We start from the raw sequence: 55,661 nt of genomic DNA, 5'->3' as shown, positions 1-55,661 counted from the left end.
AGGATCAGGCGGTCGTAGGCGATGACGGTCGCTCCGGCGTCGTGGGCTGCCTTCGCCTGAGCGGCGAGCTGGCCACCGTCGACGGCACCGATGATGACGACCTTGGCGCCGTTGGTGATCATCGACTGGATCTGGCTCTGCTGGTCGGCGACGGCACCGGAGGCACCGGCGTACTGGACGTCGCCCTTGAAGCCGGCGTCCTTCAGGCCGTTGGTGAACAGGTCACCGGCGAGAACCCAGTTCTCCGACGTCTTAGTCGGAAGGGCGACGCCGATGGTTGATCCCTTGTCGAAGCCGGCGGCACCGGAGGTCTCGCCTCCGGAGCCACGGCTGGAGCAGCCGGAGAGGGCGAGCGCGGCGGCAGCAGCGACGGCCACTGTCGCGATTGCGATTTTGCGCATGTGTTCTTTCACTTTCTCTTTATGGATGGTGCAGGGATGGTGCAGGAAACGAAGTTCAGTTGTTGGGGGTGACGGCCGGCGGACGCGAGGAGGCCTCGGCCGCGTCACCGGTCGGGAGCGGGGAGGACTGGTCGACGAGCGCACCCTCCGACGCCGGCGGCTTTCGACTGAAGCGGCTTATCAGCGAGGCGCCTCCGCTTCGCTTGCTGTAGACGTCGATGCCGACGGCCACCAGGAGCACGAGGCCCTTGATGATCAGGACTCGGTCGGAGGAGACGCTGAGCAGCTGCAGGCCGTTGTTGAGGACGGCGATGACCAGACCACCGATGATGGAGCCGGCGACGGTTCCGATACCACCGGACACCGCGGCACCACCGATGAACACGGCGGCGATCGCGTCGAGCTCCCAGCCGAGACCGTCCTGAGGACCGGACGAGATCGAGCGGGCGACCGAGATCATTCCGGCGAGCGCCGCGAGCACCGACATGTTCATCATGACGAAGAAGTTGATGCGCTTGATCTTGACGCCGGAGAGCTCCGCCGCGTGCCAGTTGCCGCCGACCGCGTAGATGTGGCGACCGAAGATCGTGCTGCGGGTGATGAACGAGTAGAGGATCACGAGGATGCCGAGGATGACGCCCGACACAGGGAAGCTGGTGCCGATGCGGCCTCCGGCGAACAGGAACGCCGCGTAGATGACGACCGCGTCGATCACGACCACCTTGAAGACGCTCACCCAGAGCGGCGCCTTCTCGGAGCCCATCTTGGTCTGGGTGCGACGCTTGCGCCACTCGGCGACGGCGATGACGACGGCGATGATCAGACCGAGCAGCAGGGTCGAGTTGTTGTAGCCGAAGTCGGGGCCCCAGTCGGGAAGGAATCCGCCGCCGATGTAAGTGAAGCCGTCGGGGACCGGGATGGTGTTTGCGTTACCGACGGCCTGGTTGAGCCCACGGAAGATGAGCATGCCGGCCAGCGTCACGATGAACGCGGGGACGCCCACGTAGGCGACCCACCAGCCCTGCCAGGCGCCGATCGCGCAGCCCACGAGCAGGCCCAGGATGATCGCGAACGGCCAAGGCAGGTTCCAGTCCTGCATCGCCTTCGCGACGATGATGCCGACCAGGGCCGCCACCGAACCGACCGACAGGTCGATGTGACCGGCGATGATCACCATCACCATGCCGATGGCCAGGATCAGGACGTAGGCGTTCTGGTTGACCATGTTGATGAGGTTGACCGGCTCGAGCGTCTTGCCGCCGGTCAGGATCTCGAACAGGATGATGATGACGACCAGGGCGCCGAGGATGCCGAACTGGCGCCCGGTGGACTGGCCGCCGCCGAACATCTTGCCGAGGTCGCGGATACCCCCGGACTTCTTCGTTTCGGGAATCTGTGTGGTCATTATCGGGCAACCCTCTTCTTGGCGGATGTCATGCTTCTCAGGAGTGTCTCTGGGTCGGCTTCGGAGGCCGGCAGCTCATTCGTGATCTGGCCTTCGAAGATCGTGTAGATGCGGTCGGCGATGCCGAGGAGCTCGGGGAGCTCGGACGAGATGACGATGACGCCCTTGCCCGACGCGGCGAGCGCCTGGATGATCCCGTAGATCTCGTACTTGGCTCCGACGTCGATGCCGCGGGTCGGCTCGTCGAGGATGAGCAGGTCGGGGTCGGTGAACATCCACTTGGCCAGAACGACCTTCTGCTGGTTGCCGCCCGACAGGGTGCTGACGCCGCGGTCGACATCGGGCGTCTTGATCCGGAGGCTCTTGCGGTACTGCTCGGCGAACGCGTATTCCTCTTCGTCGTTGACGACGTTGAACTTGGAGATCTTCTTGAGCTTCGCGGCGACGATCGACTGCTTGATGTCGTCGAGCAGGTTGAGGCCGAGGACCTTGCGGTCCTCGCTGACGTAGGCCATGCCCTCGTCGATCGCCTCGCTGACGTTGCGGACCTGGATCTCTTTGCCGTCCTTGTAGATCTCGCCCGAGATGAAGGTGCCGTACGACCGGCCGAAGACGCTCATCGCGAGCTCCGTGCGACCCGCGCCCATGAGGCCGGCGAAGCCGACGATCTCGCCCCTGCGCACGTAGAAGCTGGAGTTCTTGACGACGAGGCGGTCGGTGACCTGGGGGTGCTGCACCACCCAGTTCTTCACCTCGAAGAACTTCTCGCCGATGTTCGGCGTGTGCTCGGGGAAGCGGCTCTCGAGCGTGCGGCCGACCATCCCGCGGATGATGCGGTCTTCGTCGACGCCGTCTTCCTTCACGTTGAGCGTCTCGATCGTGCGGCCGTCGCGGATGATCGTGATCTCGTCGGCGACGCGCTCGATCTCGTTGAGCTTGTGGGAGATCATGATCGAGCTGATGCCCTTGCTCTTCAGCCCCAGGATGAGGTCGAGCAGGTGGCTGGACTCCGCCTCGTTGAGCGCCGCGGTCGGCTCGTCGAGGATGAGCAGCTTGACCGACTTGTTGAGCGCCTTGGCGATCTCGACGAGCTGCTGCTTGCCGACGCCGATGTTCTTGATCTGGGTGTCGGGGTCGTCGGTGAGGCCGACTCGAGCGAGCAGCTCGGTGGCGCGCGTCTTGGCTTCCCCCCAGTTGATGACGCCGAACCGGCCGGGCTCGTTGCCGAGAAAGATGTTCTCGGTGATCGAGAGCTCCGGGATGAGCGCCAGCTCCTGGTGGATGATGACGATCCCGGCCCGCTCGCTGGAGCGGATGTCCTTGAACCGCATCTCCTCGCCCTGGTAGATGATGTCACCGGTGTAGGTGCCGTACGGGTAGACACCCGACAGGACCTTCATCAGGGTGGATTTTCCTGCACCGTTCTCGCCGCAGATCGCGTGGATCTCGTCGGCCCGAACGGTGAGGGCGACATCCTCGAGCGCCTTGACCCCAGGGAACTCCTTGGTGATCTCGCGCATCTCCAGGATGACTGCGTTCGACGACATCGTCGCTCCTTCGTAATTGCTCTGTTTCATGGTGCTCTGCTTCGAACTATCTGCCTAAGTAGTAAACGCTAAGTGCGGTCTTGGCGTCAAATAGTGAACACAACGACCTGGTAACGACTTGACGGGTGCCGCTATTCCGCGGATCAGTCGTGGGCGGCGATCGCGCTCTGGATGACGATCGCGGCGGCCCCGAGCGACTCCGCGCGGTCGCCGAGCGACGACATCCTGATCGTCGTCGTCTCACCGATCGCCGGGATGGCGTTCTGCATGATTCCGTGCCGGATCGGGTCGAGCAGCGTGTCGCCCAGCCCGGAGAGCGGCCCTCCGATCAAGACGATCTCGGGGTTGATGATGTTCGCGATATTGGCGATGGCCTTGCCGATCGCGGCGCCCGCATCCCCCACCACTCGCAGGGTCGCCGGGTCGCGGGCGAGGCCGCCGGCGACGATGTCGGCCGTGCTCACGGTCGTTCCGGACCCGCGGCTCAGCGAGTCGAGCATCACCGTCGTCGAGGCCACGGTCTCCAGGCAGCCGCGGTTGCCGCACCGGCAGATGATGCCGTGCTCGGCGACCGGTGTGTGCCCGAGTTCGCCGGTGATCCCGAGGTACCCGTAGTACGGCTGCCCGTTCAGGATGAGACCCGCGCCGATCCCCGTCCCGATCTTCACGAAGATGAGGTTTCGGATGCCGCGGTTCTGTCCCCAGGTGACCTCCGCGAGCGCGCCGAGATTCGCGTCGTTGTCGACCACGACCGGGAAGTGGAACGCATCCTCGAGGTCGCGCAGGTTGACACCCACCCACTCCGGGAGGATCGCTCCCTGGATGACCGTCCCCGTCCGACGATCGATCGGACCGGGCACGCCCACGCCGACGGCGAGCACCGCCTGCCGCTCGAATCCATTGGCTTCGAGCAACCGGTCGAGCAGACCGGCGGCCGCGTGCAGGCTCTCGCTCACGTCGTAGCCGAGCGGGAGCACGACGGACTCCTCGGCGAGCACCTCGTAGCCGAGCGTCGCGAGCACGATGCGCACGTGGCGACGACCGAAGTCGACGCCAACCGCGATGTCCCCGGTGTCGGTGAGCCGCACGAGCAGCGCACGCCGACCGGAGCTGTTGACCGGCGAGGTCGCCACCACGCCTTTGGCCGCCATATCGCGAACGATGTTCGAGACGGTGGCGGTGGAGAGCCCCGTTCCGCGCGCAAGCTCCGCCTGGGTCGATGGGCCGTTGGACAGGAGGAACTCGAAGAGCCGCTCCTGGTTCAAGTGCCTCAGCGCGCCTTGCGACCCGGGGTTCGGTGCGCCACGGACGAGAGAACCCGAAGTGGCGGTCATAGCGATAAGAGTGCAATATCCGACTGTTGTAGTCAAGTTGTGAACACATGCGTTCCACCCCCGCACGGGGTTCACTCAGATCCGATTCAGAAAGCGGGGTCCGCTCCGTCGCGCTGCCGGGCCAGGTTCCAGACGCGATCCAGGACCATGCCGTCGGGGCCGTCGCCGGTGGTCACGAAATGGTCGACGTACTGGCCGATGAAGGCCTGCCAGCGCTGGTTGGCGGGGTCGGTGTCGAGCGCATCCATCGCCCCTGCGAAGTCGTCGCAGTCGACCAGGTGGAAGAGGTCCGGGCCGCTGCGCCAGATGCTCCAGTCGTGGATGCCGACCCGCTCGAACGACTCGGCGAGCTCGTCCGGAATGGCGGTGTGCGCCTCCAGATAGCCGGTTTCCCGGCCCTCTCGCAGCACGGAATGCAGGGCGACGCGCATGGATTCTCCTCGCTGAGTCTTGGGATGCTATAGGAAATAGTAATAGGGTTGCCGTGGCGAGCGGAAGGACTCTCGATGCGTTTCATGCGGTTGGGCGAGCCCGGGGCAGAGGTCCCGGTGGTGAGCGATGGTGACGTGGTGTGGGACCTGCGGTCGTTGACGGCCGATCTCGATGGCGCCTTCTTCGCATCCGGTGGCCTCGAGCGGGCGGAGGTGGCGGCCGCGGCGGGTGAGCTGGCCGGTTTCGATGGTTCCGGGATGCGTGTGGGTGCGCCGATCGCGCGCCCGGCGGCGGTGATCTGTATCGGGATGAACTACGCCGCGCACGCCCGGGAGTCCGGCTCACAGCCGCCCAGCGACATCGTGGTGTTCTACAAGCACCCGAACACGGTCATCGGCCCCTACGACGACATCATGATTCCGCCGGGCTCGGCGACGACCGATTGGGAGGTCGAGCTCGCGGTGGTGATCGGCCGGCGTGCCCGGTATCTCGCGTCGCCCGAGGAGGCGCTGGCGCACATCGCCGGGTACACGATCGCCAACGACGTGTCCGAACGCGACTACCAGCTCGAACGCTCCGGCGGTCAGTGGAGCAAGGGCAAGAGCTTCGAGACGTTCAACCCGCTCGGCCCCTGGCTCCTGCCCGCAGGCCAGGTCGGCGACGGCTCCGGCCTCAGACTCTGGTCCACAGTCAACGGTCAGCCACGCCAGGACTCCACCACCAGCGACCTGATCTTCAACGTCGCGCAGATCGTGTACCGGCTCAGCCAGTTCACCGTGCTGGAACCCGGTGACCTGATCAACACCGGAACCCCGGAGGGCGTCGCTCTCTCCGGCCGGTTCCCCTACCTCGAGAACGGCGACATCGTCGAACTCGGCATCGACCGACTCGGCGAACAACGCGCAACCATGCGCGCCGCCACCGCCTGACAGACAAGGGAGAACCGGATGACACAGAGATTCCACGGACTTGTCGCCGCCGTGACCGGCGGCGCGTCCGGTCTCGGCAAGGCGATCGCGGACGAACTGAACGAGCAGGGCGCCCGCGTCTACTGCCTCGACCTCGACGCCGACACCGTCGCGGCGCCGCACACCGGCATCCGCTGCGACATCGGCGACGACACCAGCGTGCGAGCGGCGATCGACGCGCTCGTCGCCGATGCCGGCCACCTCGACATCGTGATCGCCAACGCCGGGATCGGCGCCCAAGGCGACATCGAGGCCAACGACGACGCCGAGTGGATGCGCGTGCTCAACGTCAACGTCATCGGCTCGGCCCGCACCATCCGGCACGCCATCCCCCACCTCAAAACCTCCAGCGCACCCGCCATCGTCCTCACCAGCTCCATCGCCGCCTGGACCGGCCTCCCCCAGCGCGTGCTCTACTCCGCATCCAAGGGCGCCATCTCGGCCATGACTCTTGCACTCGCCACCGACTGCCTGCCGCACGGCATCCGCGTCAACGCCGTCGCACCCGGCACCGCCGACACCCCCTGGGTCAGCCGCCTCCTCGACAGCGCCACCGACCCCGAAGCCGAACGCGCCGCCCTCGAAGCCCGCCAGCCCAGCGGACGCCTCGTCCAACCCCACGAAGTCGCCGAAGCCGTCGCCTACCTCGCCTCTCCCACTTCCGGCAGCACCAACGGTGTCATCCTCGCCATCGACGGCGGAATGCACACCCTCCGCCCCCGCCCGGGCGACTGAACGCGGCGCGACGGTGCTCCGTCGCTGAACGCCCCGCGCTGCGCCCGATTCAGCGCAGCGCGGGCTCGACGAACTGGTGCTGCGCGAGGGATTCGGGCAGCATCTCCATGCCGATCCCCGGCGTGAGCGGCGCGCGGTAGCGGCCGCCGTGCACCTCGACCGGAGCGACGAAGTGCTCGTGGAGGTGCTTCGTGTACTCGATCATCCGATCCTCCTCTGTGCCCGAGACGGCCACGAAGTCGAACATCGAGAAATGCTGCACGGCCTCGCACAGTCCCACTCCGCCGGCGTGCGGACAGACCGGGACGCCGAACTTCGCGGCCAGCAGCAGAATCGCCAGGTTCTCGTTGACCCCGGCGACCCGGGTCGAGTCGATCTGCACGATCGACACGGCCTCCGCCTGCAGCAGCTGCTTGAAGAGCACCCGGTTCGCCCCGTGCTCGCCGGTGGCGATGCGCACGGGGGCGACCTCGCGTGCGATGGCCGCGTGGGCGAGCACATCGTCGGGGCTGGTCGGCTCCTCGACCCAGGCCAGATCGAATGGCTCGAGCGCGCGGATCCACTCGATCGCCTGATCGCGGTCCCAGCGCTGGTTGGCGTCGATGGCGATGCGGATGCCCGGGCCGACGGTCTCGCGCGCGATGCGCATCCGTCGCACATCATCGTCGAGCCGGTCGCCGACCTTCAGCTTGATCTGGCCGAACCCTTCGTCGGCCGCCTCGCGGGCGAGACGCCGCAGCTTGTCATCGGAGTAGCCGAGCCAACCGGGAGTGGTCGTGTACGCCGGATAGCCGAGGGCGAGCAGGGACGCCTCGCGTTCGGCGCGGCCCGGCACCGCCGCCCGGAGGATGCTCAGTGCGTCCTCGCGCGTGAGCGCGTCGCTCAGGTACCGGAAGTCGACCAGGTCGACGAGCTCTTCGGGCGACATCCGCGCGAGCAGCTGCCAGAGCGGGAGGCCGGCGCGCTTGGCCTTCAGGTCCCAGAAGGCGTTCACGACGGCGCCGATCGCCATGTGCATCACGCCCTTCTCGGGCCCGAGCCAGCGCAACTGGGAGTCGTAGACGAACTCGCGCCAGAAGCCGCCGAGATCGCCGAGGATCGCCTCGACGTCGCGTCCGAGCACTCTGTGCGCGACGGCTTCGATCGCGGCGACCTGCACGTCGTTGCCGCGGCCGATCGTGAAGACGAAGGCGTGGCCCTCGTGGCCGTCGCCCGCATCCGTCGTCATCCGCAGGTAGGCCGTCGAGTAGTCGGGGTCGGGGTTCATCGCGTCGGAGCCGTCGAGCATGGCGGATGTCTCGAACCGCACATCCAGAGTCTCGAAACCGGTGACTGTGCTCACTCGACGCCCTTTCCACTTCATCGTCGCGGGAACCCGCAACCAACATCCTATTGGATATAGGTAGACGTGCGCCAGCGGAACGTGCGATCTGCTGCGGTGGACCACTCGGATCGAGTGCGCATAGGTCCGAGGAGGAGCAGGATATGGGCATGGCGGGCAGGCGCAGGATCGTGGTGGTGGGCGCGCCCTCGAGCGCCGGGAGCTACGCGGCCGGACAGGAGCAGGCGCCGCGCGTGCTGCGCGAGCGCGGCATCGTGGAGCGCCTCCGCGAGCGCGGCCACGACGTCACCGACGGCGGGGACGGACCGCTGCAGGTCTGGGCCCCGGATGCCGCGCATCCGCTCGCCCAGAACGTCGGCCAGGTCATCGCCTCCGTGACCGACGTCGACGCGCGGGTGGGCGAAGCCCTCGACGACGGCGCGCACGTGCTCGTGCTCGGGGGCAGCTGCCTGGTGGCGCTCGGCGTCATGAGCGCCCTGACCGCGCGGGCTCCGGATGCGGGGCTGGTGTACATGGACCGTCACTCCGACCTGAACACCCCCGAGACGACGACGGATGGAGCGCTCGACTGGATGGGGCTCGCCCACCTGCTCGACGTGCCCGGCATCGTACGCGAGCTCCGGGATGCGCTGCGGACGACGCCCGTGCTCACGCCCGACCGCGTGCACCTGTTCGGAGTCGATCCGGCGGCGACGACGGGCGGTGAGCGGCGCATCCGGGACACCCTCGGACTGTCGGTGACGACGGGCACGCAGGTGGCCGCCGACCCTCGCGCGGCCGCGGAGAGCGCCCTCGCCGCCTACGGTCCCGGCCCACTCGCGGTCCACCTCGATGTCGACGTGCTCGACTTCACCGACGCACCGCTCGCCGAGGACACAGGCGGGCGGAACAGCGGGCCGGCCCTCGCCGAGGCTGCCGAGGCGCTCGCGGTGCTGTGCCGCGACCCGCGCTTTCGGGTGCTGTCCGTCGGTGAACTCAATCCGACTCGATCGGTCGGCGAGTCCCGCGCGATCGACCGGTTCGTCGACGCCCTAGCTCGGGCTCTCTGATTCCAGGCGGGGGTGAGCGCCGGCTCCGGGATGGACCGTGTCGACGAGATCGAGGTACTCCGGGTTGCGCTCGATGAAGGCGCGCACGATCGGGCACATGACGGTGACCGTCTTCCCGTGCGCGCGCACATCGTCGAGGACGCGTCGGATCAGCTCGGTGGCGATTCCCTGCTGACGGAACTCCGGGAACACCGAGGTGGCGAGCAGCACGAGTCGGTCGTCGCCGGCGACGTTGTACGGCAGGCCGGCGATCTCGGTGTCGCCGACGATGGCCGAATAGCTGCTGGTCTTCTCGTCGTTGACGACGGCGAATTCGAATGCCGGGGCATGCGGATCGTCGGTCACCTCGTCGATCAGGACGGCCTGATCCTGGCTGAGGGTGCCCACTCCGTCTGGGTATCCGGCCTCGTCGGGGTATTCGAAGTCGTCGCGGATCGGCTCGGTGGACGAAGTCATGGGGCTGTTCCTTTGCTGATTGCTCATCTGGTGCTACGTGGTCACGGACGAACGCTGATGATCGTCTTCCCGTTGCGTCGTCCGGTCGGGTTGAGGGCGGCCACAGCGTCGTCGAGACTCGCGACGGTGCCGATGTTCGTCCGCAGCCGACCATCCCGAATCCGTTGGACGATCTCGACCAGTTGAGCGGGAACGGATTCGACGACGAAGTCGACCGCCCGCCCCTCCTCGGGCCGCGCGTCGGCCAGTCCGGTCACGGTCACGAGCGTTCCTCCCGCCCGGATCATGCCCGCGGACCGCTCCTGGATGCCGCCCCCGATGACGTCGAAGACCAGATCGACCCCGCCGACGTCTTCGAGGGTGTCGTTGTCGAGGTCGACGAACTCGTGCGCACCGAAGTCGAGTGCCTTCTGACGGTCGGCGGCACGTCCCGTACCGATGACATAGGCGCCCGCCTCGCGCGCGAGCTGGGTGACCATCGTCCCGACCGCGCCGGCCGCACCATGCGCGAGGACGGTCTGTCCCGACCTCAGACGGCCGTGATCGAACAACCCCTGCCAGGCCGTGAGGCCCGAGATCGGCAGGCTCGCGCCCACCGTGAAATCGACATCGCCCGGCAGCGGCGCGAGATTGCGCGACTCGATCGCCACATACTCGGCCAGGGTGCCGTTGCGGTGCCAGTCCGAGATTCCGAATACCCGCTGCCCGATGGACAGCCCGGTGGTGCCGTAGCCGAGGGCGGTGACCACCCCGGCCACCTCGTGTCCGAGGATCGACGGCGCTCTGTTCTGGCCGGCTCGATCGGTCCACGTTGACGGCCAGTCGACCTCGGTCGGAACGAATCCGGATGCGTGGACCTCGACGATGACATCGTTGATCGCCGATCGCGGCTCAGGACGTTCCACCAGCTTCATCCCTGCCGTTCCCGCGGCCTGATCCGTCACCACAATCGCCTTCATGAGGCACCTCCCTGTATCGAATCTCGTGTGATCACATCCTAAACACGAATTGGACGCGAAAGTCCAGACGTGGACGAGATGCGAGCTTTGGCGAATGATGGCGGATCATCTAATCTGGACTAAATCGTCCGGGCGGACCAGGCCAGCGATGCCACACGCTTCAGCGAGTTCCTCGCAGAAGACTTCATCGTGCAGACGCCGGGTGTCACCCGGAATCGCGACGAGTACCTCGAGTACATCGCCAAGCCACGCCCCTTCAAGGACCTCGCTCTGATCGAGTCCAGGATCCGGGTGCTCGGCGATGTCGCGCTGATCCACGGCCGCGCCAGATACACCCTGCTCAGTGACGGCTCGGTGCAGGAGGCTCTGTTCACGGACGCGTATCAGAAGCGCGACGGCGTCTGGGTCTGCATCTCAGCCTGCGCGATCGCTCCCGGCGCCTGACCGAACCCGGACTGGGCTCAGCGAACCGAGAGGCTCTCGATATAGGCGAGCGCCATGTCGATTGACGTTGCCATCGGTGCGACATCGCGTTCAGTCTGAGCCAGCATGTACCCACCCTGGAGGGCGCCCATGAGTCCGGTCGCGAGCTGGTCGATCGACACCTCGGGAGCAAGCGCACCGTTGTCCTGAAGCCTGCGCAACACGCCTGTCAGCAGTCCCTGCCATTCGGTGAAGAGCGCCGACAGCGCCTGGCGCGCGACCTCGTCGTGATCGGCGACCTCGGTGGCGAGGGATCCGAGCGCGCAACCGTAAGCGCCATGCCGCAGGGCGTTGTTCTGCACGAGCGCATCCCGCCAGCGTCGCAGTCCCGCGAACGTCGAGACGTGGCCGAGAGCATCGCGTTCACGTTGGATGACACGCTCGCCCATGAGGTCGATGACGGCGCGCACCACCGCGTCCTTGCCCGCGAAGTGATGGTACAACTGCGACTTGCTCACGCCACTCGCCGCAACCACGTCATCGAGCGTGGTGGACCCGACCCCCTGCACGTACATCAGGTCGGCAGCTGCCGTGACGATCCTCGCCCGCGTCAGCGCACCACGCGCCGTCAGGCGCCTGCCCGTGGTCGAGTCGGCGATCGTCATCACGAGTTCATGTTACTTGCGAGGCGGTCGCCCCCGACTGACGGCCGTCGCTCTCGAGGCGCTGAACGTCCCAGTAGAGGCACTGGACGAGGTCGTGGGCGGGGCAGTGGGCCGCCTCGCCTCCCTCTCTCACTGTCGCAACGCGCTCGAACTCGCTGCGCGCCTTGGAGAGCAGCAGTGCGAATTCCTCTTCTCTGACCTCGCATCCGGCAACAGCGAGCCACTCCGTGAGGAGGGGTTCGACGTCTTCGCTGTAGAGCCGCGACTCCGACCAGACACGTTGCACGATCCCGGCGATCTGATCTGCACGCGGCGCCGGGCCGGCACCGTCCATGACAGGAAAGGTCTGTCGAGCCTTGGGCTTCTTGCTTGTCATGTCGGTATCCCCGATCCGTAAAACTGGACGATCTAGTCCAGAATAGACTAGTTCTCCTACGGGCCGCAGCGGTCGCGCGGTCAGAACTCGCGCCGCACGTCGGCAATGTCCCATGCTTCACGTTGAAGCCACTCTTCAAGCTCGTGGCCACGACGCATCCAGGTGTCCTGATCGGCACTTGAGGACCACCCCGAAGTGATATTCAGATGATGTTCCCGAAAGGATGTCCATTGCAGGAGTTCGTCTTGAAGTTCCTTGCTCAGACCTAACGTCTCTGCGTCGATCTCGCCGCCGACGACCCCCCAGACGGGCCAGCCAACACCCCATTCCACAAGTAGCCTGATGTCCAAAAGGCGCCCGGCCCGGTGTCGCGCCGCACGCTCGATGACACTCTCAGGGGTCGTCCACTCAGGCACTAGCAGCTCGATCTGGGTTACCGGATCGACAACCCAGGAAATCTCTGCCATGACTAAAACCATAATCATGATGCCGAGTCTGCCGACGCCCACCGCCGCGCAACGGGCTGGCGCTGCGATCAGGTATCGCTCGATGACTCCAGGCTCGCCGAGATGCGGTTGTACGACTTCGTGATGTGATCGAGCATCGCCTTCTCGGCCGCCGCCCCGTCGCCCCGGCGCAGCGCTTCGAGAACGGCCTCGTGCTCGCCTGAGGTCTCGTCGACGACGCCGTGCTTGAAGTAGATGCGGTACTGGTGCATGTGCGACCGGAGGCGCGCGATCGCATCCGAGAGCAGCAGATTGCCCGAGTGCTCGGCGATGATGCGGTGGAAGGCCGCGTCCTGGTCGGCGAACTCCTTGTAGTCCTTGTACCGGTCCTCGCCGGCCCGGGCCGCGGCACCACTGCGGTGCATTGCGTTGCAGACCTCTTCCAGCTCGTTGAGGGTGTCGGGGGTGAGCTCGCCGACCGCATTGCGGGTGGCGTACGGCTCCATCAGGAGTCGCATCTCGAAGAGCTGCCGCAGCCCCTCGCTGTCGAGAACGGGTGCCGCGGTGTAGCCCTTGAGCGCCTGCTTGATCACGAGGCCCTCCGATTCGAGCCGGGCCAAAGCCTCGCGCACGGGGGTGGGCGAGACGTTCAGCTGGCGGGCGATGCCGTCGATGCTGGCGCGGCTGCCAGGCTCGATCACCTGATCCATGAGCAGAGCGAGCACCGCGTCATAGACGTCGTCGGCGAGCGCCCTGCGAGCGGGAAGGAAGCGTGCGCCGTCTGCTGGTTCGATACTCATGAGGAAATAGTAGGTCTAGTCAGGGAAACGAAAGGAAAGAGGGTACCGGGTAGAGGATTCCATCACGGGCCCTCCGTCGACAGTCGCGCGATCAGCCCGGCGTCCTCGAGTTCGCGCCAGAGATCGTCAGGGACCGGAACATCGCCGAGCCCCGCATTGCGAGTGATCTGCGCGGCCGAATCGGCGCCGAGCACGACCGTGGATACCGACGGGTGCCGCCGCGGAAACTGCACGGCGAGCTGCGGGACGGTCGCACCGTATCCGGCGGCGATGTCCGCGATCCGCTCCGTGCGGGCTATGAGTTCCAGCGGTGCCCTGCCGTAGTCGTACGTCGCTTCGGCGGGTGGCCGCTCCGTCGCCAGGATGCCCGAGTTGAACACCGCGGCGACGGCCACCGACACTCCCCTGGCGGCGGCGGCCGGAAGCAGATCCCGCTCTGCGCCCTGGTCGAGCAGGGTGTACCTGCCGGCGCACATCACGATGTCGAGGTCGGTCTGCTCCACGAACCGCGTGAGCATCGCCGACTGGTTCATGCCCGCACCGTACGACCTGATCACCCCCTGCGACCGCAGCTCCTCGAGCGCGGGAAAGGCGCCGTCGAGAGCTTCGCGCTCGTGCTCGTCGGGATCGTGCACGAGCAGCACGTCGATGCGGTCGAGTCCGAGCCGGGTGAGGCTGTCCTCGACCGAGCGGAGAACACCGTCGCGAGAGAAGTCGAACCGGCGGCGGCGGGTCGTGGACACATCGAACAGGTTGTCGATGTCCGTATCGCCGGGGCGGTAGTCCGGATTAGGCTCGATCAGCCTCCCGACCTTCGTCGACAGCACGTATTCCTCGCGCGGCATGTTGCGCAGTGAGCCGCCGAGACGCTCCTCCGCGAGACCCAGCCCGTAGTGGGGGGCGACGTCGAAGTATTGAACGCCGGCGTCCCAGGCGGCGGGCACGCATCCGGGCCACACGTCGGCCGGCATCGCCCGGTACAGATTGCCGAGCGCGGCGACACCGTAGCCGATCGGCCCGACGGTGAGGCCCGCACGGCCGTAGGCTCTGAGCTCGTCCACACTGTTCGTATCGGTCACAGCACCGTCCTTTGAGTGGTCGTTGTGAGCAAGCCTATCCCAAGCAATGCTATTGCCTATAGGATAAGGCCGGGGATGCATCCCACAATCCATTCGACGAAGAAGGAGACTCTCGCACGTGGCCATGTTCAAAGACGACCCCGTCCGCCCCGAGAACTACCAGCGCTTCGAGCGCGACGTCCCGCAATGGTTCACCGACGCCAAGCTCGGCATCTTCGTGCACTGGGGACCATACTCGGTTCCCGCCTGGGCCGAACCGATCGGCGAGCTCGGCACCATCGAGACGCGGTACTGGTTCAAGCACAACCCGTATGCCGAGTGGTACTTCAACACGATCCGCATCGAGGACAGCCCCGCGGCGCAGCATCAGCGCGACGCGTTCGGCGGCGCCCCGTACGACGACTTCATCGACCAGTGGGATCCGAGCGAGTTCGATCCCGACGAGTTCATCGCCCTGGTCAAGAGCACCGGGGCCGGCTATTTCGTGCCCACCACCAAGCACCACGACGGGGTGACCCTCTGGGACGCACCCGGATCCGACGGGCGCAACACCGTCGCCCGCGGCCCCCGGCGCGACCTGGTCGGCGCATTCGAGAAGGCGACCCGGGATGCGGGACTCCGGTTCGGCGTCTACTACTCCGGCGGCCTCGACTGGAACTTCTCCAAGCTGCCCGCCATTATTGACGACGCCCAGGAATTCGGTCGCCCGGTCGACGCGGCGTACGCCGAGTACGCGTACAAGCACGTCGACGACCTGCTCGACCGCTACGCCCCCGACATCCTCTGGGGCGACATCGAGTGGCCCGATGCGGGCAAACCGTCCGGACCGTTCAGCATGGAGAACCTGTTCGACAAGTTCTACGCGCAGACGCCCGACGGCGTCTCCAACGACCGCTGGGGCGAGACGCACTGGGACATCCGCACGAGCGAGTACCAGAACGGGCTCAGCGTCGAGAGCGGCGGAGGCTGGGAGAACTGCCGGGGCATCGGCTTCTCGTTCGGCCACAACACCCTCGAAGACGAGACCCACCTGCTCAGCGGGCCGGATGCGGTCAAGACGTTCGTCGACATCGTCTCCCGCGGCGGCAACCTCCTGCTCAATGTGGGACTCACCGCGTCGGGGACGGTTCCCGAGCTGCAGCGCCGGACCCTCGAGCACCTGGCAGCGTGGAACGCCGTGAACGGGGAGGCGGTGTTCGGGTCGACGACGCTGGACGCATCCATCGCCGCTCCGTCCACCACCGACGACGCCCCCTGGCTGCGCTGGACGCGCACCGGCGACACGGCCAATGCGTTCATCACTGCGAGCGGCGAGGTCTCCCTCGATGGCGTCTCGGACGCGGTTCTCGCCAGCACCGCCCGCCTGGCCGACGGCACTCCGGTCGCCGCCGACCGCGACGGCGACGTCGTCCGCCTGACGCTGCCGGCCCCGGAGGTCGCCGGACCCACCCTCGTCCGGTTCGAGCTGAAGGCCTGACCCGTGACGGTCGACGCTCACCTGCACCTCTGGGACCTGGATCGGGTCTCCTACCCCTGGCTCACCGAAGCCCTGGGGCCGATCCACCGCACCTTCTCGTTCGACGAGGCGCGGCCCCAGCTGGAGCAGGCGGGCGTCGACCGCGTCGTCCTCGTGCAGGCGACGAACTCCGCCGAAGATTCCGAAGCGATGTTCGCGGTGGCCGAGAACGAGGACCGGGTGGCCGGTGTCGTCGCCTGGATCGACCTGCTCGACCCGCGGAGGGCGGCCGCGGCGCTCGACGAGTGGGCAGCGCATCCGTCATTCGTGGGCGTACGCCACCTCATCCACGACGAGTCGGACCCCGACTGGCTGGCACAGGATGCCGTTCGCACGTCGCTCGCGCTGCTCGCCGACCGAGGGCTCGCCTTCGACGTGATCGGCGTTCTCCCCCGGCACCTCGAGCACGCGCTCGCACTTGCAGCCGAGCTGCCATCGCTGCGGCTGGTGATCGACCACCTCGGCACACCTCCCGTCGGAGCGGCCGACCCGGAGCCGTGGTGGACGCTGACGTCACGGCTGGCCGCGCATCCGAACGTCTTCGCCAAGCTCTCGGGGCTCACGACGCTGGGCCCATCCGGGCAGGCGGATGCGCAGAGCCTGCGACCCTTCGTCGATCACGCCCTCGACGTATTCGGCCCCGAGCGCGTGATGTTCGGCGGCGACTGGCCGGTCTCGACCCTCGCCGGCACGTACGCGGAGACCTGGGAGACCGCGAACGAGCTCGTCCATGGGCTCTCCGCGACAGAGCGCGCGAGCGTGTTCGGCGGAGCGAGCAGCTCCGCCTACCGCCTGAGCTGACCCGGACGATCCCTGCGAAGATGGGTGCATGCCCATCCTGAACAAGGACATGCAGGTCTGCATGTCCCTGGCCGCCCGTCCCAGCAACATCGGAACCCGGTTCCACAACTTCCTCTACGACGAGCTCGGCCTCAACTTCATCTACAAGGCCTTCACGACGACCGACCTCGAAGGCGCCGTGCGCGGCATCCGGGCGCTCGGCATCCGTGGATGCTCGGTGTCGATGCCGTTCAAGGAGGCGATCATCCCGCTCGTCGACGTGATGGAGCCGTCTGCGCTGGCGATCGAATCGGTCAATACCGTCGTCAACGACGATGGCGTGCTGACCGCGTCGAACACCGACTACGAAGCGGTCGCCGGGCTGCTCGCCGAACGCGAGGTCGACCCCGGCCAGCGCGTTCTGCTGCGCGGTTCCGGCGGCATGGCCAAGGCGGTCGTCGCCGCTTTCCGCGGTGCCGGCTTCGACGATCTCACGATCGTCGCTCGCAACGCCGAGGCCGGAGCGGCGCTGGCAGAGCGCTACGACTACGGCTGGGTCGCCGAAGACCCTGCACCCGACTTCGATCTCATCGTCAATGTGACCCCGCTCGGGATGCGCGGCGACAGCGAGTCGGCCCTCTCGTTCAGCCCCGAGCACATCGACCGCGCCTCGACTGTCTTCGACGTCGTCGCGTTCCCCTCCGAGACGCCGCTGATCGCAGCCGGGCGAGCGGCAGGCAAACACCTGCTCACCGGAGCCGAGGTGATCGCCCTGCAGGCGGCGCGCCAGTTCGAGCGCTACACGGGGGTCCCCCTCACCGCCGACCAGGTCGCGCGCGCGTCGGAGTTCTCGCGGGCGGAGTAGGTGGCGACCGAATAGCCGGCGACGTCACGGCTGCGTGTACTCTGAGCGGCAACTCCGTGGAAGGGAGCCCAGCGATGGGAATCGGCAGTGGCATCTTCATTTTCGTGGTCGGCCTGATCCTCGCCTTCGCCCTGAACGTTCAGGTGGCATGGATCGACCTGAAGCTCGTGGGCTACATCCTCATGGGCGCCGGCTTCGTGGTGTTCGTGATCTCTCTCATCCTGACGCTCCGGCGGCGCTCGTCGACCGTGACCACGCGCCGCGGCGTCGACCCCGCCACCGGTCAGCAGATCGACGAGCGCCGTCAAAGCGACGATCTCTGACACCCGCCGAACTCCCACATCCGCTCGGTAGAATGACCGGATGTCCGATGACCTGCTCGCCCTGGAGAACCAGGTGTGTTTCGGCCTCGCTGTCGCGGCGCGCAGCGTCATCGCGCTCTACCGTCCGGTGCTCGAACCGCTCTCGCTCACGCATCCCCAGTACCTGGTGATGCTGGCGCTCTGGGAACGCTCCCCGCGCTCGGTGAAAGATCTGAGCGAGGCGCTCCAGCTGGAGCCGGCGACGCTCTCACCGCTGCTGAAACGCCTCGAGGTTACCGGCTACCTCGAACGCAAGCGGAGCTCGAGCGATGAACGCCTGCTCGAAGTCACGCTGACGGATGCGGGGCGAGCGCTCCGAGCGGAGGCCGAGCGCATCCCGCACCAGATCGTCGATCGCCTCGGCCTGCCTGTGTCGGATCTGGAGAATCTGCGGGAGAGCCTGCACGCGATCATCGGTGCCGCCCTGCGAACCCCCTGAGGCGGTTACGCCGCGGCGCGGGGCTCCGACGGTGCGTCCGTCGGGCAGATCAGCCGGGTGGCGTCACGCTGGCCACCGGGGCGCGCGACTGTGTGCGCCGTCATCGGCTGGCCGCAGATCGGGCACGGTGCGCCGGCCGAGCGCACATCGGGGCCCTCGGGATGTCCGGCTCCCAGCTGTGCTGGTCCGGCCACGCGGATGAGGGACCGATTCGCTCGCCCATACCAATCCATGAACCGTCCGGCCATCGTCATACTCCGTTTCGCTTCGCCCCAATTCATTAGGGCACTAACTAATAGTGTACTCTCCCGGAGGGGTTGACCATGCCCCGAAGGTGAAGGTTTACCCTGAATCCGGAGGTCAGGATGCGCATCGGCGAACTCGCCCAGCGGGCCGGCGTCACGGTCAAAGCCGTGCGCTACTACGAGAGCCTCGGCCTGGTGGTCCCCGACCGGCTGCCGAACGGCTACCGGGAGTACGGCGACGAGCACCTGCGCGCCGTGGCCGAGATCCGACAGCTCGCCGGCGTCGGCATCGCGCCCAGCCGGGCGACCCCGTTCATCGAGTGCCTCGACACCGGGCACGAGCACAGCGACGAGTGCCCCGGATCCCTGGCCGCCTACCGCAACGGCATCGCCGAACTCGACCAGGCCATCGCCGCTTTGAGCTCTCGCCGCGCCCTGCTGGCTCGCCGTCTCGAAGAGAGTGCCTCCCGTGGCTTCGAGGGCGCTGCCGCGACGCCGACGCCCGACTACACCTCCCTGCCGTCCGACCTCCCCCGGCCACACGACGACGGGGCGGCCGACCACCTGAACGGCCTGCCGGTGCCGGCGCTCACCCTGCCGACGTCTCATGGCGACCGAATCGACCTCGCGACCCTCGGGCCCGGCCGGACGATCGTCTACCTCTATCCGCTCACCGGCCGTCCCGGCGTCGACCTGCCCGACGGGTGGGATGCGATCCCCGGTGCCCGCGGATGCTCGACCGAGGCCTGCGACTTCCGCGACCACTACGACAACCTCCGATCGGCCGGAGTCGAGACCGTCTACGGGCTCTCGAGCCAGACCTCCGACTACCAGAGCGAGGTCGTCGAGCGGCTCCAGCTCCCGTTCGCGATGATCTCCGATCCGCAGCACGAGCTCGCCGACGCGCTGAGGCTCCCGACGTTCGAGGCTGGTGGGATGCGCCTCTACAGCCGGCTGACCCTGGTCGTGCGGGACGGCCGGATCGAGCACACCTTCTACCCGATCTTCCCGCCGAACACGCACGCCCAGCAGGTGCTGAGCTGGCTCGCCGATCATCCCCTCGCCGGGCGAAGGAATCATCCCGTCGTATGACCCCGTCCCGCCCCTCGGCCGATGCCGCTGGCCGTCCGCGCCGATTGACTGGAACGGTCGGCCACCGAGGGGAGAACCACCATGACGACACTGAGCCACCACCTCCCGGCGACGGGATCGGTTCCGACCGTCGAGCGAGCGCAGGGGGCGCTCACGACCGTCGCGGCGAACGCCTACCTCCGGCTGTTCGCTGTCGTCATGGTCATCGCGGCCGGCGCGGCGGCTCTCATTCTGGCGATCGCGCTTCTGCTCGACCTGGTCGTGCCGATCGTGTTCGCCAATGAGATCCACGCGCTGGCCGCACTCTTCCCGCAGACCGCCGGCTAGCGACGGCCCTGGCGCTCAGTCGCGCCGGTGCCTAGAGTCGTTCATCGGGAGGTCATCATGGGGAGGATCATCTATTCGGCCATCGCTTCGGCCGACGGGTACACCGCGGATGCGAGCGGCAGCTTCGAGTGGGCCTTCCCGGGCCTGGAGGTGCACGCCTTCGTCAACGACCTGGAGCGCAGCGTCGGAACCTACCTCTACGGGCGCCGGATGTACGAGACGATGCACGTATGGCAGAACCTTCCCGAGGGGCCGGACGATCCCGCCGTGGAGGCCGAATACGCGGAGATCTGGCGCGGCGCGGACAAGGTCGTGTACTCAACGACCCTCGCCGACGTCTGGACGCCGCGCACCCGCATCCTGCGCCGGTTCGAGCCGGATGAGGTACGAACACTCGCTGCGTCGTCGGACCGCGACGTGAGCGTCGGCGGCCCGACCCTGGCCGCCGAGGCCTTCCGCGCCGGGCTCGTCGACGAGGTGCAGCTCTTCCTCGTGCCGATCTCCGTCGGCGGCGGAACCCCGGCGTTCCCGCGCGACCACGTGGTGTCTCTCGAACTGCTCGACGAGAAGCGCTTCGAGAGCGGCGCAGTGTTCCTCCGGTACCGGGTCGGGTAGTCCTGGACGGAACCTCCGAGATCTCTCACGTTCGGAATGCGCGACGCACTTACAAGCGTTGTCGCCAGCATGACAAACGTAGGAATCATCGGTGCCGGCCACATCGGACAAGCTCTGGCCCGTCAGTTCATCAACCACGGATACACGGTCACGATCGCGAACTCGCGCGGACCCGAGACCCTCGCTGCGCTGGTCAGCGAGCTCGGCCCGAACGCGACGGCCGCGACGGCCGCCGACGCGGCAGCCGCAGGCGACTTCGCCGTGGTCACCGTTCCGTTGAAGAACTACCGCGACATCCCGGTCGAGCCCCTCGCAGGCAAGATCGTGATCGACACGAACAACTACTATTTCGAGCGCGACGGCCACTTCCCGGAGCTCGACGAGGGCAAGGCCACGGTCTCCGGACTTCTGCAGGAGCACCTGCCGACGTCGAAGGTCGCGAAGGGCTTCAACCACATCGCCTCCCCCGAGATCGCCACCGACGGCAAGCCGGCAGGCACCCCCGACCGCCGTGCGCTCGCGACCGCGAGCGACTTCGACGAGGCGTCCGCCCTGGTCACCTCGATCTACGACCAGTTCGGCTTCGACACCGTGAACATCGGCCCGCTCGCCGACAGCTGGCGCGTGGAGCGCGACCGCCCCGCGTACGTGGTGCGCCAGAACCGCGAGGAACTGGAAGCGAACCTCGCGAAGGCTCCGCGCACCATCTAGTCTCTGCGCGTAAGGGTCGATGCAGGCGGTCGGCCCTACCGCGCGAGGCGGAACAGCTGTGGCGCCGGTCCCGCATCCGTCGCCAGGTCGGCGAGGATGCGGCCGACCGTCGGCGTGAACTTGAAGCCGTGACCGCTGAAACCAGCGCCGACCACGATCGGTCCGACCCGGTCGAGGACGAAGTTCTCGTCCGAGGTGCTCGTATACGTGCACGAGATCGGGTCGAACCGGTCGGGATCCGCCCCCGGCAACCACTCCTCGACATACCGACGGAGGTCGTCCAGCTGCTGCGGTTCGGGCAAGAAGTCGCGCCGGTCGGGATCGACCTCTGGACCGGCGCCGTGCCAGCCCGCCTTGACGCCGAGCCCTGGGGTGTACATCCCGTAGATCGGCGACCGCCAGTAACCGTAGCGAGGATCCGCGCGGTCATAGGAATGGTTGAAACCGGGCCACGTCGTCGCGGCGGCCGCTGAAGCCGCGGCGGATGCATCGCGAAGAGCGAAGTGGGCCGGCTGTTCTTGCGTCACCCGGAGTCTCGGGAGCCGAACAGTGCGCCCGAGCAGCTTCTCGGTCCACGCTCCGGCCGTGACGACGGCCCGCCGGGCATGGACGACGCCCGACTCCGTCGTGACACGCACGCGCCGATCGCCACTCGAGGCGATGTCGGTGACGCGCACGCCGTGCCGGACGTCCGCTCCCAGAGCCGCCGCGGCCGCCTGCAATGCCGCGACCGCCGCATCCGCATCGAGCCGTCCCGAATCGGGCGAGTAGAGGACGCGGCCGTCGAACCGGATGCCCGGCCACCGTTCGGACGCCGCCTCCGGCGAGAGGAAGGCGGCGCTCAAGCCGACGCGCTCGAGCGCCGCAGCGACCCTGTCGAACTCCGGATTGGGACCGTGATTCACGATTCCCACCTGAGTGAGGAGCAGCTGCCCGGTCTGGTGCTCGAGCTCCCGCCAGAGGCGCAGCGCTTCGGCGAGCATCTCCGCGTAGACCGGGTCGGAGTACGCAGTGTTGAAGTTGCGCGACCGACCGTGCGACGCACCGAAAACATGGCCCACCTCGAAACGCTCGAGCAGCAGCACCGAGCGTCCACGACGTGCGAGCTGCCAGGCGGCCGCCGACCCCATTGCGCCGCCGCCGATGACGACGATGTCGACGTCACCGCTGACGTCGTTCGATGGGTCGCTCATCCGTCTCCCTCTGATGCTCCCCTCTACTCTACGAACGGTGACGCCGTCACCGGCCGAGCACGAGCGCCTCGGCAGCGCTCTGGAACCACGCTCCCGCGGGTGGCCCGCCGTCGCATTCGCCGTCGCTCGCTCCCGGATGCTTGACCCAGAGCAGAGCCTCGAGCTTGATGGTCGGCGACTCGGTGATCTGCGGATTCTGCCCGAGCGCGGCACCGGGAGGGTTGCACCAGGTGCCCGTCCAGCCGTTGCCGTTGCGCGACACATCGATCACGAAGTTCTTCCAGCCCACCCGCGACGACACCTTGCCGGCGTAGTCGCGCTCAGTCTGCGTAGCGTCGAAGTTCGACACGTTCGTGTAGAAGCCGTGCGCCTCGCCGATCCCCGCGGCGATCAGCCAGCTCGCCTGTACGGCAGGGGTCAGCCAGCGCGCGTTCCCGCCGTCCAGGTAGGTGGTGAGCCCGGCCGCGTTCAGGATCTGCACGGCGGAACGGATGAGCGGGAGCCGGATGTCCGCCTCCCCTGCGCACTTCGCGCTCGACAGCATCGAGAGCGAGTCCGGTTCGATGAGCACCGCGGCATGGGTGCCCGCCAGCGCATCGGCCACCGTGCGATTCCAGGCGAGGTACTGGTCGGGGCTGAATCCGCCGGACGAATATCCACCGCAATCGCGATTCGGGATGGCGTAGGTGACGAAGACGAGGGTCGCGTTCTGCGCCGCCGCCGCACGGATGTGCCGTTGGATCACGGTCAGCAGGAGGGCGGGCGAATACCAATCGCCGAGCCACACGGCTGTCGGCTGGTCCGCGATGGTGTCGACGAGCGCCGAAGCCCTGGCATCTCCGCCCGCCGCGAGTTGGTCTGCGACCTTGCGGGCGTCGCTGTACGGATCGACGTAGAGCCTGCCGGGGAACACGGGAACCGCATCCGCTCGGGCGGGAGGCACCTGCGCCGCACCGACGAGAACTGTCGCCGCGACGGCGACGGAGACCAGAACAGCGATGAGTTTGTGCACGGCACATCTCGATCCTCTAGAGACGTCATCCCCCGATGACTACCTCTGACTATCGACTGGGCACCGCGTTACGTCAGGGCTGCCTAGACCAGGTGGACCTGCCGCGTGTTGTGCACCTCGACCCGGGAGTCGACGAACAGGTGGACGCTCTCATTGATGTGGTACTGGGTGTGAGCGAGCCGGTTCTGGTTGGAGCGGAGAAGCGTGCGAGCAGCCGCGAGGCGGCCCTTCAGCTTGAGCAGGGAGACGAGCGCGCCGGCGAACACGGCGACGATCAGGGCCACGGCGACCCACTGGACGATCGGCATCCAATCGGTGAGGATCCCCGAGCTCTGCACCAGCCATTCACCGGCGATGATCGCGAGAAACAGGGCCGCCGTTACGAGCACGGTCTTCCGCGCGAGCGTGATCGGCTTCGTCGAGACGAGCAGGAGGGCCTCGCCGAGCTCGCGCTCGTGCTGCCGGCGACGTTCCTTCGCCCAGTGGAGGTCCCGCTCGTGGCGACGGGCGAGACGGTGGGCCTCGTCGTGGGCGCGATCGTAGGTATAGGTGTGGTTCACAGACGTGTCCTTCGGGTTGACGTGACTGTTTTTTCGGGTGTTGTACGCCTGGAGCGCTCGGTCGGGTACCGAGCATCATCAGGTGGGTTTCTGTTCCACCGGCCGCCGGGTGGGTCGGGATGCGGCCGGTGGGGTCGAGCTATCGGGTCGAGCTGCTAGGTGAGGTCGTCAGAGCGTCGACTGCGCCGCGTTGGCGAGCGGTGCGACGGGCGCAGGGGGAGACAGCTGCACGACGGGTGCGATGGTCGGCGACTGCTCGGCCGGCGCCGCAACCCGACGACCGGCGAACGCCGGCAGCGTGTCGGGCGAACGAAGGCCGACGTCGCGAAGCTTGTCTTCGGTCCAGCCTGCCTGCGTGGCCGACTGCCATGCCGTTTCGTACTCGGCGATGGCAGCGTTCAGGGCGTTCAGGCGCTGGGCCGCCGCGCGCACCGCGTCGATGCGGGCTTTGATCTCGGATTCGAGAAGCGCGTTGGCGCGCTGCGCAGCCGCATCGGGGTCGACTGCGATTCCGTAGGGTTGGTTCACGATACGTCCTTCCGTTGATTCGGAACTCCAGGCATCCGGTCGGCGGGCACTGACCGTTCGCTGGGAGCAAAGACTGTAACTCGGGTGTGTGACAGCCTTGAGCATAGCTAGAAAGAACGTTCTGTAGGTTGTTTGGAGGACACGAATTTGTACCCCAAATCGGGCGTCATACGGAGCGATTGAACGTTCGGGCTCGCGCCGTCGTGTTCTCGATGGAGCGCTGATAATCCCATGTCGTCAGTGCGGATGGAGAACACGGAGATGTCTACCTCGACCCCGACGTCACGAGAACTACCCCGGGTTCGGTCCGGGCTGCGAAATCTGTACTTCGTGCGAGCTGGGTTCTCGATCGTGTGGGTGGCGCTCGTCTTCACCCTCGCGACCTCGGCGACCGTCGGAGCCGGCCCGACCGCCGCGGCGAGCGTGCTACTGACCATCTACCCGCTGTGGGACGTCTGCGCCACGATCTTCGACATCCGGGTGAATCGTGGGACGGGGCAATCGCTGGTGCCCCAATACCTGAACATCGTGTTCGGCATCGCCGCCACCGTCGCCACGATCATCTCACTGACGGTGGGACTCACGCCGACGCTCATCGTCTTCGGGATCTGGGCGACCCTGACGGGCGCCGTTCAGCTCTTCCTCGCGATCCGACGCCGACGGGCGCTCGGCGGTCAGTGGCCGATGATCATCAGCGGCGGGTTGTCCTTCCTCGCGGGCTTCAGCTTCATCCTCACCTCGGGCACCCCGAGCACCGGACTCGCCACTCTTGCCGGCTACTCGGCCTTCGGCGCGTTCTGGTACCTCGTCGGCGCGATCTGGCTCTCGGTCGGGCGACGTCGCGCGGAGGCGTAGCCCTATCATTGTCGGGTGATCCCGCCGGCCACCGTTCGTGAGGAGTTCCTCGCGCGCGGGCCGGTGTCGCGGTTGCAGGGTGGTCGAGGGACCGCGTGGAGGGCCGGCGACGTCGTGCTCAAACCTCTCGATGTCCATCCCGACGAGCTCCTCTGGCTGGACGAACGTGCTCGTGCAACGGTCGAGAGCGACCGGCTGAGGCTCAGCCTCCCGCTTCGAAGTCGCGCCCGGCAGCTCGTCGTCGACGGCTGGTCGGCATCCCCCTATGTCGCCGGCGCACATCGGCCGGGGATGTGGATGGAGATCGCAGAGGTCGCCCGCGAATTCTCGGCGCTGTTCGCAGACGTCGAGCGACCAGCATTCATCGACCTCCGAATGCACGCGTGGGCTCAGGCCGATCGGCTCGCGTTCGGCGAGGACGAGGTTCGCGTTCCCGACGCGGCACCCCACGTTGCGAAGCTGTCGAGTGCTCGGACAGAGGTCTTCGATCCCTCGTGCATCGTCCACGGCGATCTGACGGGAAACGTGCTCTTCGCCGACTCCCGATCGCCGGCCGTCATCGATCTGACGATCTATTGGCGACCTGTCGCCTACTCGATCGCGATCGTCGCCATCGACGCGGTCTGCTTCGAGGGCGCCCCGCTCTCACTGCTCGAGACCATCCATCCGGCCCCGCAATTCGGCCAGTACCTGATAAGGGCGCTGCTCTTCCGGATCGCGACCGACTGGCTCAACGGCCTCCCTGCTGATCACTACCGCGTCTACGACGACGCGGTCGAACGCGTGCTCGAACTCGGCTGAGCCCGCGAGGGCGGCGAAATCATCTCTGGTGTGGTGGCGCTATTTCGATACGGTGTCTTAGTATATGGACATGACTGATCGGGATGCTCTGAACGTCCGCGACTTCTTCGAGCGAGCGGCGCGCGAGGCTCCCGACGATCCATTCCTCATCTTCACCGGGGACGACGAGCAGTTCTCCTACCGTCGGTCCCACGAGCTGATCACCCGGGCCGCCGCCGCCTGGCACAGTCTCGGCGTGCGCAAAGGCGACCGGGTCTCGTTCATGCTCGACAACTCGCCCGACTTCGTGTGGGCCTGGCTCGGGCTGTCGTGGATCGGTGGCATCCTGGTCGCCGTCAACACCGCGTTCACGGAGTCCGAGACCGGCTACCTCGTCGCCGACTCCGGCTCGCAGTTCATCCTCGTCGGCGAGGAGCAGGAAGCGGTTGCGCGCGCGGTCCAGACCCGGCAGCCCGGGGTGGCCGTTCTCCCCGCCCGCGGCGGCAAGGATTCGTTCGCCGCTCTCATGGCGCAGCCGTTGCCGTCTGCTCCCCTGGTGGACCTCCCGGGAGACGACGTCATCTCGCTCATCTACACGTCGGGCACGACCGGCGACCCCAAGGGCGTCATGCAGACCCACCGCAACTTCGTCCTCACCGGCGAGGCGTACGTGGACTGGATGCGGATGAAGCGCGGCGACCGGATCTACGCCTGCCTCCCGCTTTTCCACATCAACTCGCAGGCGTACTCCACGATGGCCGCCATCGCTGCTCGCGGCGCCCTCGTGCTGTCGCCCCGGTTCAGCGCGAGCCGATTCTGGCCGGAGGTGCGCCGGCACCACGTCACCGTGTTCAACTTCATCGGTGCGATGGCCATGATCCTGACGAAGTCCGATCCGAGCCCAGAGGATGCCCACAACGACGTGCGCATCGCATACGGCGTTCCGGCCCTGGCCACGGAGATCGTCGACGAGATCGAGAGCCGGTTCGGCCTCGCGTGCATCTCGGGCTTCGGGATGAGCGAGACGACGTTCGGTCTGCTCGAACCCCTCGACCAGCAGCGCCGCCCGGGCTCGATGGGCCTGCCGCGCAGCCACCCCGACCCGCGGTATCCGCGCACGGAGGCGAAGATCGTCGACGCGGCCGGCGCCGAAGTGCCCCGTGGCACGGCGGGCGAGCTGATGATCCGGAACGCGGCGATGATGACCGGATACTTCGGCCTGCCCGAGAAGACGGAAGAAACACTGGTGGACGGCTGGCTCCACACCGGGGACAGCGCATACCAGGACGACGACGGATTCTTCTACTTCGTCGACCGGATGAAGGACATCGTGCGCCGCAGGGGCGAGAACATCTCCTCTCTCGAGGTCGAACGCACCGTCGCCCGGCATCCGTCGATCGCCGAAGCCGCCGTCGTCGGCGTGCCCGCCGAACTCTCCGACGAGGAGCTGCTGCTGTTCGTCGTGCGGCGCGAGCACACGCATCCGGTCGACGCCGATGAGGTGTTCGCCTGGGCGGCAGAGAACCTCGCACCGTTCAAGGTGCCGCAGTACCTGCGATTCGTCGACGCGCTGCCGAAGACAGCGACGGCGAAAGTGCAGAAGGAGAGACTGAGGGCGCTCGACGCCGAGAACCCCGCGACGCGGATCGCCCGGGCGACCGCAAGAAGGTGAGGACATGACCGTCACGAACGCACCCGCGACCGCCGAGTCACGCGGCATCGAACTGGTCGGGTACCACGACCTGGAGAAGAACCCCGCCTTCAAGATCGCGATGCAGCGCGTCGGTGATCGCTACTACCTCTACCTCAGCCACTTCTGGGTCTCGAAGTGGTCGGTGCTGGACGTCACCGACCCGACCCGGCCGGAACTCGTAGGCCACGCGGACGGGCCGGCGGACAGCTGGACGTATCAGGTGCAGGTCGCCGACGGTCTCATGGTCGGTGCTCTCGAGCGCCCCACTCCGGGATGGGGCTACGACCCCGAGAAGACCGAGGAGATCGGAGTGCTGCTGTTCGATGTGGCGGCCGACCCTGCGCATCCGGCCCTGATCTCGCACTACGACACCGGCGGTCGTGGCTCCCACCGCAACTACTACGCGGGCGGCCGATACGCCTACCTCGCCACGGAGGCCGAGGGTTTCACCGGGAACATCCTCTCGATCGTCGACGTCTCCGACCCGGCCCGGGTCGTCGAGGTCGGCCGGTGGTGGGCGCCCGGGCAGCACGTCGCCGGCGGCGAATCTGGAAGCAAGTGGGGCCTCCACGGACCGGCGCACGTCGTCGGAGACCTCGCATACTGCGGGTGGGGCCAGTACGGCTTCGTGGTGCTCGACGTCTCGGACAAGACCTCCCCTCGGCTGGTCTCGCAGCTGAGCTTCGGAGACTTCGGAAGTCCGCTCGGCGTCCACACGGCGTACGGGTACGGGAACTACGTGGTCGCCAACAGCGAGGCGCTGGGCGAAGGCGACAGCGAGGGGATTCCGTATGCGGTCGCCATCGACGTCGAGGATCCGGAGCAACCGCGGATCGTCTCGTGGTTCCCGACACCGTTCCCCGCTCCCGCGACCGGGCTGCGCACGTACCAGGAGAAGGGCGGGCGTCACGGGCCGCACAACCAATACCAGTACCAGGGCGTCCCGGGCACCCTGGACGACCCGACGCGTGTCTACCTGACCCATTTCAACGGCGGCCTGCGCGTCTACGATTTCCGCGAGCCGCTCCGGCCGGCCGAGCTCGGCTTCTACGTCCCGGTCGATCCGACCGAGCGGCTCGGGCCGAAGCCCGCGGAGCTCACCTGCTCGTTCGAGGATGTGCTCGTCGATGACCGCGGCAACATGTACTGCACAGACAAGAACTACGGCCTGTTCGTACTGCGGCTCACAGAGGAGGCGGGCCGCCTCGACTGACGAGGCGACCCGCGACGGCCGATCAGGCGACGAAGTTCAGGCGACGACGATCGGCGTCGTCACCGAGCCGACGCGCTCGATCCGCACGTCGACGACGTCACCAGGCACGAGGAACCGCGGCGGCGTGCGCACGTAGCCCACTCCTGACGGTGTGCCCGTCGCGACGAGGTCGCCGGGCTGCAGCGTCATGCCCTGACTGAGGAACTCCAGGAGCTGCGGGATGCCGAACAGCATGTTGCTCGTGGAGTCGGACTGCACCACCTCGCCGTTGACGACGCACTGGATGTCGAGTCCGCCGTCGATCGAGCCGACCTCCGCCGCGGTGACCAGTTGACCGATCGGTCCGCTGTGCTCGGAGTTCTTGCCCAGTGTCCACTGGCTCGTGAGCTTCTGCAGCGTCCGGGCGGTCAGGTCGTTGAACGGCGCATAGGCGTAGATCGCCCCATCGGTTCCGGATGCGTCCGCACGATAGAGGGGACGGCCGACCACAGCGACGAGCTCGGCCTCCCAGTCCAGCCCTTCCTCACCATCCGGAACCGGGACAGGTGCACCCGGGAGCGACAGCGACTGGGTCCACCGCGCGAAGACGGTGGGGTACTTCGGCGGTTCCCAGCGCCCCTCCTCCGCATGCTCGGCGTAGTTGAGGCCCACGCAGATCACGCGCGCCGAGGGCCGCACGGGCACCGCGAGCTCGAGCCCGGCCAGGGGCAGCGGTTCCCCGCTCCCGGGGTTCTCACCCCAGCGGAACGGGTCCTCCCAGAACTCCTCGACCTCGGCGATCGGCTGCACCGCCGCGTCGCCGATCATGCGCCCCACCATCAGGGTGCGCCCCTGCCGGAATCCGACCAATCGCACAGTCTCCCCCTTCTATCCGGCGGTCGCCCGCGCGTACACGGCGTCGAAGGCGGCCTTGCCCTCGGTCAGCAGGCGGTCGATCGGCCACTGCCACATCGGGTCGCGGAGCGGCTCGCCGAAGGTGCCGTCGTCCGAGAAGATCTCGAGCTCGTACCAACCGTCGTATCCCGCCTGGTGGGCGGTGCGGATCACACCCTCGACGTCCAGCTCTCCGTTTCCGGGCAGCGCCCGGTCGAAGCGACCCTTCGAATCCGGAGCGCGGTCGCAGACCTGGATGCCGTAGATCGCGTCGATGTACGTCGCGATGTTCTCCAGCGGCTCGTCGGCGATGTGCCAGTCATCGAGCAGAACGCCGATCGTGCCCTCACCGCCGGCGTCGGCGATGAGATCGACGGCCTCCGGGATGGTCTGGCACAGGCTTCCGGCGCTCCCCGGGCTGATCACTTCCACCGCGAGCCGCACCCCCTCGCCCTTCGCGATCGCGGCGAGTTCCCGGAACGCGGAGACGACACGGCGGCGGGATTCGACGACGTCGCCACCCTGCGGCGCACCGGCCAGGATGCAGACGGCTTCCGGCTGGTAGATCGCGAACCGCTCGACCGACTCGCGCAGGATCTGCATCCGGGAATCGGGGTCCTTCGGATGCGCGAAGTGCCCGTTGCCGGTGAAGATGCCCGGAGTGAGCGGAAAGCAGAACGTCGCGTGGATCCCGGCTTCTGCCATGGCCTGAGCGCGCTCGTGGTCGCGATCGCCCTCGAGCTTGTGCTCCCACAGCCCGAGCCCGTGGATGCCGGCAGCGGGATACGCGGTCAGCTCTTCGATGAACGGCGCGTGGTAGGTGGTTCCGTCGCTGACGGCGAACTTCGCCTCGCCGCTCATGCGGTCACCGCCTCGCCGCCGACGCGCACGAGGATCTTCAGCTCGTCGCTGGGGACCGTGAGCACGTCGAAGCCTTTGGCCGTGATCTCGTCGAGCTCGATCTTCGCCGTCACGATGCTCTCGAGCGGGAGGAGGCCCGCGCGAGTGAGCTCGAGCGTCTTGTCCCAGGCGCGGCGGGTGTAGCCCACCGACCCGACGACGGTCAGGTCGTTGCGCGTGAGGCGCCGCACGTCGAAGGTGATCGGCCCCGGATGCACGGAGGGGATGCCGATCGCGCCGCCGGGCCGGACCGATGCCACCACCGCCTCGTTGGCGGCCGGCTTGCCCGCGGCGTCGATGGCGATATCCACTCCGAGACCGTCGGTCTGCTGCATGAGGTAGCCGGGGATGTCGTCTTTCGCCGCATCCGGAACGAGCTCGCCGCCGAGTCGCTCGACCAGGGCGGCACGCTTCGGGTTCAGCTCGAACACATAGACGTGCGCTGCTCCCGACGCCTTCGCGGCCAGCATGCACAGCACACCGATCGCGCCCGCTCCGGCGATGAACACGGAGTCGCCGGGGCCGACGCCCACGCGCTGCACGGCATTCAGGGCGACCGCAGCCGGCTCGATGACCGCGCCTGCGACTGCGGAGATGCCGTTGAGCGGTGAGAGCTGGTAGTGCTCGACGAGGACCTTCTCGCCGAAGCCTCCCCACGGTGAGCTCAGGCCGTTCCACGCCTTGATCCGACAGATCTGATACTCGCCGCGGAGGCACGCCGGGCAGGCCCCGCAGTGCAGCAGGGGGTAGACGGCCACTTCGTCGCCGACCTTCACGTCGGTGATTTCGGATCCGACCTCGTCGACTCGGGCCGAGAACTCATGGCCGAGGATGAGCGGCAGGCCGGTGTACCCGGTGAGCGGATGCGCCGTGGACTCGGCGCTGCCGCCGTGACCCGTGTACTCCTTGATGTCGGTTCCGCAGATGCCGCTCCACAGCGGCGTGACGACCGCTTGCCGCGGTCCAGGCTCCGGCGGCCCCGGGATCTCTTCCACCCGGATGTCGGCCGGCCCGTACAGACGGGCCGCCCTCATTGGCGCCCGCACTTCCTTTGAATTGGACATAGCTGAACTATTATAGATTATAGTTTTTCTGTCAAGGAGGATGCCGATGCCGAACGACCGACAACCGAGGAAGTCCACGGTCCTGACCCTCGCCGGGCACGCCGAGAAGGTGCTGCGTGAGCTGATCTTCTCCGGGGAGCTCCAGCCGGGGGCACGGATCTACGCCGACGAAGAGGCAGAGAAGCTGGGGATGAGTCTCATCCCGGTGCGCGAGGCGCTGCGTTCGCTGGCCTCGCGCGGCATGGTGGAGGCGATCCCGCAACGCGGCTTCCGGGTGCGGCCGGCAGACCGCGACGACTTCACCGAGACCTACGATCTGCGTCTCATGCTCGACCCGTACGCTGCCCGCCTCGCGGTTCCCCGCATGACGGACACGACGCTCGCCGAGATGGACAGCACACTCGAGTCCCTCGCCCGCACGATCCGTTCCGGTGACGTCTCCGACTACGACACCGACCACCGGGCGTTCCACTTCTCGATCTACAACCAGAGCGGATCGAGATGGCTGATCGACATCCAGTCGATGCTCTGGGAGAACAGCCTGCGATACCAGCGGCTGTCCACCGGCCTCCGCGGCACCGCCGAGGAGCGCGTGGCCGAGCACCAGGCCATCGCAGACGCCTGCCACCTGGGCGACGCCGACGTCGTCGCCGAGCTGGTCCACCAGCACCTCGAGCACACGCGCTCGGTCGTGTACAACGCCCTCACCGATGAGAGCGAAAAGGAGTAGCAGCACATGCCCTACCTCAGCAGCCACGCCGTGTGGTTCACGGGCCCCCGTCAGATCGAGCTGCGGGAGGCCCTCGTCCGGGCGCCCGAGGCCGGCGAGATCGTCGTCCGAGCCACCCGGTCGCTGATCAGCGCCGGAACCGAGATGCTCGTGTACCGGGGCGACACCAACCCCGGCGACCGGATGCCACCCAACTCCGAGGGGAAGTTCCCCTTTCCGACCAAGTACGGCTACCAGACCGTCGGCGAAGTCATCGACGCCGGTGCCGACTCGGGCTTCCGGGTCGGCGAGCGGGTCTTCACCCGGCATCCGCACCAGGACGTGTTCACCATCCAGGCGCGCCCGGAGTATGTCGTCCGCATCCCGGAGGGCGTGAGCGACGACGCGGCGACCTTCCTCAATCTGACCAGGGTCGCTCTGACCGGCGTGCTCGACGTGCCCGTCAAGGTCGGCGAGATCGCCGTCGTCTTCGGTCAGGGCATCGTCGGAATGATGTGCGCCCGGATCGCCGACCTCAATGCGGCAGCGACGATCGTCGTCGATCGTTTCGAGAAGCGCCGAACTCTCGCGCTCGAGTACGGCGCACTCGCCGCTGTCGAACCGGACGAGGTGAAGGATGTGGTCCTCGAGCTCTCCCACGGACGCGGCGCCGACGTGGTCTACGAGGCGAGCGGTGCGCCTCCGGCGCTGCAGGCGGCGATCGAGATCGCGGCGGACCGCGGCGAGATCGTCGCCATCTCGCTGTACGGAAGCCGCGAGGTGGCCTTGCGGCTCGCACCGGAGTTCCACTTCCGCCGGCTTCGGATCACCAGTTCGCAGGCGACCGACCAGGCGCGCTGGGATTGGGTGCGACGCACGGAGGCCTCGTTCGACCTGCTTCAGAAGCTGAGTGTCGACGCGATGATCAGCCGCAAGGTCGGCTTCGCCGACGCAGCCGCTGCCTACGAACTCGTCGACCGCGACCCGGCCAATGTGCTCGGCGTGGTCCTCGACTACGGAAAGTAGTGGTGCTCGATCACATCATGTGATAAAAACAAGACACTGTATCGACTTTAAGCAAAACTCGAGGGAGAGGAAGCGCATCATGAGTGGTCGTCTCGACGGTCGCGTGGCGCTGATAACGGGAAGCGGCGGAGACATCGCACGCGCAACCGCTCTGCGCCTCGCCGCCGAGGGCGCCCGGATCGTCGGCACAGACATCGATGCCGGGCTCGCCGAAGCCACTGCCCGCGCGGTGCACGAAGCCGGCGGGGAAGCGGAGACCATCGCACTCGATCTGTCGGAGGAGGCGGGCGCCCAGCGCTTCGCCGACTTCGCGATCGAGCGCTTCGGCCGCATCGATGCCCTGGTGAACAACGCCAAGGCCGCTCGCGGCGGCTCCGGCGAGTCCACCTCCCCCGAGGACTGGCGGTTCACGATCGACCGCAACCTGACCATGCCCTGGCTCGTCACCCGCGCGGCCCTTCCCGCGCTCCGCGAGTCCCGGGGATCCGTCGTCTTCATCGCCTCGGTCTCCGGGGCGTCGTTCGGCACCGGATACCCCGGCAACACCGCGAATCTCGTCGCCTACTCCACCGCCAAGGCCGGAGTGCTGCGCCTCAGCGTCGCGCTGGCCAACGAACTCGGGCCGGACGGCATCCGGGTCAACACCATCTCCCCCGGGGTGGTCGAGACCGCGGCGACGCTGCGCACCTACGGCGCACCGGGAACCGCCCGGCGGGAGCTCGCGACCCGCCCCTCGCTGCTGCCGCAACGGATCGGCAGCCCGAAAGACATCGCCAACGGCGTCCTGTTCCTCGTCTCCGACGATGCCTCGTGGATCACGGGATCCGACCTGCGCATCGACGGCGGCTGGTTCGCCTCCGGCGGCGCGGGACCGGCCTCCGCGGCCGATACCGCCACGCTCCAGGTCCAGGTGCTGGAGCGATGACCGCGACGCGCGGGTGACCCGCCCGCGCCGACCCCTCAAATCTGGGATCTAGTCAAATCTGGGATCTATTCAAAGGAGAAACGACCCGCCATGTCAGAAGCAGACCTCAAGAAGCCCGATTCGGAGGACACCGAACGGGGCGTCGCCGCAACCGGCGAGACCGCGCCGCCGGTGAATGTTGACAAGGGCGCGCTGCGGCGCGTCGTCGTCAGCTCGATCTTCGGCGGTGTCATCGAATGGTTCGACTACTTCATCTACGCCCAGGCGGCGGCGCTGGTGTTCCCGGCCATCTTCTTCCCGAACCAGGACCCGATCGTCGGCGTGCTGCTGTCCTTCGGCGGCTTCGCGGTCGGGCAGTTCGCCCGCCCACTCGGCGCCATCTTCTTCGGGAACCTCGGCGACAGGATCGGCCGCAAGCCGGTGCTGGTCGCAACCTTCATGTTGATGGGCATCGCCACCCTGTTGATGGGGTTCCTGCCCACCTACGCCATGATCGGCGTCTGGGCTCCCGTCCTGCTGACGATCCTCCGCGTCGCGCAGGGCTTCGGCGCGGGTGCCGAGTTCGCCGGCGCATCCGTCATCATGCTCGAGTACGCACCGAAGAACCGCCGTGGTCTGTTCGGTTCGGTCGGCACAGTGGGCTCGTCCTCCGGCCTGATGCTGGGAACGCTGGTCTTCTTCCTGCTCCAGTTCCTCCCGAAGGAAGACCTGCTCAGCTGGGGCTGGCGCGTTCCGTTCTTCTTCAGCGCCATCCTCGTCGTCGTCGGCCTCTGGATCCGGTACCGGGTCAACGAGTCGCCGCTCTTCGAAAAGGTGGTCGAGAAGCAGGAGGTGCAGAAGCTGCCGCTCGGAACCGTGTTCCGTACGGAGTGGCGCTCCCTGCTGCTGGTGTTCTGCCTCGCCGCCGGCGTCCAGATGGGCACCTACGTCTTCCTCACCTGGATCCTGTCGTACCTCAACGGCGTGAAGGATTCGACGGGCTCGGCGTTCTTCCTGCCACAGGAGAGCACCTTCTTCGTCTTCCTGGCCGGTGTCACCTCGGTCATCGGCACGCCGCTCTGGGGTCTGCTGTCCGACAAGATCGGCCGCAAGAAGGTGTTCGGTGGGGCTGCGCTGCTCTCGGCGATCCTCGTGCTGCCATACTTCATCCTCATCAACACGGGCAACCCGATCGCCGCGGCCTTCGCGGTCTGCCTCGTCGGTGGCGGCACCATCCAGGCGATGGCCGGCGTGCAGGGCTCGCTGTTCGGCGAGGTGTTCTCGACCAAGGTGCGCTACTCCGGCTTCGCAATCGGCCGTGAGATCTCGGCGGCCATCTTCGGAGGCCTGTCACCGGTCATCGCGACCGCCCTGGTCGTGGCCAGCGGCGGCGCTTTCTGGGGAGTCGCGATCTACGTCGCGGCGGTTTGCGTGCTGACCTTCGTCGCGGTGCTGTTCGCCCGCGAGACAAGCAAGACGGCCCTCAAGCTCTGAGAGCCGCACGATCGAGAAGGGGCGGATGCAGAGAGCGTCCGCCCCTTTTCTTATGCCTTCTTATGCCGAGAAGCCGAGGCGCTCTGACAGCTGCCGACCGGCGCCGATCACGGCAGCGGCGATGTCCGGCTCCTGGGAGGCGTCGAAGCGTTGCGACGGGCAGGTGAACACGACGGCGCCGAGGCAGCTGCCCGATGGGCCGAAGAACGGGGCCGCGATGGCCGCGCCCGAGAGCACGCGCTCCCCTCGGCTCACGCTGTAGCCGCGCTCGCGATCCTCCGCAGCGCGACGCACCAGCTCGTCCGCGTCGGTGACAGTGTTGGGGGTGAACTCCTTGGGGCCGGTCCGCGCGATCACCGCGCGGATCTCCGCATCCGGGAGGGTCATCAAGACAGCGCGGCCGCCTGCACCCGCGTAGAGCGGAGCCCGCTCGCCGGGATCGATCACGTAGCGCACGTTGTGGGTCGTGTCGACCTTGTCGCGGAAGATGATCTCGTCGCCTTCGCGGACCGCGAGATAGCAGGTCTCGTTGAAGGTGATCGCGAGCTCGCGCACGATCGGCTCCGCCGCCTGCCACAGGGTGTCGCGGCTGTGGATGGTCGCGGCCAGCGCGAAGAGCGCCGGTCCGACGCGGAAACGTCCCGAGTAGTCGTCCTGAGTGGCGATGTCGAGCTCGCTCAGCTGGTCGAAGAGCCGGGAGACGGCGCTCTTGTCGACGCCCAGCTCACGCGACAGCTCCCTGACGCCGATCCCCTCCGGCCGCGCGGCGAGCGCGCGAAGGAGCATGATGACCTTGTCGGAGGTGTTGTGCCGGTTGCGGCGCCGCACGGCGGCATCGACGTCGGGCGTCTCTTCCTGTGTCATCGCTCCTCGTTCCGTGGCTCGAACGGGCCCACTAGAACATTAGCCGCCCGCACGCCCGCTCCTCACAGCGTCTGCGCGAGTCCGAGCACCACCGAGGCGTGGCCGCCGAGGGTGAAGCCCATTCCGTGCGCCAGGGCGGTCTCGGCGCCGGCGACCTGACGCGGGCCGGCCGTGCCGCGCAGCTGCTGCACCGCCTCCGTCAGCAGGAACGCGCCGAGCATCCCGGGGTGCAGGAACGACAGCCCGCCACCGTTCGTGTTCAGTGGGCGGGCGCCTCCCGGAGCGATGGCACCGGATGCGGCGAACGGCCCCCCTTCGCCCTTCTCGCAGAAGCCGAGGTCTTCGAGCAGCACGAGGAGGCTCATCGTGAAGGCGTCGTACACCTCGGCCACGTCGATGTCGTCGGGGCCGAGTCCCGCCATCCGGTAGGCGCGCGCGACGCTGTCCGCCGCCCTGGTGGACGTGAGGTCCGGCATGCCGGTGATGTTGCGGTGGTCGGCCGCCTCGCCGACGCCGAGCACGTAGACGGGATCGGTCGCGAGGTCGCGGGCGCGCTCGGCCGAGGTGACGACCAGCGCGGCCGCTCCGTCGGTCACGAGGCAGCAGTCGAGCTTGTGCACCGGCGTGGAGATCATCGGCGACGAGAGCACGTCGTCCACGGTGAGCGGCCGGTCGCGGTAGGGGGCGCGCGGGTTGAGAGCGGACCACTGCCGTGCGGCGACGGCGACGTGCGCGAACTGCTCAGAGGTGGTGCCGAACTCGTGCATGTGCCGGTTCGCGATCATCGCGATGGGGCTGATCGGATGCAGCATCCCGTACGGCCGCTCCCACTCCGTCCACTCGGAGCCGGAGACCAGAGCACCCGCGTCGGAGCGCTGCGTCGACCCGTAGACGATGAGGGCGTAGTCGCAGAGGCCCGCGGAGATCGCGGCGGCGGCGTGTCCGATGTACGCCTCGAACGAGCATCCGCCGATCACCGTCGAATCGCTGTATCGCGGGGTGAGTCCGAAATACTCGGCGAAGGTGAGGCTGGGTGCGTAGTAATAGGGGGTGGTCGTGAAGAGGCCGTCGATCTGCTCTTTGCGCAATCCGGCCTCGGTGATCGCCTGACGGGCAACCTCCGCCATCATCCCGGCGGGGGAACGGCCGGCGGCGGGCTCGGCCAGCTCGGCGATTCCGACGATCGCCAGGGAACCGCGCAGCCCGCTCATCGCGCGTTCCGTTCGAGCGCCTCGAACACCACGCCGTCCGGATACGGGTGCGCGGTCACCCTGTCGCCGATCGCGAGCGGGCCGTTGTCCGCATCCGCGAGGTCGCCGATCACCCGTACGCCCTCGTCGAGGTCGACCAAGGCGACGGTGTAGGGAAGGTCGCCGACCCGGGCGGCATTGCCGGCGCGGTGCAGCGTGGTCAGACTGTGGATGGTGCCGGTGCCGACCGCGGTGTGCTCGCGCAATGCGGCGCTCATGCAGAACGGGCACACGGTGCGCAGGTACCACACGGCCGAGCCGCAGTCGTCGCAGACCTGGAACACGACGCGGCCCTCGGCGAGCGCCTGAAGGTAGGTGAGTTCCTCCCCGCGGGCATGATCGACGGGCACTCTGGACATTGCGACCACCATCCTGAATCTCTTGTAACAATGAGACACCGTTGCGATATAATACTATCAAAGTCCGATGACGACGTCGCCCACCGAGAGGACACCACGTGCCTGACATCTCCACCGTCCGCGAGTACATGAGCCGCCACAGCAATTGGGGGAAGTGGGGCGCCGACGACGAGCTCGGAACCCTCAACCACGTCACACCCGAGATCAGGCAGCGCGCCGCATCCCTCGTGCGCAAGGGCAAGCCGTTCTCGCTCGCCGTGCCGTTCGACGAGAACGGTCCCCAGCGCGGCACGTTCAACCGGTTCAACCCCATCCACCTGATGACCCGCGACGGAGCGGACGCGATCGCCGGCACGTCGGTGCGCGACTTCTACGGCAACAAGGACAGGTACTTCCGCGGTACGGACGACCTCGTGATCCTGCCACTGCAGGCCAGCACGCAGTGGGACTCGCTCGCACACGTCGTCTTCGAGGACAAGATCTACAACGGCTACAGCGCCGACCAGGTCTCCAGCAAGGGCGCCTTCCGCAACGACATCACCCACGCGGCCGTCGAACCGGCCGGTCGCGGCATCCTCCTCGACATCCCGCGGCTCAAGGGCGTCGATTGGCTCGAGCCCGGCACGCCCATCACCGGAGACGACCTGGATGCGGCGCTCGAGCGCGAGGGGATCACGGTGCAGAAGGGCGACTTCGTACTGGTGCGCACCGGAGCGATCAGCCAGGTGCGCAGCCGCGGGTCGTGGGGCGACTACGCGGGAGGCGACGCCGCCGGACTCGGACTCGGGGCGATCGACTGGGTGGCGCGCCACGAGGTGGCAGCGATCGCGACCGACACCTGGGGTATGGAGGTCCTCCCCAACGAGACGCCCGACGTGTTCCAGCCTCTCCACCTGGTCTTCATCGTTCAGATGGGCCTGCTGGTCGGCGAGATCTGGGACCTGGATGCGCTGGCCGACGACTGCGCCGACGACGGCGTCTACGAGTTCTTCTTCGTCGGTCCGGCACTCCCGTTCACCAACGCTGTCGCGTCCCCGCTGAACCCGATCGCGATCAAGTGATGACGGGGGACGGCCCGCTCGCCGACCTTGTGGTCGTCGACCTGAGTCGTGCCCTCGCCGGCCCGCACTGCTCCATGATGCTCGCTGACCTGGGTGCCAGGGTCATCAAGGTCGAGTCTCCCGGCGGGGGTGACGACACGCGCTCGTGGGGTCCGCCTTTCGTCGGGCCCGACGACTCGGTGTCCACCTACTTCCTCTCGGCGAACCGCAACAAGGAGTCCGTCGTCCTCGACCTGAAGGACCCGAGCGACCGCGGGGTGCTGGATGCACTGCTCCGGCGCGCAGACGTCCTCCTCGAGAACTTCCGCCCGGGAGTGCTCAGCCGGCTCGGACTGTCGCCCGAGCACCTCGCCGAACTCAATCCGCGGCTGATCACGGCGTCGATCTCCGGCTTCGGTCACGACGGCCCCGAGGGCACGCGCGCCGGCTACGACCAGATCGCGCAGGGTGAGGCGGGGATCATGTCCCTCACCGGACCCGACCCGGAGCACCCGACCAAAGTCGGCGTTCCCATCGGGGACGTCGCTGCCGGGATGTACGCGGCATTCGGAGTGCTCGCGGCCCTCCACGAGCGGGAGCGGACCGGGCACGGGTCCACCGTGCGCACCTCCCTGCTGGCGTCGCTGGTGGGAATGCACGCGTTCCAGGGAACCGTGTGGACGGTCGCCCGGCGCATCCCGCACGCGCAAGGGCCGCACCATCCCTCGATCAGCCCGTACGGGCTCTTCGCCGCGGCCGACGGCATCGTTCAGATCGCCGTCGGATCGGAGTCGCTCTGGCGCACCTTCGCCGACGCCTTCGGCCTGCCCGTCGACGCCCCCGGATTCGCGACCAACGCCGAGCGCGTCCGCAACACCACCGAGGTGCGGAGCGCCGTCGAGCACGCGTTCGGCAGGTACCCGGCCGACCAGCTCCTCACGGTACTCGACACCCTCGGCATCCCGGCCGGCCGGGTGCGCGATCTGTCCGAGGTGTACGAATGGGACCAGACCCGCAGCCAGGGACTGGTCATCGAGGTGGAGCATCCGGTGCTCGGCCGCGTCGAACTGCCCGGCCCCCCGCTCCGGATGTTCGCCGACGACGGCTCGGAATGGCACCGCGAGCACACCGCACCGCCGCTCTACGGCCAGCACACCGTCAGCGTCAGAGACGAGTTCTCGGCGCCATGAGCGTTCGGATCGGCGCCCGCGCGCTCCTGACCGCCACCCTCGACCGAGGCAGCTTCCGGTCGTGGGACCAGCCGATCGCTATCCCCGAGCACATCGACCCCGAGTACGCGTCGGCCCTGGAGCGCGCCCGCGAATCGAGCGGCGAGGACGAATCGGTCGTCACCGGTCAGGGAACGATCGAGGGCATCCCGGTGGCGGTCGTCGTCAGCGAGTTCGGGTTTCTGGCCGGTTCGGTGGGAGTCGACTGCGCCAACCGCATCGAAGCGGCGGTGCGCCGTGCCACCGCAGACCGGCTGCCACTGCTCGCTGCTCCGGCGTCCGGGGGCACCCGGATGCAGGAGGGCACCATCGCCTTCCTCCAGATGGTGCGCATCACTGCTGCGCTCGTCGACCACAAGCGGGCTGGACTGCCCTATCTCGTCTATCTGCGCCACCCGACCACCGGGGGCGTCTTCGCCTCCTGGGGGTCTCTCGGCCACGTCACGGTCGGTGAGCCGGATGCGCTGATCGGCTTCCTCGGCCCGCGCGTCTACGAGGCACTCACCGGCACCGCATTCCCGGAGGGCGTGCAGCGGGCAGAGAACCTGGCGGCGCACGGCGTGATCGACGCGGTGGTTCCCCCTGAGCAGCTCGGCGCCCTTGCGGCCCGTGCCCTGCGCATCATCCTCACGCCTCCGTCTCCCGTCGAGCCACCTGTGGCGCCACCGGTCAGCTCGCTCTCGACGTGGGAGTCGATCGGGCGCACGCGCGATCCACGGCGTCCGGGAATCCGGCAGCTCCTCCATCACGCCACCAGCGATGTCCTCCCGCTGTCGGGCACCGCCGAGGGAGAGCAGCACGACGGTGTCCTCAGCGCCCTGGCCCGGATCGGAGGCGTCTCCTGCGTGCTCGTCGGACAGGACCGGCTCGCCCAGCGCCGCCGCGGTGCGATCGGACCCGGCGCACTCCGCCAGGTCCGCCGGAGCATCCGGATCGCCGGCGAACTCCGGCTCCCCCTCCTCACGGTCATCGATACGCCCGGGGCCGCGCTGACGGTGGAGGCGGAGGAGGGCGGACTCGGCGGCGAGATCGCCCGCTGCCTCGCCGACCTGCTCGAACTGAGCTCGCCAATCGTCTCTGTCATCCTGGGCGAGGGAGCCGGCGGGGGCGCCCTGGCCCTCCTTCCCGCCGACCGCATCATCGCCGCCGAGAACGCGTGGCTCGCCCCGCTCCCACCGGAGGGAGCCAGCGCCATCCTCCACCAGGGCGACACCTCCTTCGCCCCTCTGCTGTCATTCCAGCAGGGCGTGGATGCGCGGCAGCTCGCGCAGCACGGCGTAATCGACGAGCTCATCGCCGAGCCCCCGGACGTCGCCGGTTTCGCATCCCTCTTCGCGGCGGCCGTGGGCCGGCACCTGGTCGAGGCCGGATCCCTCCCCTGGTCGGAGCGGGCGCCTCTGCGGTCGCTGAGATTCGCACGTTGGAGTGCGCCCAGGCCATCGGCGTGAGCCCGCGACCTCAGCCTGCTCCGTGCTCGGCTCGCTCGGCCTCCTCCTGCTCGGCCCGCTCTGCGTCGAGCACGATGCGATCGACCATGCCCGAGAAGATGATGCCGTGGAAGGGCAGAACGGCAAGCCAGTACAGCCGCCCAGGGAGCCCCTGAGGAAAGAAGATCGCACGCTGACGATAGATCGCTCCTGAACCCTCCGCCGGCGTGACGCTCAACTCGAGCCACGCGAGCCCGGGCACCCGCATCTCGGCGCGTAGTCGCAGTCGCTTGCCGCGCTCCAGGTGCTCGACGCGCCACCAGTCCACGGCATCTCCGGTCTGCAGGTGGTCGGGGTCGAGGCGGCCGCGGGTGAGGCCCACGCCGCCGACGAGCTTGTCCGCCCAGCCGCGTAGCGCCCACGCCAGAGGGAACGAATACCAGCCGCGCTCTCCCCCGATGCCCTCGATGACGCGCCACAGGCTCTGCGGAGATGCCGCGCTCGATCGCTCACGCACATCCGTGTAGACCGTGTGGCCGGCCCAGTCGGGGTCGCTCGGCAGCGGGTCGCTCGGGGCGCCGTCGACGGATGAGTTGCGCCAGCTGGTCTCGACGGTGCGGTCGCGCATCTTGGTGAGTGCGAGCCGCACGGCGGTGCGGTAGCCCGTGAGGCCGCCCTCGGGCGGCGGGATGACGCCGTCGATGTCATGTTCGCGCACGATGCAGTCGAACTGCAGCGACTCGATGATCGGCACCGCGAGGCTGCGCGGGATGGGCGTGACCAGGTTGACCCATTGCGATGCGAGCCAGGGGGTGAACACCGGCAGGGAGGCGATCGGGCGCTGCCGCAGGCCGGCCTCGACGGCGAAGCCGTTCATCATCTGCCCATAGCGCAGGATGTCCGGGCCACCGATGTCGAACGCCCGGTTCACCTCGGGCGGCAGGTCGGCAGCGGCCCGCAGATAGTGGAGCACGTCACGGATGGCGATCGGCTGGATGCGGTTGCGCACCCACTTCGGCGCCGGCATGTACGGCAGAACTTCCGTGAGGTGCCGGATCATCTCGAACGACGCCGATCCGGAACCGATCACGACACCGGCTTGGAACACCACGGTCGGCACGCCGGACTCGAGCAGGATGCGCCCGACGGCCACTCGCGAGCGCAGGTGCCGCGACAGCTCCACACCGTCGGGGTGGAGCGCTCCGAGGTAGACGATCTTCGATACGCCGGCTTCGCTCGCTGCTGCGGCCACGGTGCGTGCGGCTCCGGATTCGTCCTCCTCGAAATCCCCGGAGGCTCGCATGGAGTGCACGAGGTAGTAGGCGACGTCCACCCCGCGCATCGCCTCCCGCACCGAGTCGAGGTCGTGCAGGTCGCCGGGAACGATCTCGACCTCCGACGCCCACGGCACATCGGTGAGCTTCTGGGGGGAGCGCGCGAGCACACGCACCGCGAAACCGTCTGCCAGCAGGCGCGGCACCAGGCGGCCACCGATGTAGCCGGTCGCCCCTGTCACGAGAACCTGTCGCGTCATTCGACGACCATACGCTCCAGGTCAAGCCCGGGCGGGGCTCATCCTTGTTGTCATGTCAACCCACCTGTCGACGAACCGGCGTTGGCGTACGGTTGGCGCATGCTCATCTTGGTAATCGTGCTCGTCGTCCTGTGGGTCATCCTGGCGATCGTCGGATTCGCGATCAAAGGACTGCTCTGGTTGGGCATCATCGGGATAGTCCTCGTCATTGCGACGATCATCATCGGAGCCATCCGACGTGCGGCCGGATCGAAGAAGGCCGGACCCAAGTCACCGAGCGCGTAGCGGCTCGCCCGCGGGACACACTCGCGGACAGGCACGTGTCAACCGGACTGCTTTCGTCGTTTCAATTCCGGACTCGCCACACGCTTCGGATCGACCCGAATGGTCAGAGCTCGGGGCACTATCGTGAGCGTCGCGCCGATGACGGTGCCGTTGGGGTCCCCATCGAGTTGAATCTCCTGCGGCTCCCGGAACCGGACGCGCATGGTCTTTGCTTGTGCGTAGCGGATGGCTCGTGGTTGAGGGGTGAGACGGGCGACGAGTCTCCCGAAGCGGGTGCGGTGCAACACCCGGTTGAAGGTGAGCCGGTAGCCGATGTTCGTCCAGCCGCCTCCTCCGCGTGGCCGGAACACGACGGCATCGAGAAACCCGTCGTCCACCGTGGCCGCGGGGATCAGAAGGAGACCGGCGGTCAGGCTGCCTGAGTTTCCGACGATGACCGTGTGCGCACGCATCGACACCTCTGGGTTGTCATCCAGGGTGTAGAACATGTCGAATTGCTTGTTGCCGAGGATGCTGCGGGCTATCGGATCCGAGTAGGCCAACCAGCCGATGCGCTTTTTCAGTCTCTGGTTGGTGTGAGCGGCCATGTGCGCATCCAGGCCGATGCCGGCCATGACCAGGAACGCGCGCTCTTCCTGTTCGCCGTTTTGGCGCGTGAGCACGGCGCGTCCCATGTCGGCGTGCCTGTCCACGCCCGCGAACGCCGTGGCGACGGCCGCACCCAAGTTGTTGACCGGAAGACGCAACTCGCGGGCGAACAGATTGCCGGTACCGGCAGGAACCAACCCCAGCGGGATACCGGCGCCGGCGAGCACTTCCGCAGAAGCTCGGAGCGTCCCGTCTCCACCGACGATCACAATCAGCGCCGGACCCGACGCGGCGGCGCTCTCGGCGGCTCCGCGGCCATCATCGACCTGGCTTGTCTCGAACCATCCGGATGCGGCCCATCCGTTGCGCGACTCCACATCGGCCACGCGTGCACGAAGCGCACCGATGTCGACTTTGCTCGGGTTGAACACGATCGCGGCTCGCCGTGCCGGCGCTACGCTCTCCGGATCCGCGCTCACCCGCTAAGGATAAGGCTCCATTCAGCGACAACCCTGTGCCACGTCGAGCCGATCGTGCTGACGTCCTGACCTCGGGGCCTATCGGTGCTTGGGGATGCTTCGGCTGTTGCGGCGTCCACGGAGGACAAGGAGGGCACCTGCGGCGAGCATCGCGAGTGCCGCTGTCACTGGTAGTGCCGGGTTGCTGCCGGTCGCCGCGAGCAGGTTCACGGCTGCCGCGGGTGCCGCGGCGGCGGTCACGATGGTGTAACTTGCAGAACTCACGGGAGCCGCGCCGTTCGACGCTGTGATCGTGAACGTCGATGAGCCCGCGGTGGTCGGTGTGCCGGAGATGACGCCGGTCGTGCCGTTGAGGGTCAGGCCCGCCGGCAGCGCACCGCTCGTCACCGTGAAAGTGGGGGTGGGGGTTCCGGTGGCCGTCACCGTGTACGAGTACGGCGTGCCCGCTGTCGCGCCGGTCGGGCTGGCGGAGGTGATCTCGGGGCTGCTGGTGACGGTTCCGGACGCGGGACAACCGGTGGGGACGGTGATCGTGTTGGTGTCGAGTGTCACCGCTGCGGTGTTGGCGAGAAGCCGGCCGACGATCGTGGCCCCGGTGGTCGCCGTGATGGATTGCTTGGCGAGTACGGTTCCCTGGAACTGTGCGCCGGTGCCGAGAGTGGCCGAGGAGCCGACCTCCCAGAACACGTTGCACGCGGTCGCGCCTCCTGTGATGGTGATGAGCGTGGCCGAACCGATGGTCAGGGTGCTGGCGGCTTGGAACACCCACACGGAGCTGGCGCTACCCGCAAGGGTGAGTGCACCGTTGTCGGCGAGCGCGAGCGCGCCGCCGGAGTACACCCCCGGGGTCAGTGAGAGTCCGTTGAGCTCACTCAGCCCCGATGTCGTGGGGGTGAGGGATGCGGCGACGTTGAACGCCGTGGTGACGTCGCTTTGCGCCTGCGCGGCTGCTGCGTCGGTCTGGTGAAGGGTGCCGGTGAATGAGCCGTTCGGGGCTCCGGTGAAGCCAGTCACCGACGATCCTGGTGACACGCCTATGTCGCCTGTGACGACGGTCGGACCGGTGTTGGTGAGCTCACTCGCGGCGAGCGCCCCGTACGACGCCGCCGTTCCGAGTCCCACGGGCCCGTCGATGGTCGTGGCTGCCTGAGCACTCTGCGACCCGGCGAAAAGCCCGATCGCGGTCAACAGTCCAGCAGTGACAATGGTTGAACGCACAAAAGTAGATCTGGCCATGACGGCCCCCGCCCGAATCGGGAGGTCCTGGAGAGACACGAGGAAGCGTCGGCCATACCTCTTGTGCGGAGCATCGCACATCTGGAGCGTTAGATCAAGGATATCGCCTGAATAGGGAGAATCACTCTCACGCGTTTCACCGCGAGATGTCCGCCTGCTCGCAACCCGGGGTTCACTTGCGGGGCGTTGAATCACGTCGTATACCCCCTGTTCGAGAGGAGAATCATGCGTTCAGGTCTCGCTGTCCGTCATGTCACCCGTAGCGCCCTCGCCGCCGTCGGCGCGCTGAGTGCGGTTGCCGCATTTCTGATCGCCTCCCCGGCGGCCGCCATGCCGTCGGATGGCCTCGTCGTCAACGAGGTCTACGGCGGCGGCGGTAACTCCGGGTCCAGCTTCACGAACGACTTCGTCGAGCTGGCCAACCGCGGCACCACAGCCGTCGATCTTTCCGGCTACTCGGTGCAGTACCACTCCGGATCGGCGACAGGCGCATGGCAGGTGACCCCACTCTCGGGCTCGATCGCACCGGGCGGCCTGTATCTCGTGCAGGAGTCCCAGGGCGCGGGCGGCACAGTCGCACTCCCGACCCCGGATGCCAGCGGTACGATCGCCCTCTCGGCGACCTCGGGAACGGTCGCTCTCGTCGATTCGGCGAGCGCACTCAGCTGTGCTGACCCTGGCGCGTGCAATGCGGCCGCAGTGGACCTCGTCGGCTTCGGCACGGCGGCGCTCGCGGATGCGCCGGCCGTTCCCGGCGCGTCCAACACCTTCTCGGTGCAGCGCATCGACTCGGCAGACACCGACCGGAATGCAGACGACTTCACCTCGGGTGCACCGACGCCCCGGGCGGCGAACCTCCCGTCGATCCCGACGGACCCGAACCCGCCGACTCCCGGCCCGCTGCGCATCCACGATCTTCAGGGCTCGAGCTGGATCTCCCCGATCAACGGCCAGACGGTCACGAACGTTCCCGGCATCGTCACCGGTGTCCGGCTGACGGGCAGCAGCCACGGATATTGGCTGCAGGACCCGAACGCCGACGCCGACCCCGCTACGAGCGAGGGCATCTTCGTCTTCACCTCGGCGCCGACTGTCGCCGTCGGGGACTCCGTCGTCGTCAGTGGCACGGTGAAGGACTTCTACCCGCTGTCGTCCGGCCAGACCGTCGCGACGACCTCCAACCTGTCGGTGACCGAGATCGAGAACTCGACCGTGTCCGTCATCTCGCACGGCAACGCCCTCCCGGCGCCGGTCGTGCTGACGCCGTCCACCGTTCCCGACCTGTACGCGCCCGATCTGGGCGGTGCGAACATCGAGTCCACCCCGATCACCCCGAAGCGCTCCGCGCTCGACTTCTACGAATCGATCGAGGGGATGCGAACCGAGGTGGACGACGCCCGCGTCGTCGGTCCGTCCGACAGCTTCGCCGAGCAGTACGTGACGACCAAGCCGTCGCAACTGGCGAGCTACCGGGGTGGAACGCTCCTCACCGCGGAGAACGCGACGCCGTCCGGGCGACTCGAGGTCGTCGCCGCCAACGGCTCGAACCCCGGCGTGAACGTCGGTGACGTGTTCTCCGGCGCGACCGTCGGACCGATCGACTATTCGCAGTTCGGCGGCTACCTGATCGCCGCCACCCAGCTCGGCGCAGTGGTCAGCGGAGGGCTCAAGCCGGTCACCGCGACCGCCCAGTCGGCGGATCAGCTCTCGGTCGCGACCTACAACGTCGAGAACCTCGCTCCGGCAGACCCGGCGGACAAGTACGCGAGGCTCGCGCAGGGAGTGGTCACGAGCCTCGCCTCCCCCGACATCCTCGCTGTCGAAGAGGTGCAGGACGACAATGGCGCAACTGACGACGGAACCGTCACAGCGGACCAGACGCTCATCCGACTGACGACCGCGATCAGCGCCGCGGGAGGCCCCTTCTACCAGTGGCGTGAGGTCGACCCGGTGAACGACGAGGACGGCGGGCAGCCGGGTGGGAACATCCGCGTGGTGTTCCTCTTCAACCCGGCGCGCGTCACTTTCGACGACCGTGGCTCGTCCTCGGTCGACCGCTCGACGACCGCGACGGCAGTGGCGAAGGTGCACGGTCAGCCCGACCTGACGCTGTCGCCCGGGCGCATCGACCCGACCAGCGACGCCTGGACCAGCAGCCGCAAGCCCCTGGTCGGAGAGTTCACCTTCCGCGGCCAGAACGTCTTCGTGATCGGCAACCACTTCGACTCGAAGCTGGGCGACCAGAGCCAGGACGGCCGATTCCAGTACCCCGCGCAGTCGTCGGCCGTGCAGCGACAGCAGCAGGCCACAGAGGTCAACGCCTTCGTCGCATCCCTGCTCAAAGTGGACAAGAAGGCGAAGGTCGTCGTCGCCGGTGACCTGAACGACTACCAGTTCAGCCCTGCGCTCGCCACGCTGACCGGCAAGGCCTCGAAGAAGCCGATCCTCACCGATCTGATCTCGACGCTTCCCGCCGACGAGCAGTACACCTACGACTTCCAGGGTGTGAGCGAGGTGCTCGACCACATCCTCGTCACGTCAGGGGTGGGGAAGTCGCAGTACCAGGTGGTGCACATCAACTCCGAGTTCGCGAACCAGGTCAGCGACCACGACCCCCAGGTGGTGCGCCTGCCGTTCGGCAAAGGCAAGCCGGCCTCGCGAGTGATCCCGCCGGACGCGATCGCGCTCGGTTACAGCGATTCACTCGACAAGCTCACGCGAAACGGTGTCGAACTCGGGGGTCTCTCTTCTCTCGCCTTCGACAAGCGCACCAACTCGTGGCTCTCTGCGGTCGACAATCACGCAACCGATCCTGCTCGAGTCTGGTCCTTCCGGAATCTCTCCGATCCGAAGGTCGTGAGCGATCCGCTGGTGCTGAAGAAGGCGGACGGCACGGCCTACGACGGAACGACGGCGGACAATGAGGGCCTGGTCGTGCTCCCGAATGGCGACTATGCCGTCAGCTCGGAGACGGAGCCGTCGATCCGCATCTTCGGGCGGGACGGCATCCAGAAGACATCGCTCCCTGTTCCCGCTCGCTTCGCCGTCACCGGCACGACGCCCGGCGGACAGGCGACGAGCAACGCCACCCTCGAGGGCCTGACGATGTCACCGTCCGGTCACACGATCGTCGCAGCGATGGAGGGAGCACTCTCCGGCGATGTCTCGGCATCGGGTGACGCCAGCGCTCACCGCTTCCTGGTCTACACCCAGGATCGCCACGGCCGGTGGATCCTCGAGAAGCAGGTCGAGTACCGCACCGAGGCAGGGATGCGCGTGCCCGAGGTCGCGGCGTACAGCGACGACGCGTTCCTGGTCGAGGAGGCGTCGTTCTCGCCGATCACGGGCAACGCGGTGCAGCTGTTCGCCGTCACCGGTCTGCAGCACGCGGCGGATGTCAGCGACGTCGCCGACCTGTCGGCAGCGCCGACCCGTGATGCTCTCACGAAGAAGCTGGTCGCCGACCTCGTGAAGGGACCCACCCTGGGCGCCACCCCGCTCGAGCCTCAGGCAAACCCGCTGCTCGACAACTTCGAGGGAATGGCGATCACGTCGCAGGGTCCGTCGCACACGCTCGGGGTCAGCCTGATCAGCGATGACAACTTCGGAGCGGCCCAGCGCACACGCGTTCTCAACATCGTTGTCAAGGTGCCCTGAGACGAACGGTATCCGTAGGGTGAGTGTGTGAGGGACGCGGATTGGATCGACAGCACTCGGCAGTCGTATGACACGGTCGCAGACAACTACACCGACTTCACTCGGGCTGCGATGGATCGTTCACCTGTCGCGAGGTCGTTTCTCGACGTCTTCTCGACCCTCGTAGGGATGCAGGGACGGGTCCTGGACGCCGGATGCGGCCCTGGGTGGGTCACGGCTTACCTGCATGACAACGGCCTGGAGATCAGCGGAATCGACCTTTCGCCTCGGCTGATCGAGATAGCGCGAACGAATCATCCGGAGATCAGCTTCGACGTCGGGTCGATCACAGAGCTTCCGGTCGCTTCGCATAGCCTCGCCGGCATCACCTGTTGGTGGGTGCTTCATCACGTGCCCGACAGCTCTCTCGGCACGGTCATGGCTCAGTTCTCGGAGAAGCTCGAGCCCGGCGGCTATCTGCTTGTCGGCGGTCACCTCGGCGCATCGACGCATACGAAGACAGAGGGCTACGGAGGCCTCCCGATGAACGTCCACATGGCAAAGCGTCCGCTCGAGATCTTCGCCGAACTCATTGAATCCCACGGCTTCGTGATCGACCTGCAAGCCACCCTGGATCCCGCATCCAAGGCGCCTTCGCTCATACTTCTCGCGCACAAGGCGCTCCAGACGACCTAGGGTGTGACAACCACCTTGCCGAGCGCGTGCCCCTCGCCGGCGTAGGCGATCGCCTGCGGCACCTCGTCGAGCGCGAATGTGCGGTCGATGTGGATACGGAGGTCGCCGGCGATGCAACGCTCGGCGGCCGGCTCGAAGTACGTCGGCCCGGGCCGTGCGATGAGGAGTCCCAGATGTCGCCCGGTGAGCACGCCGAGGAGAGCCCCGACGGTGATGACCCGCAGCAGCGATCGCACCGTTCCGCCGACGAAGAGGTAGCGCCCGCCGCGCGTCAGCGCCCGCCGATAGGCGAACACTGATCGGTGCGCGACGAGATCGAGCACGAGGTCGAACGGTTCGCGCCGGGTGAAGTCCTCGCTGCGATAGTCGACCACTTCGTCGGCACCGAGCTCTCGCATGAATTCGAGCTTGCCCGCGTTGTCGACGCCTGTCACGTGCGCCCCGGAGCGCTTCGCGAGCTGGATGGCGAGCGACCCCGCCCCACCGCCCGCCCCGTTGATCAGGATGCGCTGCCCCTGGCGTGCGCCGGCGGTTCCCTGAATGGCGATCGAGCCGGACTGGGGCAATGTCGAGACCTCGGCGAACGTCAGCTCTGCCTGCTTGTGGGCGAGCACCGATTCGGGCGCTACGGCGTATTCGGCGAACCCGCCCTTGAGCGCCAGATTGTCGCCGTACACCTCATCGCCCAGGCGGAAACGGGTGACCTCGGAGCCGACATCGGCTACGCGCCCGGCGATGTCCGAGCCGAGCACCCGACGAGATGGGGCACGCAGCGCACCGATCCGCGCGTACGCCGGAGACCCCGTCAATCCCTCCCAGTCCGTCAGATTCACGGACGTCGCGACGACCTCGATCAGCACCTGCTTCGCGCTCGGCGACGGCACCGGGACATCCTCGACCCGCAGCACGTCGGGCGGGCCGTACCGGTCGTACACCACAGCCTTCATGCCACGGCCATCAGCGTCGGACGCGGAGCACTGGACATGCGGCCGAGTGTACTCGGACGCGTTCTGGAGGCGGTGCCGAGGCGCTGACGGAGGGTGGTGCGTCTGTCTACTCCGTCATTTGTGGAAGCCGCCGCGTAATGAATCGGAGCCCACCGCCTCTTCTCCTATTGACCATACAGAGTCTCATCGGCCACTCGATGACGATTGGAAGGCTTCGGGAACGAGAGGCTATTGATGTCCGATAGAACGCTCCTAGAAATCAGCTCTGACACTCTCACCGTCAAACCGCGGGGGCTTGACCGGTTGTGGTGTTGCCGTAGTGCGGTCGTCGTTCCCCTGGAGAGCCTTACTGCCGCGCGGGTGGAGCGAAATCCTTTCCGAATCCCAACCGGTTGGCGTGGCCCAGGGCTCGACTTCATGGGGAAACTGTGTGGGACATTCCACCTGAACGGCGAGCGTCATTTCTGGAACTACTCCGGGCGAGGTGAGGCGCTCGGAATCACTGTGCGGGGCGACCAACGCTTCCAAGAGCTGCATCTATCGGTTGGTGATGCGGATGCCGAGTTGCGGCGGCTTGAGAACGCTGTCCCGTCACTTCGATTCAGACAATGATTCGCTTGACCAACACGAAAGGCCGGTCCGACGTTTCCGTCAGACCGGCCTTTGTTCGTTCGCTCGGCCTATTTCGTGAATCCGTTTCCCAGATTTCCTGAAACAGCCTTCGTGGGTCCTTCAGCTTTTCTGTGGACCTTGAGTTTGCTGGGCACTTTTGGGTCGTCCCGAGAATCGTTCCAGGCTAAGGGCGATTTCATTCCAGCGATACCGGTCGATCCCAGTGAACACAAGGGATCTGAGGCCGAGGGTCAGTACTCAATCGACGTGGGCGCTACCACTCGGGTAGCGGTAGTCGGCCGTGCTCCGATCGAAGGTGGCGACACCAGAGCAGCTGCCGCGAACACCACGCAATCGGTGCCGCTGGCTACGCACCGATATCTGAGATCGACACACCTGGCGGAAGATCGCGGGTCGCGACTCGTAGCTGCCCTGTCAAAGACCAATAGACATCCATGTTAGAAACCTCGAGGTTCTCAACGCCGTCCACGCCGCCGAGAAACAGCGGCACCTTGTACCCAGCGCATTGGTCGAAGTCGAGGGGAAGGAACCCCGGGTTGACGTCCGACCATTCCTCGAAGAACTGGTCGAGGAGTGCCGCGTCACTGCTTTCGACGAGCTCGTCGTCGATGAGTTCTGCAAAAGTCGTAGGAATCTCAAGACCCATCCCGGTGCCCGGCTCCATCAACAGCACCAGCGGTTCACCGTCCCGCATTTGATCTTCATCCAATACGAACTGACGACCCAGCCAATCGAACGCAAACGGCTTGAGCCGGCCGCCGTACTCAGGGAACGCGCCGTCCACGAATGCTGCGGCCACCGGCCCGCTTTCTGCGTCATGGATGCGAAGCAGCCCACGGGCGAATGTAGACCCGGCGAACTGACGAGCAAAGGCAACGTAGCCGCGTGCCCGTTCAAGCTGAGGTTCAATCCACGGCGTTCCCGCCGTTCGCGCGGTCACGGCCGAACCGTATCGAATGACGAAATTCTCGAACATGAACAAGTCCTAGTGCCTAGGCCCGATCGCCACTGTGGGCAGTCGGGTCTGAGTCTATCCACCAGGCGATATCCGGATTGAGCTCTCTCGCGAGGGCAGCAAATCGAAGATCATCCATTTCGAGATATCGGTCGGGATCGACGTAGAACACTCCTCGATCAAATGCAGCTGCCAGGGTCTCCATCATGTTCGACAAAGACCGGAACTCGACAGGATTCTCGCTCTCCTCGATCCGGAAGTGCCGAATTTCTCCCATTGATCGCGGTTCAAAGTCAACGACATAGAAGTCCCCTCCCCCGTTCGCGAACAGTGGAAGCCAGCCGCGGTCCCACCTCGAGTCAGCCGTGAAGGCGCGGTAATTGGCAATTGCCTCCTCGAGCGAGAGCAGGTAAAAGCCCGGAAACATTTGAATGTCATCGAGTGTCACCCCAGTGGTGAGCGTTCCATCTCTCCATGAGTGAAGTTCCTCAAACAGCACACTGCGCCCCAACCCTGCGGCCACTGGTTGTCCCCGAATCTCATCGAGGTTCAACCCTGGCTTCATCAACCGAAGTAGCGGCTTACGACCAAGGCGCTCTAAGCCAGCTTCAATGCGGGACAACGTCTCCAATAGCTCTGTCATCACGGTCCAAAGGTTACGTTGACCTAGGGAACGAGCCCCGAAGTTTCGGTTCGTAGCGTCGATCGTCCGCGACATGGACCGCCAAAATCTGGTCAATATCCTCAGCGACGAAAATGCCGAATCCGCGTTTGTCGTATTCAATCGCTGCCAAGTAGACAACAGATTGAAGCCGTCCTCTTAGCGCGTCGAGGAGAACATCAATATCTCGAGCAAGAGGACTCTCATCGCGCATGCGGGCACGCCGCCGACTATAGATCGAAAGCAACTCCCTGGCAGGAATCCCGGAGAACATGAAAGCGTCGGAGGCGTGACGGGCGATGGCAACGCGGGCCTCCTGTGTCGACTCGCTGACCGGCGCGCCGGCAAATAGGGACATCAGTCGCTCTCGACCCACCTCGATGTCTCCGCTCACCAAGCAACCTCCACGCCGGAAACAGTACCGCGCGAAAGGACTCCGCCTTCGCCATACAGATCAGGTGACTCGACAACCTGATGCGCGACTGCTGACTGTGGTACGCGCAACACGACACCGTTGGGAACGAGAGACCACTACCGACTAGAAGCCGCCAAGGTCATCCCTCTCTGCGTTCGATAGTCATAAGTCAGCCGCGAGGGTAGAACCTCCTTACGTCGTAGTTCGCGATCGTCCACGCTAGCTTCCGCGGGGAGTTGCCGGCCTTGTTGACGTGGTGGGCGTCAGCCCCGCGATCCAACAAAGCCTGAATCAGGGCCCCGTCATCAGCTGAATAGAACGTCGCCGCCCAGAGAGGCGTATTGCCCCATAGGTTGGCCAGTTCCATGTCGGCGCCAGCGTCGAGCAGAGCCGTAAGCGTCTCGAGATTCTGGTTGACTGCGGCAAGGAAAAGCGGAGTGTTTCCCTGGCTGTCTTGTGCATCAATGGCGTCACCGGAGCTCAGCGCGGCATGCACGTCGTCTGCTCCGCCTTCGACAGCGGCGGCATGAAGCGCCGTTCGCTTCGGGTCGGGAACGGAGTCGTTCATCGGGACATCTCGAACATGTGGGATCGGTTGGTCACGGGATTTTCAATCTGGAAATTGCTCGGGTGGTAGCAAGTCCGCCGCCCTGCAGAGCGATTGCCTGTGATCCATCTTGATGGACCACGCTCCATGACTCGCATCGCTTGGCAGGAGTTCAGCCCAGACTGCCGGGCCCGTCACGCCAAACCTCGCTCGGCTCAAAATACTCACCTGAATCCTCGCTGGTAACCATGACGCCCGCAGCCACATATCCTCTGAAGTTCGGGCCGGCAACAGAGTAGAAGACAACGCCCTCGTCGGCCGATATTCCGGACTCACGGACGATGCGCTTGATCTCATCGTCGTCGGCAGGAGCGATACGCATTCCCGTCAATTGGGTAGGTAATTGAATGGCCCGGACGTTTTGGAACACGACGTCAACGCGAGTTTCGAATCGATCGCTTTTCGTACTGCGCAATAGTAGACGTCCCATACTCACGACGTACGCCCATAGCTGAAAGTCTCGACCATTCATTTCGCTCCTCCGCTTGCCTACTTTCCGTACAGCGCCTTGAGCCAGGCATCGACCTGATACGCAAGCACACTTCCGTCAACAAGCCGCCGCCTCCGCCGCTGGGCAGTTCATCCCATTCGGTCAGCACAGTGACTCGCGGTACGGATTCCGCATGTCGACATTGGATTCCTCGAGC

General features: G+C 66.8%; 60 protein-coding genes (2 of these 60 only partly in view). 27 read left to right on the top strand and 33 right to left on the bottom strand.

The features are described from left to right. The 5 genes from ACFVV0_RS02145 to ACFVV0_RS02125 form a co-directional block, all read right to left on the bottom strand. Positions 1-401, bottom strand: partial view of a substrate-binding domain-containing protein gene (locus ACFVV0_RS02145; protein ID WP_387057590.1) — the 5' end (the start) only. 694 nt of this gene lie to the left of the window's left edge; 401 of the gene's 1,095 nt are visible here — the first part of the coding sequence; its start codon is at positions 399-401; its stop codon lies off the left edge, out of view. A gap of 55 nt (positions 402-456) precedes the next feature. Beyond that, positions 457-1,806 carry a multiple monosaccharide ABC transporter permease gene (mmsB, locus tag ACFVV0_RS02140; protein ID WP_387057588.1) on the bottom strand — a complete coding sequence of 450 codons (1,350 nt, stop codon included), beginning with the start codon at positions 1,804-1,806 and terminating at the stop codon, positions 457-459. Next, a complete protein-coding gene (mmsA, locus tag ACFVV0_RS02135) occupies positions 1,806-3,353 on the bottom strand; it encodes a multiple monosaccharide ABC transporter ATP-binding protein (RefSeq protein ID WP_387059434.1) in 1,548 nt (515 codons plus the stop codon). The genes mmsB and mmsA overlap by 1 nt, the downstream gene beginning before the upstream one ends. A gap of 143 nt (positions 3,354-3,496) precedes the next feature. Then, positions 3,497-4,687, bottom strand: a complete 1,191-nt coding sequence (locus ACFVV0_RS02130) for an ROK family transcriptional regulator (RefSeq protein ID WP_387057586.1) — start codon at positions 4,685-4,687, stop codon at positions 3,497-3,499. 86 nt (positions 4,688-4,773) lie between these two features. Further along, positions 4,774-5,118, bottom strand: coding sequence for an L-rhamnose mutarotase (locus ACFVV0_RS02125; protein WP_387057584.1), 345 nt, complete (start codon positions 5,116-5,118; stop codon positions 4,774-4,776). Positions 5,119-5,193: 75 nt separating this feature from the next. Here ACFVV0_RS02125 and ACFVV0_RS02120 point away from each other — a divergent pair, with 75 nt between their 5' ends. After that, the gene (locus ACFVV0_RS02120; protein WP_387057582.1) at positions 5,194-6,048 is read left to right on the top strand and encodes a fumarylacetoacetate hydrolase family protein; all 855 of its coding nucleotides are present in this window, start codon (positions 5,194-5,196) and stop codon (positions 6,046-6,048) included. Positions 6,049-6,066: 18 nt separating this feature from the next. After that, positions 6,067-6,822: an SDR family NAD(P)-dependent oxidoreductase gene (locus tag ACFVV0_RS02115; protein WP_387057580.1), complete on the top strand. Its 756-nt coding sequence runs from the start codon at positions 6,067-6,069 to the stop codon at positions 6,820-6,822. A 49-nt stretch (positions 6,823-6,871) separates the two neighbouring features. Here ACFVV0_RS02115 and ACFVV0_RS02110 read toward each other — a convergent pair whose 3' ends face one another. After that, the gene (locus ACFVV0_RS02110; protein WP_387057577.1) at positions 6,872-8,164 is read right to left on the bottom strand and encodes an enolase C-terminal domain-like protein; all 1,293 of its coding nucleotides are present in this window, start codon (positions 8,162-8,164) and stop codon (positions 6,872-6,874) included. A gap of 143 nt (positions 8,165-8,307) precedes the next feature. Here ACFVV0_RS02110 and ACFVV0_RS02105 point away from each other — a divergent pair, with 143 nt between their 5' ends. Continuing rightward, complete coding sequence (locus ACFVV0_RS02105) at positions 8,308-9,213, top strand: arginase family protein (RefSeq protein WP_387057575.1); 906 nt, start codon at positions 8,308-8,310, stop codon at positions 9,211-9,213. Here the strand turns inward: ACFVV0_RS02105 and ACFVV0_RS02100 are convergent. Further along, on the bottom strand, positions 9,196-9,669 hold the full coding sequence (locus tag ACFVV0_RS02100) for a GNAT family N-acetyltransferase (protein ID WP_387057573.1): 474 nt from the start codon (positions 9,667-9,669) through the stop codon (positions 9,196-9,198). The two genes, ACFVV0_RS02105 and ACFVV0_RS02100, sit on opposite strands and share 18 nt — an antisense overlap. A gap of 41 nt (positions 9,670-9,710) precedes the next feature. Further along, a complete protein-coding gene (locus tag ACFVV0_RS02095; protein WP_387057571.1) occupies positions 9,711-10,628 on the bottom strand; it encodes an NADP-dependent oxidoreductase in 918 nt (305 codons plus the stop codon). 123 nt (positions 10,629-10,751) lie between these two features. On the opposite strand from ACFVV0_RS02095, the gene ACFVV0_RS02090 reads away from it, so the two are divergent. Then, the gene (locus ACFVV0_RS02090; RefSeq protein WP_387059431.1) at positions 10,752-11,072 is read left to right on the top strand and encodes a nuclear transport factor 2 family protein; all 321 of its coding nucleotides are present in this window, start codon (positions 10,752-10,754) and stop codon (positions 11,070-11,072) included. Positions 11,073-11,089: 17 nt separating this feature from the next. On the opposite strand, the gene ACFVV0_RS02085 is transcribed toward ACFVV0_RS02090, so the two are convergent. From ACFVV0_RS02085 to ACFVV0_RS02065, 5 genes are all read right to left on the bottom strand, one after another. Then, the gene (locus ACFVV0_RS02085; RefSeq protein ID WP_387059428.1) at positions 11,090-11,716 is read right to left on the bottom strand and encodes a TetR/AcrR family transcriptional regulator; all 627 of its coding nucleotides are present in this window, start codon (positions 11,714-11,716) and stop codon (positions 11,090-11,092) included. A 7-nt stretch (positions 11,717-11,723) separates the two neighbouring features. Next, entirely contained in the window at positions 11,724-12,092 is a 369-nt protein-coding gene (locus ACFVV0_RS02080; protein WP_387057569.1) for a hypothetical protein, read from the bottom strand. A gap of 80 nt (positions 12,093-12,172) precedes the next feature. Further along, positions 12,173-12,559 (bottom strand): hypothetical protein, encoded by a 387-nt coding sequence (locus ACFVV0_RS02075; RefSeq protein WP_387057567.1) that lies wholly within the window; start codon positions 12,557-12,559, stop codon positions 12,173-12,175. Positions 12,560-12,627: 68 nt separating this feature from the next. Then, complete coding sequence (locus tag ACFVV0_RS02070; RefSeq protein WP_387057565.1) at positions 12,628-13,338, bottom strand: GntR family transcriptional regulator; 711 nt, start codon at positions 13,336-13,338, stop codon at positions 12,628-12,630. Between the two features lie 62 nt (positions 13,339-13,400). Then, on the bottom strand, positions 13,401-14,417 hold the full coding sequence (locus ACFVV0_RS02065) for an aldo/keto reductase (RefSeq protein WP_387057563.1): 1,017 nt from the start codon (positions 14,415-14,417) through the stop codon (positions 13,401-13,403). Positions 14,418-14,541: 124 nt separating this feature from the next. Between ACFVV0_RS02065 and ACFVV0_RS02060 the strand changes: the two genes are divergently transcribed. The 9 genes from ACFVV0_RS02060 (at position 14,542) to ACFVV0_RS02020 (ending at position 21,369) form a co-directional block, all read left to right on the top strand. Then, positions 14,542-15,894: an alpha-L-fucosidase gene (locus ACFVV0_RS02060; RefSeq protein ID WP_387059425.1), complete on the top strand. Its 1,353-nt coding sequence runs from the start codon at positions 14,542-14,544 to the stop codon at positions 15,892-15,894. A gap of 3 nt (positions 15,895-15,897) precedes the next feature. Continuing rightward, entirely contained in the window at positions 15,898-16,734 is an 837-nt protein-coding gene (locus ACFVV0_RS02055) for an amidohydrolase family protein (protein WP_387057561.1), read from the top strand. 28 nt (positions 16,735-16,762) lie between these two features. Next, positions 16,763-17,578, top strand: coding sequence for a shikimate 5-dehydrogenase (locus ACFVV0_RS02050; protein ID WP_387057559.1), 816 nt, complete (start codon positions 16,763-16,765; stop codon positions 17,576-17,578). 74 nt (positions 17,579-17,652) lie between these two features. Continuing rightward, complete coding sequence (locus ACFVV0_RS02045; RefSeq protein ID WP_387057557.1) at positions 17,653-17,901, top strand: DUF6458 family protein; 249 nt, start codon at positions 17,653-17,655, stop codon at positions 17,899-17,901. Positions 17,902-17,941: 40 nt separating this feature from the next. Next, complete coding sequence (locus ACFVV0_RS02040; protein ID WP_387057555.1) at positions 17,942-18,379, top strand: MarR family winged helix-turn-helix transcriptional regulator; 438 nt, start codon at positions 17,942-17,944, stop codon at positions 18,377-18,379. A gap of 365 nt (positions 18,380-18,744) precedes the next feature. After that, positions 18,745-19,716: a MerR family DNA-binding transcriptional regulator gene (locus tag ACFVV0_RS02035; RefSeq protein WP_387057553.1), complete on the top strand. Its 972-nt coding sequence runs from the start codon at positions 18,745-18,747 to the stop codon at positions 19,714-19,716. An 81-nt stretch (positions 19,717-19,797) separates the two neighbouring features. Beyond that, the gene (locus ACFVV0_RS02030; RefSeq protein ID WP_387057550.1) at positions 19,798-20,043 is read left to right on the top strand and encodes a hypothetical protein; all 246 of its coding nucleotides are present in this window, start codon (positions 19,798-19,800) and stop codon (positions 20,041-20,043) included. Positions 20,044-20,100: 57 nt separating this feature from the next. Next, positions 20,101-20,658 (top strand): dihydrofolate reductase family protein, encoded by a 558-nt coding sequence (locus ACFVV0_RS02025; protein ID WP_387057548.1) that lies wholly within the window; start codon positions 20,101-20,103, stop codon positions 20,656-20,658. 69 nt (positions 20,659-20,727) lie between these two features. Continuing rightward, positions 20,728-21,369 carry an NADPH-dependent F420 reductase gene (locus ACFVV0_RS02020; RefSeq protein ID WP_387057546.1) on the top strand — a complete coding sequence of 214 codons (642 nt, stop codon included), beginning with the start codon at positions 20,728-20,730 and terminating at the stop codon, positions 21,367-21,369. 35 nt (positions 21,370-21,404) lie between these two features. Here the strand turns inward: ACFVV0_RS02020 and ACFVV0_RS02015 are convergent, their stop codons facing one another. The 4 genes from ACFVV0_RS02015 to ACFVV0_RS02000 form a co-directional block, all read right to left on the bottom strand. Continuing rightward, the gene (locus ACFVV0_RS02015) at positions 21,405-22,562 is read right to left on the bottom strand and encodes an FAD-dependent oxidoreductase (RefSeq protein WP_387057544.1); all 1,158 of its coding nucleotides are present in this window, start codon (positions 22,560-22,562) and stop codon (positions 21,405-21,407) included. A gap of 46 nt (positions 22,563-22,608) precedes the next feature. Continuing rightward, on the bottom strand, positions 22,609-23,574 hold the full coding sequence (locus ACFVV0_RS02010) for a glycoside hydrolase family 6 protein (protein ID WP_387057542.1): 966 nt from the start codon (positions 23,572-23,574) through the stop codon (positions 22,609-22,611). Between the two features lie 83 nt (positions 23,575-23,657). Next, positions 23,658-24,134, bottom strand: coding sequence for a hypothetical protein (locus tag ACFVV0_RS02005; RefSeq protein ID WP_387057540.1), 477 nt, complete (start codon positions 24,132-24,134; stop codon positions 23,658-23,660). 168 nt (positions 24,135-24,302) lie between these two features. Further along, entirely contained in the window at positions 24,303-24,662 is a 360-nt protein-coding gene (locus tag ACFVV0_RS02000; RefSeq protein ID WP_387057538.1) for a hypothetical protein, read from the bottom strand. Between the two features lie 330 nt (positions 24,663-24,992). On the opposite strand from ACFVV0_RS02000, the gene ACFVV0_RS01995 reads away from it, so the two are divergent. The 4 genes from ACFVV0_RS01995 to ACFVV0_RS01980 all read left to right on the top strand — a co-directional run bounded on the left by ACFVV0_RS01995 (position 24,993) and on the right by ACFVV0_RS01980 (position 29,203). After that, entirely contained in the window at positions 24,993-25,517 is a 525-nt protein-coding gene (locus ACFVV0_RS01995; RefSeq protein WP_387057536.1) for a DUF308 domain-containing protein, read from the top strand. 15 nt (positions 25,518-25,532) lie between these two features. Next, positions 25,533-26,318 (top strand): hypothetical protein, encoded by a 786-nt coding sequence (locus tag ACFVV0_RS01990; RefSeq protein WP_387057534.1) that lies wholly within the window; start codon positions 25,533-25,535, stop codon positions 26,316-26,318. 70 nt (positions 26,319-26,388) lie between these two features. Then, positions 26,389-27,969, top strand: coding sequence for an AMP-binding protein (locus ACFVV0_RS01985; RefSeq protein ID WP_387057532.1), 1,581 nt, complete (start codon positions 26,389-26,391; stop codon positions 27,967-27,969). A gap of 4 nt (positions 27,970-27,973) precedes the next feature. After that, positions 27,974-29,203 carry an LVIVD repeat-containing protein gene (locus ACFVV0_RS01980; protein ID WP_387057530.1) on the top strand — a complete coding sequence of 410 codons (1,230 nt, stop codon included), beginning with the start codon at positions 27,974-27,976 and terminating at the stop codon, positions 29,201-29,203. Between the two features lie 36 nt (positions 29,204-29,239). Here ACFVV0_RS01980 and ACFVV0_RS01975 read toward each other — a convergent pair whose 3' ends face one another. Genes ACFVV0_RS01975 through ACFVV0_RS01965 form a run of 3 tightly spaced genes read right to left on the bottom strand, consistent with a single transcriptional unit; the run spans position 29,240 to position 32,010 of the window. Further along, on the bottom strand, positions 29,240-30,058 hold the full coding sequence (locus ACFVV0_RS01975; protein ID WP_387057528.1) for a fumarylacetoacetate hydrolase family protein: 819 nt from the start codon (positions 30,056-30,058) through the stop codon (positions 29,240-29,242). Positions 30,059-30,070: 12 nt separating this feature from the next. Then, a complete protein-coding gene (locus tag ACFVV0_RS01970) occupies positions 30,071-30,937 on the bottom strand; it encodes a sugar phosphate isomerase/epimerase family protein (protein ID WP_387057526.1) in 867 nt (288 codons plus the stop codon). Further along, entirely contained in the window at positions 30,934-32,010 is a 1,077-nt protein-coding gene (locus tag ACFVV0_RS01965; RefSeq protein ID WP_387057524.1) for a zinc-binding dehydrogenase, read from the bottom strand. The genes ACFVV0_RS01970 and ACFVV0_RS01965 overlap by 4 nt, the downstream gene beginning before the upstream one ends. A gap of 76 nt (positions 32,011-32,086) precedes the next feature. Here ACFVV0_RS01965 and ACFVV0_RS01960 point away from each other — a divergent pair, with 76 nt between their 5' ends. The 4 genes from ACFVV0_RS01960 (at position 32,087) to ACFVV0_RS01945 (ending at position 36,173) form a co-directional block, all read left to right on the top strand. Beyond that, positions 32,087-32,770, top strand: coding sequence for a GntR family transcriptional regulator (locus tag ACFVV0_RS01960; protein ID WP_387057522.1), 684 nt, complete (start codon positions 32,087-32,089; stop codon positions 32,768-32,770). A 6-nt stretch (positions 32,771-32,776) separates the two neighbouring features. Beyond that, entirely contained in the window at positions 32,777-33,775 is a 999-nt protein-coding gene (locus ACFVV0_RS01955) for a zinc-binding alcohol dehydrogenase (RefSeq protein WP_387057520.1), read from the top strand. Between the two features lie 79 nt (positions 33,776-33,854). Next, on the top strand, positions 33,855-34,700 hold the full coding sequence (locus ACFVV0_RS01950) for an SDR family NAD(P)-dependent oxidoreductase (RefSeq protein WP_387057518.1): 846 nt from the start codon (positions 33,855-33,857) through the stop codon (positions 34,698-34,700). Between the two features lie 90 nt (positions 34,701-34,790). Continuing rightward, positions 34,791-36,173, top strand: coding sequence for an MFS transporter (locus tag ACFVV0_RS01945; RefSeq protein WP_387057516.1), 1,383 nt, complete (start codon positions 34,791-34,793; stop codon positions 36,171-36,173). Positions 36,174-36,233: 60 nt separating this feature from the next. Here the strand turns inward: ACFVV0_RS01945 and ACFVV0_RS01940 are convergent, their stop codons facing one another. The 3 genes from ACFVV0_RS01940 to ACFVV0_RS01930 form a co-directional block, all read right to left on the bottom strand. After that, a complete protein-coding gene (locus ACFVV0_RS01940; protein ID WP_387057514.1) occupies positions 36,234-37,037 on the bottom strand; it encodes an IclR family transcriptional regulator in 804 nt (267 codons plus the stop codon). A gap of 62 nt (positions 37,038-37,099) precedes the next feature. After that, positions 37,100-38,248, bottom strand: coding sequence for an acetyl-CoA acetyltransferase (locus ACFVV0_RS01935; RefSeq protein ID WP_387057511.1), 1,149 nt, complete (start codon positions 38,246-38,248; stop codon positions 37,100-37,102). Further along, positions 38,245-38,646, bottom strand: coding sequence for a Zn-ribbon domain-containing OB-fold protein (locus ACFVV0_RS01930; protein ID WP_387057509.1), 402 nt, complete (start codon positions 38,644-38,646; stop codon positions 38,245-38,247). The genes ACFVV0_RS01935 and ACFVV0_RS01930 overlap by 4 nt, the downstream gene beginning before the upstream one ends. Before the next feature lie 98 nt (positions 38,647-38,744). Between ACFVV0_RS01930 and ACFVV0_RS01925 the strand changes: the two genes are divergently transcribed. Genes ACFVV0_RS01925 through ACFVV0_RS01915 form a run of 3 tightly spaced genes read left to right on the top strand, consistent with a single transcriptional unit; the run spans position 38,745 to position 42,363 of the window. Then, complete coding sequence (locus ACFVV0_RS01925) at positions 38,745-39,707, top strand: cyclase family protein (RefSeq protein WP_387057507.1); 963 nt, start codon at positions 38,745-38,747, stop codon at positions 39,705-39,707. Then, positions 39,707-40,876 (top strand): CaiB/BaiF CoA transferase family protein, encoded by a 1,170-nt coding sequence (locus ACFVV0_RS01920; RefSeq protein ID WP_387057505.1) that lies wholly within the window; start codon positions 39,707-39,709, stop codon positions 40,874-40,876. The genes ACFVV0_RS01925 and ACFVV0_RS01920 overlap by 1 nt, the downstream gene beginning before the upstream one ends. Next, positions 40,873-42,363, top strand: a complete 1,491-nt coding sequence (locus tag ACFVV0_RS01915) for a carboxyl transferase domain-containing protein (RefSeq protein WP_387057503.1) — start codon at positions 40,873-40,875, stop codon at positions 42,361-42,363. The genes ACFVV0_RS01920 and ACFVV0_RS01915 overlap by 4 nt, the downstream gene beginning before the upstream one ends. A 10-nt stretch (positions 42,364-42,373) precedes the next feature. On the opposite strand, the gene ACFVV0_RS01910 is transcribed toward ACFVV0_RS01915, so the two are convergent. Continuing rightward, a complete protein-coding gene (locus ACFVV0_RS01910; RefSeq protein WP_387057501.1) occupies positions 42,374-43,876 on the bottom strand; it encodes an SDR family oxidoreductase in 1,503 nt (500 codons plus the stop codon). Positions 43,877-43,975: 99 nt separating this feature from the next. Between ACFVV0_RS01910 and ACFVV0_RS01905 the strand changes: the two genes are divergently transcribed. Continuing rightward, the gene (locus ACFVV0_RS01905) at positions 43,976-44,161 is read left to right on the top strand and encodes a hypothetical protein (RefSeq protein WP_387057499.1); all 186 of its coding nucleotides are present in this window, start codon (positions 43,976-43,978) and stop codon (positions 44,159-44,161) included. A gap of 38 nt (positions 44,162-44,199) precedes the next feature. On the opposite strand, the gene ACFVV0_RS01900 is transcribed toward ACFVV0_RS01905, so the two are convergent. Next, positions 44,200-45,135 (bottom strand): diacylglycerol/lipid kinase family protein, encoded by a 936-nt coding sequence (locus ACFVV0_RS01900; RefSeq protein WP_387057497.1) that lies wholly within the window; start codon positions 45,133-45,135, stop codon positions 44,200-44,202. 171 nt (positions 45,136-45,306) lie between these two features. After that, on the bottom strand, positions 45,307-46,446 hold the full coding sequence (locus ACFVV0_RS01895) for an ice-binding family protein (protein ID WP_387057495.1): 1,140 nt from the start codon (positions 46,444-46,446) through the stop codon (positions 45,307-45,309). 243 nt (positions 46,447-46,689) lie between these two features. Here ACFVV0_RS01895 and ACFVV0_RS01890 point away from each other — a divergent pair, with 243 nt between their 5' ends. Together ACFVV0_RS01890 and ACFVV0_RS01885 are read left to right on the top strand one after the other, a co-directional pair. Then, entirely contained in the window at positions 46,690-50,121 is a 3,432-nt protein-coding gene (locus tag ACFVV0_RS01890; RefSeq protein WP_387057493.1) for an esterase-like activity of phytase family protein, read from the top strand. A 27-nt stretch (positions 50,122-50,148) separates the two neighbouring features. Then, the gene (locus tag ACFVV0_RS01885; protein ID WP_387057491.1) at positions 50,149-50,796 is read left to right on the top strand and encodes a class I SAM-dependent methyltransferase; all 648 of its coding nucleotides are present in this window, start codon (positions 50,149-50,151) and stop codon (positions 50,794-50,796) included. On the opposite strand, the gene ACFVV0_RS01880 is transcribed toward ACFVV0_RS01885, so the two are convergent. The 7 genes from ACFVV0_RS01880 to ACFVV0_RS01850 form a co-directional block, all read right to left on the bottom strand. Next, positions 50,793-51,743 carry an NAD(P)-dependent alcohol dehydrogenase gene (locus ACFVV0_RS01880; RefSeq protein ID WP_387057489.1) on the bottom strand — a complete coding sequence of 317 codons (951 nt, stop codon included), beginning with the start codon at positions 51,741-51,743 and terminating at the stop codon, positions 50,793-50,795. The genes ACFVV0_RS01885 and ACFVV0_RS01880 overlap by 4 nt on opposite strands. A 979-nt stretch (positions 51,744-52,722) precedes the next feature. Continuing rightward, positions 52,723-53,352, bottom strand: coding sequence for a T6SS immunity protein Tdi1 domain-containing protein (locus tag ACFVV0_RS01875; RefSeq protein ID WP_387057487.1), 630 nt, complete (start codon positions 53,350-53,352; stop codon positions 52,723-52,725). A 16-nt stretch (positions 53,353-53,368) separates the two neighbouring features. Next, positions 53,369-53,977: an SMI1/KNR4 family protein gene (locus tag ACFVV0_RS01870; RefSeq protein ID WP_387057485.1), complete on the bottom strand. Its 609-nt coding sequence runs from the start codon at positions 53,975-53,977 to the stop codon at positions 53,369-53,371. 10 nt (positions 53,978-53,987) lie between these two features. After that, positions 53,988-54,386, bottom strand: a complete 399-nt coding sequence (locus ACFVV0_RS01865; protein ID WP_387057483.1) for a hypothetical protein — start codon at positions 54,384-54,386, stop codon at positions 53,988-53,990. 190 nt (positions 54,387-54,576) lie between these two features. Further along, on the bottom strand, positions 54,577-54,975 hold the full coding sequence (locus ACFVV0_RS01860; RefSeq protein WP_387057481.1) for an ankyrin repeat domain-containing protein: 399 nt from the start codon (positions 54,973-54,975) through the stop codon (positions 54,577-54,579). A 151-nt stretch (positions 54,976-55,126) separates the two neighbouring features. Continuing rightward, complete coding sequence (locus ACFVV0_RS01855) at positions 55,127-55,384, bottom strand: hypothetical protein (protein WP_387057479.1); 258 nt, start codon at positions 55,382-55,384, stop codon at positions 55,127-55,129. Between the two features lie 222 nt (positions 55,385-55,606). Continuing rightward, positions 55,607-55,661 carry the end of a suppressor of fused domain protein gene (locus ACFVV0_RS01850; protein ID WP_387057477.1) on the bottom strand. 506 nt of this gene lie beyond the right edge of the window, so 55 of the gene's 561 nt are visible here — the last part of the coding sequence; its start codon lies off the right edge, out of view; it ends in the stop codon at positions 55,607-55,609.

The organism is Leifsonia sp. NPDC058230, from assembly GCF_042882245.1.
GTDB lineage: Bacteria > Actinomycetota > Actinomycetes > Actinomycetales > Microbacteriaceae > Leifsonia.
This window is presented reverse-complemented; position numbering and strand designations above follow the sequence as displayed.

Bases quoted from the DNA above. Each gene is read 5' to 3' on its own strand.
- mmsB (WP_387057588.1), bottom strand. From the start codon at position 1,806: ATGACCACACAGATTCCCGAAACGAAGAAGTCCGGGGGTATCCGCGAC.
- mmsA (WP_387059434.1), bottom strand. From the start codon at position 3,353: ATGTCGTCGAACGCAGTCATCCTGGAGATGCGCGAGATCACCAAGGAG.
- ACFVV0_RS02130 (WP_387057586.1), bottom strand. From the start codon at position 4,687: ATGACCGCCACTTCGGGTTCTCTCGTCCGTGGCGCACCGAACCCCGGG.
- ACFVV0_RS02125 (WP_387057584.1), bottom strand. From the start codon at position 5,118: ATGCGCGTCGCCCTGCATTCCGTGCTGCGAGAGGGCCGGGAAACCGGC.
- ACFVV0_RS02120 (WP_387057582.1), top strand. From the start codon at position 5,194: ATGCGTTTCATGCGGTTGGGCGAGCCCGGGGCAGAGGTCCCGGTGGTG.
- ACFVV0_RS02115 (WP_387057580.1), top strand. From the start codon at position 6,067: ATGACACAGAGATTCCACGGACTTGTCGCCGCCGTGACCGGCGGCGCG.
- ACFVV0_RS02105 (WP_387057575.1), top strand. From the start codon at position 8,308: ATGGGCATGGCGGGCAGGCGCAGGATCGTGGTGGTGGGCGCGCCCTCG.
- ACFVV0_RS02100 (WP_387057573.1), bottom strand. From the start codon at position 9,669: ATGACTTCGTCCACCGAGCCGATCCGCGACGACTTCGAATACCCCGAC.
- ACFVV0_RS02095 (WP_387057571.1), bottom strand. From the start codon at position 10,628: ATGAAGGCGATTGTGGTGACGGATCAGGCCGCGGGAACGGCAGGGATG.
- ACFVV0_RS02085 (WP_387059428.1), bottom strand. From the start codon at position 11,716: ATGACGATCGCCGACTCGACCACGGGCAGGCGCCTGACGGCGCGTGGT.
- ACFVV0_RS02080 (WP_387057569.1), bottom strand. From the start codon at position 12,092: ATGACAAGCAAGAAGCCCAAGGCTCGACAGACCTTTCCTGTCATGGAC.
- ACFVV0_RS02075 (WP_387057567.1), bottom strand. From the start codon at position 12,559: ATGGCAGAGATTTCCTGGGTTGTCGATCCGGTAACCCAGATCGAGCTG.
- ACFVV0_RS02070 (WP_387057565.1), bottom strand. From the start codon at position 13,338: ATGAGTATCGAACCAGCAGACGGCGCACGCTTCCTTCCCGCTCGCAGG.
- ACFVV0_RS02060 (WP_387059425.1), top strand. From the start codon at position 14,542: ATGTTCAAAGACGACCCCGTCCGCCCCGAGAACTACCAGCGCTTCGAG.
- ACFVV0_RS02050 (WP_387057559.1), top strand. From the start codon at position 16,763: ATGCCCATCCTGAACAAGGACATGCAGGTCTGCATGTCCCTGGCCGCC.
- ACFVV0_RS02045 (WP_387057557.1), top strand. From the start codon at position 17,653: ATGGGAATCGGCAGTGGCATCTTCATTTTCGTGGTCGGCCTGATCCTC.
- ACFVV0_RS02040 (WP_387057555.1), top strand. From the start codon at position 17,942: ATGTCCGATGACCTGCTCGCCCTGGAGAACCAGGTGTGTTTCGGCCTC.
- ACFVV0_RS02035 (WP_387057553.1), top strand. From the start codon at position 18,745: ATGCGCATCGGCGAACTCGCCCAGCGGGCCGGCGTCACGGTCAAAGCC.
- ACFVV0_RS02030 (WP_387057550.1), top strand. From the start codon at position 19,798: ATGACGACACTGAGCCACCACCTCCCGGCGACGGGATCGGTTCCGACC.
- ACFVV0_RS02025 (WP_387057548.1), top strand. From the start codon at position 20,101: ATGGGGAGGATCATCTATTCGGCCATCGCTTCGGCCGACGGGTACACC.
- ACFVV0_RS02020 (WP_387057546.1), top strand. From the start codon at position 20,728: ATGACAAACGTAGGAATCATCGGTGCCGGCCACATCGGACAAGCTCTG.
- ACFVV0_RS02015 (WP_387057544.1), bottom strand. From the start codon at position 22,562: ATGAGCGACCCATCGAACGACGTCAGCGGTGACGTCGACATCGTCGTC.
- ACFVV0_RS01985 (WP_387057532.1), top strand. From the start codon at position 26,389: ATGACTGATCGGGATGCTCTGAACGTCCGCGACTTCTTCGAGCGAGCG.
- ACFVV0_RS01980 (WP_387057530.1), top strand. From the start codon at position 27,974: ATGACCGTCACGAACGCACCCGCGACCGCCGAGTCACGCGGCATCGAA.
- ACFVV0_RS01970 (WP_387057526.1), bottom strand. From the start codon at position 30,937: ATGAGCGGCGAGGCGAAGTTCGCCGTCAGCGACGGAACCACCTACCAC.
- ACFVV0_RS01965 (WP_387057524.1), bottom strand. From the start codon at position 32,010: ATGAGGGCGGCCCGTCTGTACGGGCCGGCCGACATCCGGGTGGAAGAG.
- ACFVV0_RS01960 (WP_387057522.1), top strand. From the start codon at position 32,087: ATGCCGAACGACCGACAACCGAGGAAGTCCACGGTCCTGACCCTCGCC.
- ACFVV0_RS01955 (WP_387057520.1), top strand. From the start codon at position 32,777: ATGCCCTACCTCAGCAGCCACGCCGTGTGGTTCACGGGCCCCCGTCAG.
- ACFVV0_RS01950 (WP_387057518.1), top strand. From the start codon at position 33,855: ATGAGTGGTCGTCTCGACGGTCGCGTGGCGCTGATAACGGGAAGCGGC.
- ACFVV0_RS01945 (WP_387057516.1), top strand. From the start codon at position 34,791: ATGTCAGAAGCAGACCTCAAGAAGCCCGATTCGGAGGACACCGAACGG.
- ACFVV0_RS01940 (WP_387057514.1), bottom strand. From the start codon at position 37,037: ATGACACAGGAAGAGACGCCCGACGTCGATGCCGCCGTGCGGCGCCGC.
- ACFVV0_RS01935 (WP_387057511.1), bottom strand. From the start codon at position 38,248: ATGAGCGGGCTGCGCGGTTCCCTGGCGATCGTCGGAATCGCCGAGCTG.
- ACFVV0_RS01930 (WP_387057509.1), bottom strand. From the start codon at position 38,646: ATGTCCAGAGTGCCCGTCGATCATGCCCGCGGGGAGGAACTCACCTAC.
- ACFVV0_RS01920 (WP_387057505.1), top strand. From the start codon at position 39,707: ATGACGGGGGACGGCCCGCTCGCCGACCTTGTGGTCGTCGACCTGAGT.
- ACFVV0_RS01915 (WP_387057503.1), top strand. From the start codon at position 40,873: ATGAGCGTTCGGATCGGCGCCCGCGCGCTCCTGACCGCCACCCTCGAC.
- ACFVV0_RS01910 (WP_387057501.1), bottom strand. From the start codon at position 43,876: ATGACGCGACAGGTTCTCGTGACAGGGGCGACCGGCTACATCGGTGGC.
- ACFVV0_RS01905 (WP_387057499.1), top strand. From the start codon at position 43,976: ATGCTCATCTTGGTAATCGTGCTCGTCGTCCTGTGGGTCATCCTGGCG.
- ACFVV0_RS01890 (WP_387057493.1), top strand. From the start codon at position 46,690: ATGCGTTCAGGTCTCGCTGTCCGTCATGTCACCCGTAGCGCCCTCGCC.
- ACFVV0_RS01880 (WP_387057489.1), bottom strand. From the start codon at position 51,743: ATGAAGGCTGTGGTGTACGACCGGTACGGCCCGCCCGACGTGCTGCGG.
- ACFVV0_RS01875 (WP_387057487.1), bottom strand. From the start codon at position 53,352: ATGTTCGAGAATTTCGTCATTCGATACGGTTCGGCCGTGACCGCGCGA.
- ACFVV0_RS01860 (WP_387057481.1), bottom strand. From the start codon at position 54,975: ATGAACGACTCCGTTCCCGACCCGAAGCGAACGGCGCTTCATGCCGCC.